Here is a 55769-nt window from a genome sequence, read left to right on the forward strand (position 1 = left end):
TCGACCATTCGGTTCAGTTGTATGTGCGTGTGGCTCCCGACAGGCGCGTTAATAAATAGCACAGTCACCGCGCGAACACACCATTGCGTTGCAGCAGTAATTGTGCCTCGCGCCTGCACGGTCGCGTGGCGCCATGCGGACGCTGTCACGCGTCCGCATGGTGCTTGTTCAGTTACAGGAAGTTGCAGCCGGAAGTGACTGCAGGATGGATTATTCCGGCGTAATGCTCAGTTTTATCGTTGCATTGACATCGCTATGCAGGTGCAGGTGCACTTCGTACTCGCCGACCTGGCGAAACACACCTTCCGGCAGACGTATCTCGTGACGGTCGACTTCAACGCCCTGCGCCATAATCGCGCTGGCGATGTCCGCGGTACCGACAGAACCGAACAGCTTGCCCTCGTCGCCGGCGTTCGCAGCGATACTGACGTGCATGCCTTCCAGCTGCTCGCAGCGTGCCTGGGCGGCGGCGAGCGCCTCTGCGGCGGCCTGTTCCAGCTCGGCGCGCATGGATTCGAAGGCGGCGATGTTCTCCGGCGTCGCCAGCTTCGCCTTGCCCTTGGGTACCAGGTAGTTTCTGCCGAAACCCGGCTTGACCTTGACCCTGTCGCCCATGGCACCGAGATTCTCGATCTTCTCAAGCAGGATGATTTCCATGTTTACAACCTCTGAAAGTAGTTATGTCAATTGCTTCCGGTCGCGCCCCGCCGCAGCCGCCGCCGGAAGTCGATCCAGGTGTCCAGCAGTCCGCCCGTGGCCAGCACCAGGCTCGCCTGCGGCACGAATACCAGCGCCAGGTACACGCCGACCAGCATGCCCGCGCCCCACCTGACCTGTTGCAGCAGGCTGTGCAGCACGGCCAGCCCGATCAACAGGTACGGGACCAGCATTATCATGGCCAGCTGCGCGCCCAGCGCGCCGCCGGTGCCCGGTACCACCCGCGCCAGTACCAGCATGGCCAGGGTCAGCAGCCCCGCCATCGAACCCAGGCGCAGCCGGCAGAATTCCTCGCGAAAGGCGCCGGGTCGCACCAGCAGCGACTGCCACCAGCGCGCCAGCAACAGGCTGCCCGTGACACCGGTGATCTGCGACGCCACCACGGCACCGGTCAGCAGCGCGGCGATCCGGGCGCGCAACGCACCGTCGTCCAGCCAGCCGAAGGTGACACCGACCTCCTGCAGCGCCTTGCCGAAATCCTGCAGGCGCTGATCCCACCATTGAGCGGGATCATCGAAATACCCGTATGCCGCCAGCAGCAGGCAGGCACCGAAAGCCACGGCCGCCAGCAGCGCGTGCCCCAGCGATCGCGTCTGCCGCAGCACCGCTGCCAGCAGCCAGCACGGCAGCCACAACAGCAACACCGTCAGCAGGCTCATCACCTGTATGGCGTGTACGCCACCCTGTTCCATGACCAGGCCCAGCGCCTGGTAGCACAGCAGCGTGGCTGCACTCGCCAGCAGCAGCACCTGTAGCCCGGACACGACCCCGATGTGCAGGGTCACCAGCGCCACGGCCGCCGCCGCCATGTATCCGAACACCGTGGTGAACGGTACGTACAGGTAGGTGAGTATGCCCGCGACGGCGATAACCAGTACGGCCGTCCAGCGCCCCCTGACAATGAGTTCTGCCAGGCTTTTCATGCCAACCCGCTGCGTTGGGCTCCAGCCTGCGGAACCCGGTGCGGATACAGCGCTAGTGCGCGTCCGTGTATGGCAGCAGGGACAGATAGCGCGCACGCTTGATCGCGGTGGACAGCTGGCGCTGGTACTTGGCCTTGGTGCCGGTGATGCGGCTGGGCACGATCTTGCCGGTTTCGGTGATGTACTGCTTCAGGACGGCGAGATCCTTGTAATCGATTTCCTTGGTGTCCTCCGCGGTAAAGCGGCAGAACTTGCGGCGACGGTAGAAACGGGCCATGGTGTTTCCTCTTCGATGCTGTAGACGTTGCGTTATCAGGAGGTCGCGGCCTAGGCCGCATCCTCGTCGTCGGACGCGCCGCGGTCGCTGTCGGCATTGCTGCTGTCGTCGCGACTCTCGCGCTCGCGTTTCTCGTCCGGCTTCTTGATCAGCGGCGAGGCCTCGGTGACGGCCTCGTTGCGATTGATCACGAGATTGCGGATAACGGCGTCGTTGAAGCGGAAGGAACTGTTCAGCTCGTCCAGCACGGCGGTGCTGCACTCGATGTTCATCAGCACGTAGTGCGCCTTGTGCAGCTTCTGGATCGGATAGGCCAGCTGGCGGCGGCCCCAGTCCTCCAGACGGTGGATCCTGCCGCCGTCGCTCTCGATCGTCGCCCGATAGCGCTCGATCATGGCAGGCACCTGTTCGCTCTGGTCAGGGTGGACCAGAAACACGACTTCGTAATGTCTCATCTAAGACCCCTTGTGGATTAGCAGCCTGCGGTCGCTGCCGCAGGCAAGGAGCTGGTTTTTCAGCTGATAATCAGCCGCTTGTAAAGAGCGCGCATTCTAGGGGATGACACCGGCCATGTAAAGCCGGTACCGGGCGGTCCGCCCGGCGGACCGCGACGGGGTGCCGCGAATACAAGCTATCCCGCTGTTACCGCTATATTTTCCGGGCCGAACGCTGACGCACGGCCTCGAACAGCAGGACCCCGGCCGCCACTGAGACGTTCAGGCTCGAGACCGTGCCGGCCATGGGGATGGCCACCTCGAAATCGCACAGTTCGCGGGTCAGCCGGCGCAGACCGCCGCCCTCGCCGCCCAGCACCAGCGCGAGCGGCCCGGTCAGGTCGGCCGCATAGACCGGCTGCGGCGCGCTGTCACTGGCACCGTAGAGCCAGATGCCCGCCGCACGCAGGGTGCGCAGGCAGCGCGCCAGATTGGTTACCGTAACCACCGGCAGGGCCTGTACCGCGCCGCAGGCAACCTTGTGCACCACCGGCGTGATGCCGGTGGCGCGGTCCCTGGGCAGGATCACCGCATGCACGCCGGCGGCATCCGCGCTGCGCAGGCAGGCGCCAAGGTTGTGCGGATCCTGCACACCGTCCAGCACGAGCAGCAAGGCCGGTTCCCCGAGCGCGGCAAGCAGGGCCGGCAGGGCCTGCTCGTCCAGCGCGAGGCCGTCGCCCCGCACCGTGGCGAGGACACCCTGATGATTGATTCCCGGGAGGCGCTGATCCAGCGCTTTCCGGCTCACGCGCTCGACACTGATACCGGCCGCTTGCGCCTGTGCCAGCAGCGCGGCGCGGCGTGTGTCGCCACCGCCGACAATGGCCAGTGCAGCCACCGCCGTCGGGCGCGTGGCCAGCAGCGCCGCCACGGCATGCATCCCGTAGACATGTTCCGGCCTACTCATGAAACCTGCCGGCTCACTGGCGCGACTTGCGACGCAGGCCGGAACCGCGCCGGGCCTTGCGTCCCCTGCCGCTGCGTCCGGCGGCCTGCTCGTCCAGCTCGAAATCGATCTTGCGCTCGTCGAGATTGACCTGCATCACCCGGACGGTCACCTCGTCGCCGAGCCGGAAGATGCGCCGGGTACGCTCGCCGATGAGCCAGTGCCGGGTCGGCTCGTAATGGTAGAAGTCATTGCCGAGCGCGGTGACGTGCACCAGGCCTTCGACATAGATGTCGGACAGTTCCACGAAAATCCCGAACGAGGTCGTGGCGCTGATGATGCCGGCGAAGCTCGCGCCGATCTTGTCCAGCATGTACTCGCACTTCAGCCAGTCGATGGCATCGCGCGTGGCATCGTCGGCGCGTTGCTCGGTCGCCGAGCAGTGCTCGCCCAGGTCGAGCATGTCGCCGGACGTGTAGTGAAAGGACTTCGACTTGCGACCCGCCAGCACGTGGCGGATGGCACGATGCACCAGCAGGTCGGGATAGCGCCGGATCGGCGAGGTGTAGTGCACGTACTGCGGATGCGCCAGGCCGAAGTGCCCGATATTGACCGGGCTGTATTCGGCGCGCGGCATGGAACGCAGCAATACGGTGTTGATCAGATGTTCGTCCGGGCGCCCGCGCACCTGTTCCAGCAACGCGGAATAGTCACGCGCCGCGGGTTTTGCCCCGCCCCGCAGCCCGAGCCCCAGCTCGTTGAGGAATTCCTGCAGGTCGGAGATCTTCTCCGGCGCCGGGGTCGCGTGCACGCGGTACAGCGTGGGCATGTTATGCCGTTCCAACAGCCTCGCGGCGGCGACGTTGGCGGCAATCATGCATTCCTCGATGACCTTGTGGGCATCGTTGCGCACCAGCGGCACGATGCGCTCGATCTTGCGCTCCTGCCCGAACACGATGCGCGTCTCCGTGGTCTCGAAATCGATCGCGCCGCGCTTCGTGCGCGCAGCGCGCAAAGCCTGGTAGAGCAGGTACAGTTCGTCGAGATGCGGCAGCAGCGCCGTGCGCCGTGCGCGCGCCGCCGCGTCGCGCTCGACCATGATCGCGGCGGCCTCGTCGTAGGTCAGGCGCGCGTGCGAGCGCATCAGGCCGTCGAAGAAGCGCGACCGCACCAGGCTGCCGTCGCGCTTGATGATCATCTCGCACACCAGGCACAGGCGGTCGACATCCGGATTCAGCGAGCACAGGCCGTTGGACAGGATCTCGGGCAGCATCGGGATGACACGCTCGGGGAAGTACACCGAGTTGCCGCGCTCGCGCGCCTCCAGGTCCAGCGCCGTATCGGGCTTGACGTAGTGCGACACGTCGGCGATCGCCACCAGCAGGCGCCAGCCCCCGGCCGTGCGTTCGCAGCACACCGCATCGTCGAAATCGCGCGCATCCACGCCATCGATGGTGACCAGCGGCGTCTTGCGCAGGTCCTCGCGGCCGCGTTTCGCCGCAGCCGGCACCTCCGCACCCAGACCCGCGATCTCCTGCGTCACGGCCGCCGGCCAGACCAGCGGCACGTCGTGGCTGCGTATGGCGATGTCGATCTCCATGCCCGGCGCCATGTGGTCGCCGAGCACCTCCAGCACCCTGCCGACCGGCGGCGTGCGCTTGGTCGGCTGCTCGATGATCTCGACGGTGACGATCTGTCCGTGCGCCGCGCCGCCCGCCGCCCCCGCCGGCACGACGATTTCCTGCGGCAGACGCTTGCTGTCGGGGCTGACGAAGGTGGCGCCGTGCTCGTTGTAGAAACGACCCACGACCTGCTGGGTATTGCGCCGCAACACCTCGACCACCGAACCCTCGCGCCGCCCGCGCCGGTCCACGCCGGTGATGCGCACCAGCGCACGGTCGTTATGGAACAGCGCGCGCATCTGGCGCGCCGACAGGAACACGTCGTCGCTGGCGTCGTCCGGCACCAGGAAGCCGAAGCCGTCCGGGTGGCCCAGCACGCGGCCGGCAACCAGGTCCAGGCGGTCGGCCACGGCATAGCGGTCGCGCCGGTTCTGCACCAGCTGGCCGTCGCGGGTCATGGCGTTCAGACGACGTCGCAGCGCCTCCAGGCCGTCCTCCGTGTCGATCCCGAGCAGCGTGGCCAGTTCCTCGCGGCTGACAGGGTGATCGACCTCGTTGATGATCTCGAGGATATGCTCGCGGCTGGCGATCGGCCGTTCATAGCGCGCTGCCTCGCGGTCCGCGTGCGGATCGCGCCGGCCGCGGGAGGACGACTTGTTACGGGTTTTTCGTGGCATCGGGGCTGACTCGGGTGCCGCGGCAGATGCGCATCGCGGCAGGTAAATTGACAAGAGAAAAATCAGGCGGTAGAGTTCGCGGCTCGCCAGGCAGCTTCATGCTGTCATCCATCCCGCCGAGGTGGTGAAATTGGTAGACACGCTAGCTTCAGGTGCTAGTGGGGGTAACCCCGTGGAGGTTCAAGTCCTCTCCTCGGCACCACTTCCCTGCCGCTCCGGCGCCCGCCCCGCTCAGTCATAGGGATTCTGCAGCACGATCGTCTCCGCGCGGTCGGGACCGGTCGAGACGATGGCGATCGGCGTGGCACACAACTCCTCGATCTTGCGCAGATAGGACCGGGCGGCGGCCGGCAGATCCTCCAGCCGTTTCGCGCCCACGGTCGATTCCTGCCATCCCGGCATTTCGATGTACTCCGGCCGGCAGCGTTCCAGCAGGTCGGCACCGGCCGGGGGCACCTCGATGCGCTCGCCGTCGAGCGTGTAGGCGACGCAGATCTGCAGCGTATCGAGCCCGTCCAGCACGTCCAGCTTGGTGATGCACATGCCGGTCACGCTGTTGATCTCCAGCGAACGCCGCAGGGCGACGGTGTCCAGCCAGCCGCAGCGGCGCTTGCGCCCGGTGGTGGCCCCGAACTCGTGGCCGCGCTCGCCGAGGTGGTCGCCGTCGGCATCGAACAGCTCGGTCGGGAACGGGCCGGCACCGACGCGCGTGGTATAGGCCTTGACGATACCCAGTACGTAATCGAGATGACGCGGTCCCACACCGCTGCCACTGGCCGCGCCGCCGGCCGTGGTGGTCGACGAGGTGACATAGGGATAGGTGCCGTGGTCGATGTCCAGCAACGCGCCCTGTGCGCCCTCGAACATGATGTCGCGGCCCTCGCGGCGCAGGCGGTGCAGCAGTCCGGGGATGTCCGCGACCAGCGGCCGGATCTGCTCGGCCTGGGCCAGCGCGGTGTCGAGCACCTGCCGGTAGTCGACGGGTGCGGCCTTGAAATAATGCACTAGCGCGTGGTTGTGGTATTCCATGACCTCGCGCAGGCGTTCAGTGAAATGCGCGGCATCCAGCATCTCGCCCAGCCGCAATCCGCGGCGCGACACCTTGTCTTCGTAGGCCGGACCGATACCGCGCCCGGTGGTGCCGATGGCCTTCTTGCCGCGCGCCGCCTCGCGCGCCTGGTCGAGCGCGATGTGATAGGGCAGGATCAGCGGGCAGGACTCGCTGATCCGCAGACGTGCGCGCGCCGGCACGCCGGCCGCCTCCAGCATGGCAAGCTCTTCCAGCAGCGCATCCGGCGAGAGCACGACGCCGTTGCCGATCAGGCACAGCACGTTCGCGCGCAGGATGCCGGACGGGATCAGGTGCAGCACCGTCTTGGCACCGTCGATGACCAGGGTATGGCCGGCGTTGTGCCCGCCCTGGAAGCGCACCACCGCCGCGGCGCGATCGGTGAGCAGGTCGACGACCTTGCCCTTGCCCTCGTCACCCCACTGGGTACCAATGACGACTACGTTCTTGCCCATGACTTGTCTCGCTCTGATCTTAATGATGTCCTGTTGGTTAGCGGCGCAGCAACGCCGCTGCCGGCGCGGCCCCGCCGTGCCGGTGACCACATGTCATGCAGGGTACCCGCTACTGCTGCGCCGCCGGATCAGCCCAGCGGCCTGACCACCCAGCCGCCCGCCTCCCGCACCAGTTGCCGCTCGCAGCCCAGCTCGCGCGCGGTTCCGGCCTGACCCGGCAGGCCGCGCAGTACCCGTTCCCCCCGGCCGCGCAGCTCGGCCACCGCCGCCTCCAGCGGCCCCTCGCTGTCCGCGGGTGCGAATATTGCACCCGGGCGGCCGGAGAAGTCACGCGGACTGAGGTCCATCAGGGTTTTCAGATCGGTACTGAAGCCGGTCGCCGGCCGCGCCCGCCCGAAGACCTCGCCGATCGCATCGTAGCGCCCGCCGCGGGCGATCTCCTGCCCGCAACCGGGCACGAACACGGCGAACACCATGCCGGTCTGGTAACGGTAGCCGCGCAGTTCGGCCAGGTCGAAATCGATCTGCACGTCGCCGGCATGGGCCTGCAGCCGGTCGGCGATGGCGCGCAGGTTCTCCAGCGCCTGGATCACCTTCGCGCCGGCGCCGTCGAGCACCTCGCGCGCGCCGTAGAGCACGTCCCAGCTGCCATTGAGGCCGGCCAGCGCTGCCAGTCGTGCCCGCGGCCCCGGATCGCGCACCAGCTGATCCAGCATCTCGCCGATCTCGACCTCCGCCTTGCGCTGCAGCGCTTCGAACAGATCGTTCTCCTGCCCGACGTTCAGGCCGGCGTCGTGCGCGAGGCCGCGGAAGATGCCGACGTGGCCGAGGTTGAGATGCAGATCGGGAATCTCCAGCAGCGCCAGCGACTCCAGCACCAGACGCAGGATCTCGACATCGCTGTCGACGCCGGCGTGGCCGAACAGTTCGGCGCCGACCTGCAACGGGCTGCGGGAACCGCCGAAACCGTCGCTGCGGGTGTGCAGCACGGTGCCCAGGTAGCAAAGCCGGGTCGGGGCGTCGCGGCGCAGCGGATGGGCATCGATACGCGCGGCCTGCGGCGTCATGTCGGCGCGTATCCCCAGCATGCGTCCGCTCAGCAGGTCGGTGACCTTGAAGGTCTGCAGGTCGAGGTCATTGCCGGCGCCGGTCAGCAGCGACTCGAGGTACTCGATCAGCGGCGGCATGATCAGCTCGTAGCCCCAGCGCGAAAACAGGTCGAGCAGTTCGCGCCGCGCATACTCCAGCCGCCACGCCTCTGGGGGCAGCACCTCCTCGACGCCTTCCGGCAGCAACCACTGATCCTTGCGACTCATGTCGGTTTCCTGTGTTTCAGCCACGCACCAGGTACAGCAGGAGCGTCCCGAGCGCCATGCTGGCCAGTCCGGCCAGGCGCAGCGTCCGGTCATCGACCTGCGACACGGTCTCCAGCATGCGCCGCATGCCGCCCGGGTTGAGAAACGGCAGCATGCCCTCGATGACCAGCACCAGCGCGAGTGCGGCGAGCAGGTCGGCCCAGTTCAGCACGGGCATGCCGACCGGGCCGGGGCTGTGCCGGCAGAGCGCGCCGCGTGCCGCACCTACCTGTCAGCCTGGCTGCCGCCGGTGCTCCCGAAATAACGGAAGAACTCGGAATCGGGCTCGAGCACCAGCACGTCCTGCGGACTCGCCAGCGCCGTGCGATAGGCGTTCATGCTGCGGTAGAAATCGTAGAACTCGCGGTTCTTGCCGTAGGCCTTGCCGTAGATTTCCGTCGCCTTGGCGTCGCCCTCGCCGCGGATCTTCTCGGCGTCGCGCTGGGCCTCGGCGAGGATGACCGTACGCTCGCGCTCGGCGACGGCACGGATCCCCTTGGCGGCCTCCTCGCCCTGGGCGCGGTGTTCCTTGGCGATACGCTCGCGTTCGGCGCGCATACGCTGGAACACCGAGTTGCGGACATCCTCGGGCAGCTCGATCTGCTTGATGCGCACGTCGATGATCTCGATACCGAACGGCGATACCTCGGTGTTGCCGACCCGGGTGAGGTTGTCCATCATCTGGGCGCGCTCGCCGGAGACGACCTGCTTGATGGTGCGCTGATCGAATTCGAGCTGCAGACCGTTCTTGATGATCTGCAGCAGGCGCAGGCTCGCCGCGCGTTCGTCACCCACGAACGAGGTGTAGAACTTCGCGGCGTCGGCGATGCGCCACTTGATGAAGAAGTTGACGGAGACGTTCTTCTTCTCGCTGGTCAGGAAGCGCTCGGGGCGCGTGTCCAGCGTGAGGATGCGCTTGTCGAACTTGCGCACGTTGTTGAGCGGCCAGGGCGCCTTGAAATGCAGGCCCGGGCCGTAATCCGCGCGCACGATCTCGCCGAGCTGGAAGCGGATCGCGACCTGGCGCTCGTCGACGATGAAGATCGAGGTCATGGCGACCAGGGCGGCCAGTGCCAGCAGTACTATCAGGACTCGGACCATGATCAACGCCCTCCCTCGCCGCGCGTGCTGCGGCGCAGCGGGATATCGGGCTGCTCGCCCGTCGCCGCATCCGGCAGGTACGAGGCGCCCATGTCCGGCGTCGACAGCATGCTGCCGCGCGACTCCATCAGGCGATCCAGCGGGATGTACATGAGGTTGTTGCCGTCCTTGACCTGCATGACGACCTTGCTGGTGTTCGCCAGCACGTACTCCATGGTCTCGAGGTACATGCGCTTGCGGGTCACCTCGGGCGCCTTCTCGTACTCGGTCAGCGTCTGCAGGAAGCGGCTGGCCTCGCCCTCGGCCTTGGCGATGACCTGCTCGCGGTAGGCGTTTGCGTCCTCGCGCTTGCGCGTGGCGTCACCGCGCGCCTTGGGCAGGATATCCAGGGCATAGGCCTCGGCCTGGTTCTTGTAGCGCACCTCGTCCTCCTGCGCCTTGATGGCATCCTCGAACGCGCCCTGCACTTCCTCCGGCGGCTGCGGATCCTGCAGGTTGACGCTGGTGAGCACCAGGCCGGTGCGGTACTTGTCGAGCATCTCCTGGGTCAGGTCCTTGGTCTGCTGCACGATGGTGCCGCGGCCGCCGCTGAGGAAGGCGTCCATGGCGATGCCGCCGACCACCTCGCGCAACGCGCTCTCGGTGGCCTCCTGCAGGGTGAAATCAGGATCGCGGACCTGGAACACGTAGTCCTTCGCGTCCTTGATCTGGTACTGCACGGCCAGCTCGACCTGGATGATGTTCTCGTCCTTGGTCAGCATCTTGGCCCGGTGGCTGACCGTGCGCAGACGGTCGACATCGACCACGTCGACGGTGTCTACGCCACGCGGGTACCAGTGCGGTCCCGGCTCGGTGACGGCGTGGAACTTGCCCAGGCGCAGGACGACGCCGCGCTCGGCCGGTTCGACGATATAGATGCCGGAGAGCACCCACGCCAGCAGCGCGAGCACCAGCACCAGACCAAAATTGAACGGTTTGCCGTTACCGCCGCCACCGCGCCCGGCCCGGCCGCCGAAAAAGCTGTTCATGCGTTCGCGCAGCTTGCGCGCCACCTCGTCGAGGTCCGGCGGGCCTTCGTTACCGCCGCCACCCCACGGGTCGCGCTTGCCGCCACCCGGTTCATTCCATGCCATACGATACACTCCAGTCAGCAAACAATGCCCGGCACGCCGGTTGGCATGCGCACGGCCAGTGTGCAAGTTTAAGAAGCTTGGGCGGTGCCCGCAACAAGTGCGGAGGAATCAGCAGGATGGAATTCGCTCTCGCCCCCTGCCTCGCGAATCAGCCGGTCGATGTTACGCTGCGCCATGCAGATCTCCAGCCACCAGTTGCCACGCTCGTCGACACGCTCGGACAGGACCTGGCCGATAGTATACAGCGATGAGCGCACCGCCCCGGCCGTGACGGGCAGGCGCAGCCAGCCATGCACCTGGTGGCCCTCGAAATGCGCACTGAGCGCCTCTGAAAGCAGTTCCAGGCCGGCGCCGGACACCGCGGACACCCAGACCCGGTCCGGCAGGCCGTCCGGCCCGTATTCCAGATGCGGCTCGAGATCCGCCGCCAGGTCGATCTTGTTGTAGACCCGTATCTGCGGTATCTGTGCCGCCCCGATCTCCTCGAGCACCGCGTTCACCTGCTCGATGTGCGCGAGCTTCTCCTCGTCCTGGGAATCCACCACGTGCAGCAGCAGGTCGGCGCGCCGCGTCTCCTCGAGGGTGGCGCGGAATGCCGCGACCAGGTCATGCGGCAGGTGGCGGATGAAACCCACGGTGTCCGCCAGCACCAGCGGACCGACCCCGGGCACCTCGATGCGCCGCAGCGTGGGATCGAGCGTGGCGAACAGCTGGTCGGCCGCGTAGGCATGCGCACCGCTCAGGGTATTGAACAGCGTGGACTTGCCGGCGTTGGTGTAGCCGACCAGCGAAACCGTGGGAATCTCGGCACGGGCGCGCGCACGGCGACCCTGGTCGCGCTGGCGCTCCACCTTCTCGAGGCGACGGTTGATCATCTTGATGCGCGCATTGATCATGCGGCGGTCGGACTCGAGCTGGGTCTCGCCCGGTCCGCGCAGGCCGATACCGCCTTTCTGGCGCTCGAGATGCGTCCAGCCCCGCACCAGGCGGCTGGACAGGTGTGTCAGCTGCGCCAGTTCGACCTGCAGCTTGCCTTCGAAGGAACGTGCACGCTGCGCGAAGATATCCAGGATCAGGCCCGTGCGACCGAGCACGCGACAGGACAGCAGGCGCTCGAGATTGCGCTCCTGGCTGGGGCTCAGGGTGTGATTGAAGATCACGACGTCGGCTGCGTGTTCGCGTACCGCGACGTGGATTTCCTCGGCCTTGCCCTGACCGACGTACAGCCGGGGCTCGGGTACCGCGCGCGTCGCCGTGATGGTGGCGACCGGTGTCGCACCTGCGGAACGGACCAGCTCGGTGAATTCCTGCAGATCTTCCTGCCCGGCCTGTGCCGGGAAAAACACATGGACCAGTACGGCCCGCTCACCAGACTTAGGGCGTTCGAACAATCAACTGCACCATCATGAAGGGATCGTGTTCAGGCATTGCCGGGCTCCGAACCGCCCGCGTCGTCGCCGCCGGAGATCCGCACATTGCGCGCCGGCACCACCGTGGAGATCGCATGCTTGTAGACCATCTGGCTCACCGCATTCTTGAGCAGCACCACAAACTGATCAAATGATTCGATCTGACCCTGCAGCTTGATGCCGTTCACCAGGTAGATCGATACCGGGACTCGCTCTTTGCGCAGCGCATTCAAAAATGGATCCTGCAAAGATTGTCCTCTATTCATGTCATTATCTCCTTTTTGTTGTACTACCAGCCAGCTGTGGCCGACAGACCGCTAATTTCGCGTGAATATTAGTGGAATATGCGGTTTAATTCCACGATCTTTATCATACCTGTTTTCCTGCCGTATCACAGACTTGTTTCAGACCCGCGCCAGAACCTCGGCGACCCGTGCCGCAATGCGTCCGGGGGTCGCCGGATCCTCCGGCGCAAACACCTCGGCATCCCGCTCGCTGCGCAGCCAGGTGAGCTGCCGCCTGGCGTATTGCCGCGTGACCGCCGTGATTTTCCTGAGCATTTCCTCCCGTGACAGGCCGCCTGCGAGGTACTCCCACATCTGGCGGTAACCGACTGCGCGCAGGGCCGGGAGTTCCGGCGTCAGGTCGCCACGCCCCATCAGGGTGCGTACCTCGGCCTCGAACCCGGCCGCGAGCATGGCAGCAAAACGGGCCTCGATGCGCGCGTGCAGCAGCGCCCGGTCCGCAGGCATCAGGGCGAGCTTCAGCACCCGTGTCGGCAGCGCCGCGCCGCGCCCCCGCGCCAGCAACTCGCTCATCGGTTTCCCGGTCATTTCATAAACTTCCAGCGCACGCAGGATGCGCTGCGTATCGTTGGCATGGAGCCGCGCCGCAGTCGCCGGGTCCACCGCCGCCAGGCGCCGGTGCAGCGCCGCAAGCCCCTGCCCGGCCAGCTCGGCCTGCAGTGTGGCCCGCACGGCCGGGTCCGCGGCCGGCAACGGGGACAACCCCTGCTGCAGGGCGCGAAAATACAGGAAGGTCCCGCCGACCAGCAGCGGCACCCGCCCGTGCGCACCGATTTCGTGCATGGCGGCCAGCGCATCGGCACGAAACTCCGCCGCCGAATACGGCTCGGTCGGCTCGCGGATATCGATCAACCGGTGCGGGGCCTCGCGCAGCAGTGCCGGGCCCGGCTTGGCGGTCCCGATATCCATGCCGCGGTAGACCAGCGCCGAATCGACGCTGATGATCTCCAGCGGGAAGCGGCGCACCAGTTCGGCCGCCAGCGCGGTCTTGCCCGCGGCGGTCGGCCCCATCAGGAAGATGGCGGGCGGGAGATCGTGTTCAGACATTGACAGGAATCATCACGCGCAAAGCCGCCACGGCGCCATGTGCATCAAATCGCCTCAGCGGGCAAGCGTTCACACAGGATATACATGCGGTTCACGAAAAGTGTTCTGGGGCTGGGGTGATTGATTTTCAAGATCACTTGAACCTGTCTCGGAATATGTCCTGGTGTTGGATGACGTCACGTCCGCGGTGGCCGGCATCCAGAAACGCCTTTGAATACCGGATTTCCGCCTGCGCGGGAATGCCAACCGCATGCGCTTGCACTGCAAATCGGGATTTTGAGACTAGATCCATCTCAAAATTGGAAAATCCTGCGGTGGCCATGTTTCTTGTCATTCCGGCGCAGGCCGGAATCCAGTATTGCGCGGGTTTGCTGGATGCCCGCCTGCGCGGGCATGACGATGTACGAATGCTTGTACCAATTTTGAGATAGGTTCTAGTTAGTTACTCAGGCGTGCCATTGCCAAATAGACTTTCTCTGCGCTCTCCGTGCCCTCAGCGGCGTATTTCTCTTGGCGCCGTGGCGGCTTTGCGCGTGATGGTTGTTTTACCGACCGCGCAGAAACAGCTTGTCGAGTTCCGCCATGCCGAGCTGCACCCAGGTCGGACGTCCGTGATTGCACTGGCCGCTGCGTTCGGTGCGCTCCATGTCGCGCAGCAGGGCATTCATCTCCTCCTGCGTCAGGCGGCGGTTGGCGCGCACCGAGCCATGACAGGCCATGGTGGCCAGCAATTCGTTGACTGAATCCTGCACCCGCGTGCTGCTGCCATGCTCGAGCAGGTCGGACAGGACATCGCGCACCAGCGCCCCGATGTCCGCATCGTGCAGCAGTGCGGGGATGGCACGCACCACGATCTGCTCGCGGCCGAGCCGGTCGATATCCAGTCCCAGCGCCCGGAAGGTATCCTGCCGCGACTCGCTGGCGTCCGCCTCGCGGGCGCTGACATCCAGCCGCAGCGGCACCAGCAGCGGCTGCGAGCGGATGCCGGCCCCGGCTTCCGCCTGCTTGAGCTGTTCGTAGGTGATGCGCTCGTGGGCGGTGCGCATGTCGACCAGCACCAGGCCCTGCGCGTTCTGTGCGAGTAGTGTACACCCCGTGCAGCTGCGCCAATGCGAAACCGAGCGGATACGCCGCCACCGGCGCCGCCTCCGCCGGCACCGTGACCGGCGCGGCCGCGGGCGACGGATGCAGGTCGGCATAGCGGCTGACCTGCTCGCGCACATCCAGGCGCAGGCCGTGCTGGGCCGGGGGCGCGGCGTAGTGCCGGGCGCCGCCCGCGGCCGCGGCTGCCGGCCGTTCTGGCGGCGTCGGCGGCAGCGCAGCCGGCGCCGCCGGCCGCACCTGCGCCAACGCCTCGTGCAGGGTGCGGAACAGGAAATCGTGCACCAGGCGGCTGTCGCGGAAGCGCACCTCGTGCTTGGTCGGATGCGCATTGACGTCCACCGCGGCCGGCTCGATCGTCAGAAACAGCGCGTAGGCCGGATGCCGGCCATGGAACAGCACATCCTGATAGGCCTGGCGCACCGCGTGGGTGACCAGCTTGTCGCGCACCATACGGCCATTGACGTAGAAATGCTGCAGATCGGGCTGGCTGCGCGAAAACGCCGGCTGCGCGACCCAGCCGTGGAGCCGGAGTCCGGCTGCCGCGTGCTCCAGATACAGCGCCTGCTCCATGAAGGCCTTGCCGCACAGGTCGGCCACGCGCCGTTCCTGCTCGGCCTGGCTCGCGGCGGCGGGCAGGCGCAGCACGGTGCGCTGGTTGTGCTGCAGGGTGAAGGCCACCGGAAAACTCGATAGCGCGATGCGCTGCACGACCGTCTCGATATGCTTGTACTCGGTGCTGTCGCTGCGCAGGAACTTGCGCCGCGCGGGGGTGTTGAAGAACAGGTCGCGCACGTCGACGGTGGTGCCGCGGGGGTGCGCCACCGGCGCCGCTTCCAGCAGGCGGTCGGAACCGTCGCCCTGCACCATCCAGCCCTGCGCCGCCGTCGCGCTGCACGAACTCAGCTCCAGGCGCGACACCGAGGCGATGCTGGGCAGCGCCTCGCCGCGGAAACCGAGCGTGCCGATGCGTTCCAGGTCTTCGAGCGAGGTGATCTTGCTGGTGGCATGGCGTGACAGGGCCAGCGACAGCTCCTCGCGCGGGATCCCGCTGCCGTCGTCGCGCACCCGGATACGCTGGCGGCCGCCCTGTTCGATGTCGATGTCGATACGGGTCGCACCGGCGTCCAGGCTGTTTTCCAGCAGCTCCTTGACCACCGAGGCCGGCCGCTCGATGACCTCGCCCGCGGCGATCTGATTGACCAGTTGTGAAGGCAGGACCTGTATGGACATGACGGTACCGGGCAGTGGCGGATCGAGCCACCGATCATACCGTCCGCGGCGGTGCCGGAGTACCCCGGCGGGTGGAACCCGCTCAGCTGTCCTGGGTCGGGGGGATGCGCAGGGTGTCGCCGACACGCAGGGTGTCGGATTTCAGGCTGTTGTAGCCGCGCAGGTCGCTGAGCGACACGCTGAACTGTGCGGCGATCTCGCTCAGGGTATCGCCGCGCTTGACCACGTACTGGCGCGCCATCAGCGTGCCGGGCGGCGGATGCTTGCCGAAATAGTCGCGGATGCCGCGCAGCATCGCCTGCGCCAGCTTCTGCTGATGACCGGCTTCGCGCAGTTTCTGTTCCTCGGCGGGATTGGAGATGAATGCCGTCTCCACCAGGATCGACGGGATGTCGGGTGATTTCAGCACCACGAAGCCGGCCTGCTGCACACTGGTCTTGTGGGTCTTGCCCACCCGCTTGAGCTCGCCGAGCATGTTGTCCGCGACGCTGAAACTCGCCTCGAGCGTCGCGGTCTGCGACAGGTCGAGCAGGACCTCGCGCAACAGCTCGTCCTTGTCGTCCAGGCTCACGCCGCCGACCAGATCGGCGGCGTTCTCGCGCGCGGCCAGCACGCGGGCCATCTCGGAGGATGCGCCGCGCCGCGAGAGCACGTAGACCGAGGAGCCGGAGGCCCGGTGATCGGTGAAACCGTCGGCATGGATCGAGATGAACATGTCGGCCTTGTGTTTGCGCGCCTTCTCGATACGCTGGCGCAGGCCGATGTAGTAATCGCCCTCGCGGATCAGCACCGGCCGCATGCCGGGTTCCTGTTCGACCAGACCCGCCAGCTTCCTGGCAATGGACAGCACCACATCCTTCTCGCGTGTCTTGCGCCGGCCGATGGCGCCGGGATCGTCGCCGCCATGCCCGGCGTCGATCGCGATCACCAGGTCACGCGCCCGGTCGGGCGGGTTGGCGACGGTTGCCTTGGCATCGCGCTTTGCGGGTGCCGGTGCGGCCGCTGCGGGCGCGGGCGCTGCCGCTGCGGCCGTGGTGGCTGTCGCAGCCGCGCCTTCCGGGTACAGGTCGATCACCAGGCGGTTGCCGTACTGGCCGCTCGGCGGCAGGCTGAAACTCTTCGGCCTGACCGCCTGCTTGAGTTCGAGCACGATACGCAGCGTCTTCGGGTTGTTCTTGGCGGCACGGATGGCCGTGACGATGCCACCGCTGCCGCGCATGGCCTCGGGCGCCCGCGCCGCCGGCACGTCGATCACGAGACGGTCCGGATTCGGCAGCGTGAAGGCCTTGTGGCTGACCGGGGCGCTGGTGTCGAACACCACCCGGGTATGATCGGGCGCCGCCCAGAGCCGGACCTGCAGGAAATCCGCATCCGGGGCTGCGAATGCAAGCGATTGTCCTGAAAGGAAAATACAGATTCCTGTGAACAGCTTTCGCACGGCTCTCACGTCCCTATACCCTGAATCCGGTGGGGGATTCTAGCCACAAACGGGGAGAAATTGCAACAAAAATCTGTTTGTTCTCTACTAGATAGCGGTCAAAGCTACGCGTCAAGAAGAGGTCATATGGCTAACGGGCTAAATCACATGGATTCGAAGGAATCCAACATATGGCGTCCCTGCGCGGTTCCAGCCACCAGATCGACCATGCGTCCGGCTCCCGATGGCCTGATGCGAACCACCAGATCCGCCGCCGGCAGGACGCCCGCGCCGCGCTCCGGCCATTCGACCAGCAACAGCGCCCCGCTATCGAGCATGTCGCGCAGACCGAGCCATTCCAGCTCCTCGGGTTCCGCCAGACGGTACAGGTCGAGGTGATAGACCATGCCCTGCGCAACCGGATAGGGCTCGACCAGGGTATAGGTGGGACTGCGTACCGTACCCGTGTGACCGAGACCGCGCAGGATGCCGCGCGCGAGTGTGGTCTTGCCGGCGCCCAGCGCGCCTTCGAGACAGACGATGCCGCCCGCCAGCACGCCGGCCAGGCGTTCTCCGAGCGCGACCATGGCGGCGGCATCCGCGACCGCGAGCGTCATTCCTGGCATGCGGCGAGCACACCCCGCAGGGCCGCGATGACATCCCGCGCCAGCAGGCCGCGCTCGCCGCCTTGCGCGGCCTGGTCGGCCGCCCGGGCATGCAGGCAGACGCCGCCGACCGCCGCCGCCGCCGGCGACATCCCCTGCGCCAGCAGCGCCCCGAGCACCCCACTGAGCACGTCACCCATGCCGCCGGAGGCCATGCCGGGGTTGCCGGCCGCGCAGACCACGGGCAGTTGGTCGGGCGCGTGGATGATGGTGCCCGCTCCCTTCAGCACGACCACCCCGCCGTGGCGTGCGCCGATCGCCTGCGCCGCCGCAAAGCGGTCGGCCTGCACGGCATGGCTGTCCAGACCGGCCAGACGTGCGGCCTCGCCCGGATGCGGGGTGAGGATGCTGTGTGCGCACACGACCGGGTCTTGCGCCAGCAGATTGAGCGCATCGGCATCGATCACGCGCGGCTGGCGGGTGGTCAGCACATGCCCGAGCAGCGCCTGCGCCCAGGCGGAGCGACCCAGCCCCGGTCCGATCACGATCACCGTGGCCCTGGCCAGCAGCGGCTGCAAGTCATGCACCGTGTTCACGCCATGGCACATGAGTTCCGGGCAGCCGGCGCTGATTGCCGCGGCATGCTCCGGCCGGGTCGCCACGCTCACCAGCCCGGCGCCGCAGCGCAACGCGGCCTCGCCGGCCAGGCGGGCGGCGCCGGCCATGCCGTGATCGCCCCCCACCACCAGCACGTGTCCGAAATCGCCCTTGTGGGCGGTGCGCGAGCGCGGGACGGACAGCTCTGTGCGGGGCGGGCGCTCGAGCAACAGCGCCGCGGGTGGCACCCGCTGCAGGATCGGAACCGGCACCTCGAGATCGGCACAGAGGATCTCGCCGCAGTACGCAGGCCCGGCGCCGGTATAGAGCCCCGGCTTGCGGGCAATGAAAGTCACGGTCAACTGCGCCCGGATAGCGGCATCCGCCACCAGCCCGGTATCCGCGTGCAGACCGCTGGGGATGTCCAGCGCCACGACCGGCACGGTCAGGGCATTGACCGCTGCGATCATGTCGATCCAGTCGGCATCGAGGCGCCCGGCGAAGCCGGTGCCGAGCACCGCATCGACGACGAGATCGGCTGCCGCCAGCGCAGCGGCGTCATACGGGATCGCGCTGCCGCCGGCGGCGAGCCAGGCCGAGCGCGCCGTCTGCGCATCGCCGCGGATGCGCTCCGGATCACCGAGCTGCAACACCCGCACGTCGCGTCCGGCTGCGCGCGCGAGCCGCGCCAGTACGTAACCGTCGCCGCCGTTGTTGCCCGCACCGCACAGCACGACCAGCCGGCGCGCCTGCGGCCAGCGCCGGCGCAACGCCGCCCACGCGGCGGTGGCGGCCCGGGGCATCAGGGTGTAACCGGGAATGCCGGCTGCTTCGATCGCCAGCCGGTCGAGCTCGCGCAGCTGCTGCGCGCGATAGAGCGCAACGCCGCCGGGTGTCACTGCCTGTGCGGTCATGAGGTGCCTTGCAATTGCCTGGAAAGCGGCAACATACTCTGAAGCCGGCCGCCAAATCCAGCCCTCATGGACCATCCCCCCACCGCAGACCGCCCCACCGATTACACTGCACTCGCCGCGCGGATCAGGCACTGGGCTGCCGAACTCGGTTTCCAGCAGACCGGCATCACGGGGATCGCGCTGGCAGCGGACGAGGCGCGCCTGCTCGACTGGCTGCGCGCCGGCTTGCATGGCGAGATGGCGTACATGGCGCGCCACGGCACGCGGCGCTCGCGGCCGGCGGCGCTGGTGCCGGGCACCCTGCGGGTCATCTCGCTGCGCATGGATTACTGGCCCGGCGCCGCGCGTCCCGCCGCGGAGCTGCTCGCCGAGCCGACGCGCGGCTATGTCTCGCGCTACGCCCTCGGCCGCGACTACCACAAGCTGATCCGGCAGCGGCTGCAGCGTCTGGCCGAGCGTATCGCGCAGGTGACCGGCCCGTTCGGGCATCGCGTCTTCACCGACAGTGCGCCGGTGCTGGAAAAGGCACTGGCCCGCAACGCCGGCCTCGGCTGGATCGGCAAGCACACCAATCTCATCAACGAACGCGCCGGTTCCTGGTTCTTTCTCGGCGAGCTCTACACCGACCTGCCGTTACCGGTTGATGCGCCCGCGGCGGCGCACTGCGGCGACTGCCAGGCCTGCATCGAGGCATGCCCGACCGGCGCCATCACCGCCCCCTTCACCCTCGACGCGCGGCGCTGCATCTCCTATCTGACCATCGAGCTGCACGGCCCGATACCGGAGCCGCTGCGGCCACTGATCGGCAATCGCATCTACGGCTGCGACGACTGCCAGCTGGTCTGTCCGTGGAACCGCTTCGCCCGCCCGAGCGCGGAAACCGATTTCCAGCCGCGCCATGCACTCGACGGGACGACCCTGGTGGAACTGTTCGACTGGGACGCACAGACGTTCGAACAGCGCATGCGCGGCAGCGCCATCCGCCGCATCGGCCATGAACGCTGGCTGCGCAACATCGCCGTGGCGCTGGGCAACGCGCCCGGCACAGCGGAAATCGTCGCCGCACTGACACGACGCCGCGCGCACCCCGCCGCGCTGGTACGCGAACACGTCGAGTGGGCGCTGCGCCGGCATGGCGCCTGAACACGGGCGACGAACCCGGGACGGCCAGCCGGCGCGGTCCGCACGATCCTGAAACTGCTGCAGGCGCGGGCCGCGTCCGCGCATGTTGCCGGACCCGGTTACGGTCGCTGGCTGTCGCCACCCCGCGCCGTCGGCTAGGACCTTTTCAGCGCCAGGCCGTACTCGTACAGCCGGTTCTTGGCGATCCCGGTGATGGCAGCCGCCAGTGCCGCCGCCTGTTTGAGCGGCAACTCGCCGAGCAGGATCTCGAGTGTGCGCCGGGCCGCATCGTCCAGCGCATCCGGTTCGGGCGCCAGCCCCTGCACCAGCACCACGAACTCGCCGCGCCGGTGATCGGGCGACGCGCGCAGCCAGTCATACAGCTCCGCGAGCGGGCCGGCCACGACGCTTTCGAAGGTCTTGGTCAGCTCGCGCGCGATGACCGCCGCCCGCGTCGCCCCGAGACAGTCGATCATGTCGGCGATGCTGGCCTCGATGCGGTGGCTGGATTCATAGCAGACCAGTGTCACCTCGAGACCGCGCAGCGCCTGCAGGCGCTGCCGGCGCGCCGCCTGACGGGTCGGCAGGAACCCCTCGAACAGGAACCGCTCCACGGGCAGGCCCGACACCGACAGTGCCGCGATCAGGGCCGACGGCCCGGGGATGGGAACCACGCGCACCCCGGCCGCGCGCGCGGCGCGTACCAGCACGAAGCCCGGGTCGCTGATCAGCGGCGTACCGGCATCGGAGACCAGCGCGATGCTCTCGCCGGCCGCGAGCCGGGCCAGCAGCCGGTCGCAGACAGTGCGCTCGTTGTGTTCGTGCAGCGCCAGCAGCGGCGTCGCGATGCCGAAGTGCGTGCACAGCTTGCGGGTGTGCCGGGTATCCTCGGCTGCCACCAGCGCGACCGCGCGCAGGGTGTCGACGGCGCGCGGGGACATGTCCTGCAGGTTGCCGATCGGCGTGGCAACGACGTACAACACACCTTGAGCGGACGGATCCCTGACCATGGCAGCCGCATCCTAGCAGAGTTCGCTCCATGCCGTTGCCCCGTGCAAAAGTGGACGCCACTGCCGCTTTTCAGTAGAGTCTGCCCGACCCACCCAGGCGCCTGATTTAACATGACTGTTTTCAACCCAGCCTTGCGCTTTAGCCTGTACGCCGGCCTGCTGGCCCTGCTGTTGTCCGGTTGTGGCGGAATGCCGCCTCTGGTCACGCCCCATGCCGAGCGGGTCGAGGCGCAGGCGCACGCCCTCGAGGACAGCGGCGACTACCGCGCGGCCGCACGTGTCTACCTGGACGCCGCCGCCGGTGCCGCCGTACCGGAACGCCACCGGCTGGAACTGCTGGCCGCCGGCAGCCTGATCCGCGGCGCCGCGCTGGACGAGGCCGGCGCATTGCTGGACCGCCTGCAGAGCGCCGGGCTGGAGGGCGAGCTGCAACAGCATTTCACCATCCGTCATGCCGCCCTGGAACTGGCACGGCAGCATCCGGAACAGGCGCTGAGCCTGCTGCAGGTCCCGCCCACCGACCCGGCGCTGCTGCGCGACTACCACGAGCTGCGCGCGCAGGCACTGCTGCAGAGCTCGCAGTTCTTTCCCAGCGCCCGCGAACGCATCACGCTCGACCCCCTGCTGCTGACCGATCCCGCACGGCAGCTGGACAACCAGCTCGCGCTGTGGGACGCGCTCAACAGTCTCACCGACAACGAACTGCAGCTGCTGCGCACGGCGCCACCGCCCGACACGCTGAGCGGCTGGATGGAGCTGGTCGAACTCACCCGTCTCTACCTGCAGCAGCCGGATGCCCTCGCGGAGGTGATACCGCACTGGCAGCAGCGCTACCCCGAGCACCCGGCCAGCCGGCAGTTCATCAGTCGGCTGCTGGAAACCATGCATACCGCCGGCCAGCCGCCGGAACAGGTCGCCGTGCTGCTGCCGCTGAACGGGGACCTGGCCGAGGTGGCGACTGCCGTTCGCGACGGCATGATCGCGGCCTACTATGACGCGCCCGAGGGCAGCGTGCGTCCGCTGCTGCGCTTCTACGACAGCGGCGACACCCCGGAGCAGGCGGTGGCGGCCTACCGGCAGGCGGTCACCAACGGCGCACGCTTCGTCATCGGACCGCTGCGCAAGGAATCCGTCGAGGCACTCGCCGCGCTGCAGCCGCTCGAGGTGCCCGTGCTGGGATTGAACCAGAGCGAGAATCCCGCTCTCGTGAACCCGGCCCTCTACCAGTTCGGGCTGGCGCCCGAGGACGAGGCCCGCGAGGCGGCGCGCCTGGCCTGGCGCAACGGCCTGCACAGCGCCGTCGCCCTGCTGCCGGACAATGACTGGGGCGAACGCGTGTACGCAGCCTTCACGACGGAATGGGAGGCACTCGGTGGACGCATCCTGGAAACCGGACACTATCGCGACAACGAGGCCGACCACAGCCGCGTCATCAGCGCCCTGCTCAACCTCGATGCCAGCAAGGCGCGGCAGCAGCAGCTGACCCGGCTGCTGGGAACGCAGCTGGAATTCGAACCGCGCCGCCGCCAGGACGTCGATTTCGTGTTCCTGATCGCGTCGCCGCGGCAGGCACGCCTGATCCGACCGCAGCTCAGTTTCTTTCACGCCTCCGACCTGCCGGTGTACGCGACCTCGCGCGTGTACACCGGGGTTCCCGATCCGTCCCGGGACAGCGACATGAACGGCGTCATCTTCTGTGACATGCCGTGGGCACTGGAGGCGCGCGAGAACTGGTCGCACCTGCAGGCTGCCGTGGCGGAATTCTGGCCGGACAGCAGCAGCCGCTACGCCCGGCTGTTTGCACTGGGAATCGACGCCTACCGCATCATCCCCTACCTCGGCCAACTGGGTAACAGCATGCCCGGCGCCTACCACGGCGTCACCGGCAACCTGTCGCTGGACGGTCAGGGCCGGCTCAACCGCACCCTGCGCTGCGCGCGTTTCCAGGACGGCCTGCCGGTCCTGCTGGAACAGACGGCGCCCGGGGCACCCGTCGGCGCCGGCGGCATGCATTGAGCGTGACCGCGACGGACCGCGGCAAGGCGGCGGAACAGCACGCAAGGCAGCACCTGCAGGCACATGGCCTGGAACTCCTGCGCTGCAACTACCACAGCCGCTACGGCGAGATCGACCTGGTGATGCGGGACCGGGACAGTATCGTGTTCGTTGAGGTACGATACCGCCGGCAGCTGGGCTTCGGCTCGGCGGCCGAGAGCGTGGACCGGCGCAAGCAGGCGCGCCTGATCGCCTGCGCCCAGCACTACCTGCAGACACATCCGGAATGCGCCAGGCAACCCTGCCGTTTCGACGTGGTGACGCTCGGCGCGGGCGCGCGCCTGCAATGGATCAGGAATGCATTCAGTGCCTGATACGGCAGCCCGGAACCACCGGCCGCTGCAGCGGTCGCACCGGAACACAACCCGAATTCGCAGCAGCGAGAGGAGATCGCATACATGAAACCCGTCAGTACACTGCTTGTGGCCTGCCTGGCCGTCACGTCCTTCTACGGCTGCGCGCCCGTGGTGGTCGGTGGTGCCGCAGCCGGCGGCGCCGCCCTGCACAGCCGCCGCACCGTGGGCACTTTCGTGGACGATCAGGGCATCGAGCTGAAGGCACGCGTAGCCATCGCGGAACAGCGGGGCCTGAACGACCAGACCCATATCAGCGTCACCAGCTACAACGGCGTGGTCCTGCTGACCGGCCAGGCGCCGACCGAATCGCTGCGGCAGCAGGTGCAGGATATCGCGGCCGGCATCGACAAGGTGCGCATGGTGCACAACGAGATCAGTATCGCCGCCCCCAATTCGATGATGACCCGATCCAGCGACACCCTGATCACCGGCAAGGTCAAGACCGCGCTGTTCAACATCAAGGGCATCGAGGACTTCGATCCGACCCGCGTCAAGGTGGTCACGGAAGACGGCGTTGTCTACCTGATGGGGCTGGTCTACCGCAACGAAGCGGATGCCGTGGTCGACCAGGCGCGCCAGGTCGGCGGCGCGAAGAAGATCGTCAAGGTGTTCGAGTACCTCGACTAGAACCCAGCGCAGCAGTGCGCGTGCCGCGGGCGAGACGCGCGGCGCGGGCGCTGCACGCGTTCGTCAGCGGCTCTTTTCCGCCCAGGCGCCGAAGCGGCCGTTGAACGACAGTACCCGGTCCGAGGTGACGACGACGGCCGCGGTGTCTTCCGCCTCAACGCTGAGCACCGTCTCGCCGGCGCTGCGGCGCTTGCTGGCCCAACCGCTGGGCAGCAATCCCACGCCGGCAAAGCGCTGGTTCGTGATCACGATCGCGACCCCCTTGGCCACCACGCGCTGCTCGATCACCTCCTTCGCGCTGATCGGGAGATCGAAGAACTGGCCGGTTTCGGCATTGACCGCCGTGACCCGGTTATCTTCCATCACCAGGAACACGGACTTGCCGACCTCTTCGTCGGCGCGCACGGCGAGCGCCGCCAGCAGCAGGAGCAGCACCGTGCCGGACTGCAGGATTCGGGAAATAATGTCGGATCTGTACATGTCTCGCTCCGTGACCGCGTCCGCGGGGAACCACCTCATATTCACCCGCGGCCGCGGCACTAGCGCCAACCCGCAGACCACGGCCCGGGTGATGGTGCCGATGCTACCTGAACGGGTCGCGATCTGGCCAGGCGCCGGCGCGGCCTGAGGGCAACCGGGTGACCCGGCAGCGGCACCACCCGCCGCTGATGGCGACACACCCGGTGCGCCCGCTATAATTTCCCGCCATTGCCAGGCTGCAGATACTTGCCATGAACCCCATACCCGCCCCGATCGTGGTTTGCGCGCTGTACCGATTCGTGACGCTGGACGATTACCGTGCCCTGCGCGGGCCGCTGCTGGCGGTGATGGAACAGCAGGGTGTGCGCGGGACGCTGTTGCTGGCGCGCGAAGGCATCAACGGCACGGTCGCCGGTTCGCAGGCGGCAATCACCACCCTGCTCGACTGGCTGCAGCACGACCCGCGCCTGGCCGGACTCGAGTACAAATGCGCCCGCACCGACCAGCCGCCCTTCCGGCACAGCCGGGTCAAGCTGAAACGGGAGATCGTCACCATGGGGGTCGCGGACATCGATCCGAACCGGGTGGTCGGCACCTACGTCGCCCCGGCCGACTGGAACGCGCTGATCAGCGATCCCGGCGTGCTGGTGCTGGACACCCGCAACGATTACGAAGTCCGCGTGGGCACCTTCCGCCGCGCCGTCGATCCCGGCATCCGCACCTTCCGGGAATTCCCGGCGTTCGTCCGTACGCACCTCGACCCGCAGCGCCATCGCCGGGTGGCGATGTTCTGTACCGGCGGCATCCGCTGCGAGAAATCCACCGCCTACCTGCGGCAACAGGGCTTCGAGGAGGTCTATCACCTGCAGGGCGGTATCCTGAAGTACCTCGAGCAGGTACCCGAGGATGCGTCGCTGTGGCAGGGCGAGTGCTTCGTGTTCGACGAGCGCGTCACGGTCGACCACCGGCTGCGCAGGGGCAGCTACGCACTGTGCCACGCCTGCCGCATGCCGGTCTCGGCCGCGGACATGGCGAGCGCCGCCTGGCAGCCCGGGATCAGCTGCCCGCACTGCGCCGGTCATCACGACCCGCAGCGACTGGCGCGGTTCGCGGAACGCGAACGCCAGGTAGGCCTTGCCGACATACGCGGCACGGCGCACCTGGGCGCGGCGGCACGCAGCGTCATGGAGGAGAACCGCGCACGCAAGCGGCTCGACCGGGAACGTCAGCGCCATGCCGCGGCGCTCGCGAACGCGCGGCACCGCTGACGCCGCCGCCCGGACTTTAAGCACCTTTGCGCCTGCGCGCGCGACAATTACGGTACCTGCCGCCGGCAGCGTGGACTAGCGCTGTTTCCGGGTGACGTGTTTTTTCAGGCGCGCCTTGCGCTTGATCTGGCGCGGGGTGAGCTTGTTGCGGCGGCCCTGGTAGGGATTCGTGCCGGTGCGGAATTCGATCCGGATGGGCGTGCCCGTGAGCTGCATGGCTGCGCGGAAGGTGTTGACCAGGTAGCGGCGGTAGGCGGCCGGCACGGCCGCGGTCTGGTTGCCGTGGATCACGATCACCGGCGGATTGCGTCCGCCCTGATGGGCATAGCGCAGCTTGATGCGCCGGCCGCGCACCAGCGGCGGCTGGTGCTCCTGCACGGCGCGTTCCAGGATGCGGGTCAGTTCCGGTGTCGACAGTTCGCGCAGCGCCGAAGCATGGGCCGCGCGGATCTGCGGAAACAGTTCGCCAACGCCGGTGCCGTGTTTTGCCGAGATGAAGGTCGTGACGGCGAAATCGAGAAACGGCAAGCGCCGGTCCAACTGGTCGCGGATGCGCTCGCGCGCATGGGCATCCAGGCCGTCCCATTTGTTGACCGCAACGATCAGCGCCCGTCCCTTCTCGGTGATGTAGCCGGCCAGGCTGGCATCCTGCTCGCTGATCTGGCGCTGCGCGTCCAGCACCAGGATGACAACGTGCGCCGCGTCGATGGCTTGCAGCGTCTTGATCACGCTGAACTTCTCGACGGCCTCCTGCACGCGCGCCCGGCGCCGCACGCCGGCCGTGTCGATCAGGGTGTAATCTGTACCGTCGCGCGTGAACGGGATGAAGATGCTGTCGCGCGTCGTGCCCGGCATATCGAACACCAGCACGCGCTCCTCGCCCAGCATGCGGTTGATGAGAGTGGACTTGCCGGCGTTCGGCCGGCCGACCACCGCGACGCGAATGTTGCTGGCGATCTCCGCGGTTGCGGCGCCCTGGGCCGGCGCGGTATCCGGCGGCAGGCGTTCCAGCGCCAGGTCCATCAGCGCCGCGACCCCGCGCCCCTGGCTGGCGGCGATGGGTTGCGGTGCGCCCAGGCCCAGGGTATGAAACTCGGCTATCACCGCGGGTATATCCAGGCCATCGGTCTTGTTCGCGACCAGGATGCAGGGCTTGCCGGTGCGGCGCAGGGCTACGGCCAGCGTTTCGTCCAGCGCCGTCAGGCCGTCACGCGCATCGACCATGAACAGCACCAGGTCGGCCTCGTCCACCGCCTGCCAGGCCTGGCGCGCCATGAGCCCTTCGAGGTCGCCACCGGCGGCGCCGAGGCCGCCGGTATCGATGACGATGTAGGGGCGTGCGCCGAGCGCGCCATCGCCGTATTGGCGGTCACGCGTCAGTCCCGGGAAGTCCGCGACCAGCGCGTCGCGGGTGCGCGTGATCTGGTTGAACAGGGTCGACTTGCCGACGTTCGGGCGACCCACGAGTGCGATGACCGGTAACATGGCGCAGGACTGGTGATGCTGGTGGCGCGTGGGCGGCCGCTGTCGAGCGAGCGGTTGCCGGCGTTGCGCTATTTCTCTTCCAGGGTGAAGGCGGACAGCGCGCCGGAATTGCCGAACACGTACAGGGTATCAGCGGCCGCCAGCGGCCGCGCCTGGATGCCGTCAGCATCCACCTCGCTGCGCCCGGCAATGTGTCCGTCGTAGCGCGACAGCAGATGAACGTAGCCCTGCGCATCGGCCACCGCCACGTAGTCATCGATCGGCGTCGGCGCGGTCAGGCCGCGCCAGGCGAGGCTTTCGAGTTTCCAGGCCGAGGCACCCGTGGTGCGCGACAGTGCCCAGACGTCGCTCTTGTCGTCGGTCACGTACACCTGGGAGTAATCAACGCCGAGCCCCGCACTGGAGGACATGTCACGCTCCCAGCCCACGTTGCCGGTGGCAAGCTCCAGCATCGCGACGCGACCCTGGTAGGTGACGACATAGACGGCATTGCCCGTGATCACCGGATTGCCGTCGATGTCGACGATACGCTCGAGCTCGGAACGGCCTTGCGGGATGGCAACGCTCTTTTCCCATACCGGGATACCCTTGTCGGCGCTGAACGCGACGAGATTGCCGTTGGAGAAGCCGGCCAGCACCAGCCCCCGCGCCGTTGCGGGGGAGCTGGTACCGCGCAGCGTCAGCACCGGCACCGTCCGGTCGTTGATCCACACCTGCCGGCCGTTCGCGGCATCCAGCGCCGTGATGGTGCCGTCGGCGGTCTGCACGATCACCTTGTCGAGATCGACCCGCGGGACCGACAACACCTCGCTGCTCGCCTCCACGCGCCAGCGTTCCTTCCCGCTGTCGGCATCCAGCGCGATCACCTCGCCGTCGCTGCTGCCGACCACCACCAGCCCCTCGCCTGCGCCTGGGCCGGCTGCCAGCACGGCCGCCGTCGCCGTCGACCACAGCTGCTTGCCGGTCTCCGCATCCAATGCCACGACCCGTCCCTTGCGGTCGGCCGCGTACAAGCGCCCCCCCGCCAGCGCCGGCTGCAGGTTGATGAACTGCCCGCCGTAGCCGACCCCGACATCCGTACGCCAGCGCCGCACCAGGCGCACCGAGGCATCGATGTCCGCCAGCGGCGTCGGCGGTTCGGTGTTGTCTTCGCCGCCGACGATGCCGTCGTACCACGCGGACATCGTGGAGCAGCCGGACAGCAGGCCGCCGCACAGCAACAGCAGTAACAGGCGTCTCACTGCACGGCCTCCGGCGCGGTACCGGCCAGCGCCGTGGCATTATCGAACTTGAGCTGCAGCAGGTGGGCACCGGGGTAATCCGGGGCCATCACGGCCAGCGCCTTGCCGTACGCGGATGCGGCACCGGCCTGGTCGCCGCGCGCGGCTGCGATATCGCCGCCGAGTTCCACGTACATCGCCTCCGCACCGGCCGCCGGACCCGTTGCCGCCAGCGTCGCGGCGGCGCCGTCGGCATCGCCGTTTGCCAGTTGCACACGGGCCAGACGCAGGCGCGCGATATTGCGCATGTAGTCGGTCTTTGCATTGTCGATGGCCCACTGCAACTGCGTGGCAGCGGCATCCAGCGCGCCTTCCTCGATGCGCAGGCGGGCGACGGCAAGCGCGGCTAGCGCCGCGTAGGGCGTGCTGCTGTAATCGGCGATCAGCATGCCGGCACGCTCCGCGGCCTCGCCGCCTTTGTCCTGCTGCAGTGCCACCATCATCGCGCCGTACACATCGGACGCCTGCTGCGCCACGTTCTCGCGCCAGGCGAACCAGGCCTTCGCGCCGAACAGCACGGCAAGGCCGAGAATCACGCCGGTGATGATCGAACTGCCGTTCTCCTGCCACCACTTCTTGATCGTTTCCAGCTGCTGTTCGTCTGTAACGTGCGTCTCCATCAAAGGACTCCTGTTTCTGTTGGTATCTGCTCCCGCCAGCAGACTGGGCGCGGGCTAAAGCGCCAGCAGGCCCGGCAAGCGCTCCTTCAGCTGCTGCTGCGGCATTGCATACTGCTCGCTCGCATCCCGCAGCGGTTTGATCACCACGGTCTGCTGCGCGGCCTCCTCGTCACCGATGACCAGCGCGTACAGCGCACCGCTGCGGTCCGCGCGCTTGAACTGGCTCTTGAAGCTGCCGCCGCCGCAGTTGGTCTGGATCCGCAGGCGCGGCTCGGCGCTGCGCAGTTCCTCGGCGTAGACCATGCCGCGCTGCGTGCCGCCGGCACCGTTCAGGACCAGGTACAGGTGCGGCTCGTCCCCGGCGTCGTGCGCCGGCCCCGCCTGCAGCAGCGCCTGCAGCCGCTCCAAACCGATGGCGAAGCCGAACGCCGGCGTCGGCCGGCCGCCCAGGTACTCGACCAGGCCGTCGTAGCGCCCGCCGGCGCAGATCGTGCCCTGCGCACCGAGCTGGTCGGTCACCCATTCGAACACGGTCCTGGCATAGTAATCCAGCCCCCGCACCAGGCGCGGATTGATTTCGTAGGCGACGCCGGCCGCCTCGAGCTGCGCGCACAACCCGGCGAAATGCTCGCGCGACTCGGTGTCGAGGTAATCCATCAGGCTGGGCGCGGCGGCGATCACATCCTGCAGCGCGGGATTCTTGCTGTCCAGGATGCGTAGCGGGTTGCCATCCAGGCGCCGCCGGCTGTCGTCGTCGAGTTCGTCCAGGCGGGAGCGCAGATAGTCGACCAGGGCGGTGCGGTAACGACCCCGTGCTTCCAGCGTGCCCAGCGAATTGAGCTGCAGCACCGTTTGGCCGATACCGAGACGCTGCCAGATACGCGCGCTCATCAGGATCATCTCGGCATCGATATCGGGCCCCGCCATCCCGAAGGCCTCGACACCCAGCTGGTGGAACTGACGGTAGCGCCCCTTCTGCGGGCGCTCGTGCCGGAACATCGGACCGGTGTACCAGAGCCGCTGCACCTGGTTGTGCAGCAGGCCGTGCTCCATGCAGGCACGCACGCAGCCGGCCGTGCCTTCCGGACGCAGGGTGAGGCTGTCGCCGTTGCGATCCTCGAAGGTGTACATCTCCTTCTCGACGATGTCGGTGATCTCGCCGATGGAACGTTTGAACAGTTCGGTCTTCTCGACCACCGGCAGGCGGATCTCGCGATAGCCATAGGCATGCACCACCGCGCGCAATACCGCCTCGAGATGCTGCCAGGACGCCGTCTCGCCCGGCAGGGTGTCGTTCATGCCTCTTACGGCCTGGATGGTCTTGCTCATGGTCCTGTGCAGTATCAGCGCTGCGCGCGCCCGTCTCCCCCGGCGTGCACGGTCCCGTGCCGCCCGCTATGTGGTCTGCCCGCTACCGCTCCGCCGGCGGCAGTTCCAGGTGTCCCGGCGACTGATCACCGCCATCCGCGTCGCGCGAGGTCAGCAGTTGCTCGGCATACGGCCACGCCAGCCAGACCAGTATCCCGAGCAGCAGCAGCAGTACGACGTTACGCAGTATCCGCGCCGACGGCAGCCGCATCGACGGCGACTTGCGCCGGATGCGGCTGACCGTCAGCGGCGGCGGCGCGCTGGTCGTCGCGGCATAGCGCGCCAGCAGCTCCTGTACGGGCAGGTCGAGCAGACGGGCGTAGCTGCGCAGGTAGCCCTGCACGAAAATCGGCGCGGGCAGGACCGTGCGGTCGTCGCTTTCCAGTGCCCGGACGATCGCGGCATCCAGCTTGAGCTCGCGCGCAACGGTCTCGACATCGAGCTTGCGCTGCTTCCTGGCGGCAGCGAGCCGTTGTCCTACCGGCGCGTCCGGGTCGGACGATGCGGATGCAGCGGCATCACTGTCCCGACCTGTGCTCATGTTCCCACTCCATCAGCTGGGCGGTCTGCCTGCTGTCCGGAAAATTGTTCTTCAGCTGCAGCGCATACTTGCCCCAGGCCTTGTGGTCTTGCAGCGCGTACTCGGTGCGCACACCCAGCCACAGGCTCTCGGGCGTGTGCGGACTGGCCTGCTGGAACCGCTGCAGGTAGCCGCGCGCGCTGAGGAAGTTCTCCCGGGCGAAGTTGATACTGGCCATCTGCAGCAACGCCGGGGCGAAGCCGGGATTCTTCTCCAGCGCCTGCCGGTAGTAACTCTCCGCCTTGTCCGGGTCGGGCTGGCCTTCCATGCACAGGCCCGCATTGAACAGCGGCAGTTCGGGGGATGCGTAGAAGGCATTGCCCGCCGCCACCTGGAATTCCTCCTCCGCTTCCTTGTAGCGTTTGCTGTTGCACAGGAAGCGCCCGTAGTTGTTGTGGGCGCCGGCATTGTCCGGGCTCAGTTTCAGGCCGCGCTTGTAATGCTTCTCGGCCAGGTCGAGTTCGCCGACCCGTTCGTAGAGCACGGCGATGACGTCGTGGGCATCGGCATAGTTCGGATTGATCTCGAGCGCCTTTTTCAGCTTCTTGAGCGAGGTTTCGTAGTCGCCCTTGCGCAGGTATTCCACGCCCAGCTGGGTATTGGCGCGCGCCGCGGCCTCGGCATTCTTCTTCTCGCCGTCGACAGCGGTGGTGGCGCAACCCGCCAGCAGGACGGGCGCGAGCAGTAACAGCACGGATATCCTGTAGCGCATGGTCATGGCACCTGGTTGGAAAGCCGGGAACGTTCGCTGCGCCGGGTCCGGTCACGGAAATCCCCGGCCAGCTGGCCGCAGGCTGCGGCGATGTCGTCGCCGCGGGTCTTGCGGGTAATGGTCACGATACCGGCCCGGTTCAGGAGTTCGAAGAAGCGGTGGATCCGGTCATCCGGGCTGCGCCGGTAGCGTGTCTGCGGAAAGGGATTGAACGGGATCAGGTTCACCTTGGCCGGCACGCCTTCCAGGCAGTGGATCAGCTCGCGGGCATGCCGGTCGGTATCGTTGACGCCGTCCAGCAGGACATATTCGAAGGTGACGCGCCGGCGGCCTTCGCCGACGTACGCGCGGCAGGCGGCGAGCAGTTCGGCGATGGGGTACTTCCTGTTCAGCGGCACCAGCTCGTCGCGCAGTGCATCGGTCGGGGCGTGCAGCGACACCGCGAGGCTGACGTCGCAGTCCTCGCGCAGCTGGTGCAGCGCCGGGACGATGCCCGCCGTGCTCAGGGTGATACGCCGTTTCGACAGGCCGTAGCCGTAATCGTCGAGCATGATGCGCATGGCGCGCACCACGTTGTCGTAATTCAGCAAGGGCTCGCCCATGCCCATCATGACCACGTTGGAGATGATGCGCTCACCGTCCGGCCGCTGCCCCAACAGGTGTGCGGCCAACCACACCTGCGCCACGATCTCGCCGGTGCTCAGGTTGCGGTTGAATCCCTGCTGCGCGGTGGAGCAGAAACTGCAGTTGAGCATGCAGCCGACCTGCGAGGACACACAGAGTGTGCCGCGCTCCGCCTCCGGGATATACACCGTCTCGATGCAGTTGCCGTCGGCCAGCCGGAACAGCCACTTGCGCGAGTTGTCGTCGGACAGCTTGTCCGCGACAACTTCCGGCAGGCGCACCTCGGCCAGTTCGCCCAGGGTCGCGCGCAGCGACTTGCTGATGTTGGTCATCGCGTCGAGATCCGCGACCCCCTGGCCGTATAGCCATTTCATCACCTGCGTGGCGCGGAACGCCTTCTCACCCCGTTCGATGAAAAAGCGCTCCAGACCCTCGCGGTCGAGGTCCAGCAGGTTGATCCTGGGGGTGGCGGTCATACGGCTTCGACCCGTGACGGGCTAGCGGGTTCGCGGGCACAGCCCTTCGCTGAAGAAAAACGCGATTTCCTGCTGCGCGGTATCGGGGCCGTCCGAGCCGTGCACGGCGTTTTCGTCCACGGTCTTGGCGAAATCGGCGCGGATGGTGCCCGGCGCGGCCTCGGCCGGGTTGGTGGCGCCCATCAGCTCGCGGTTCTTCTTGATGGCGTTCTCGCCTTCCAGCACCTGCACCACGACCGGTCCCGAGGTCATGAAGGCGACCAGGTCGTTGTAGAACGGACGCTCCTTGTGCACGGCATAGAACCCCCCTGCCTGCTCCTTGGTGAGGTGCAGCATCTTCATTGCGATCACACGCAGGCCGTTTTTCTCGAACCGGCTGATGATCTCGCCGATCGCATTCTTCGCGACCGCATCGGGCTTGATGATGGAAAAGGTCCTCTCGATTGCCATGCCAGACTCCGTGGTTAACGCTGTAAATCAGGAAACCCGCCATAAAACGGGAGCTTAGTGAAAAATTTCAATGGGGTAGTTTAAGCGCAAGCCGGCGTGCAGGCAATGCGGCCGCAGCACTTTTCAGACAATTTTGAACAGATCGGCGCGCCTTGAGCGCCGCGATTTCGCCACAGAGGACACCGGGCGCACAGAGATGAAAAATAACGGGTATCAGCCTTGATATCTCTGTGGACTCCCGGCACCTGCTCGATGCGTTGCGCTAACGCCTACATGGCCCGGGCCAGCCGCTCGACCGGTTCCCGGCCTCACCCGCTCCCTGTAGCCATGAGCCCGCTGTCGCATTGCGCTTGCCGAATACTCCCGCTCAGGAAAACACCCGGTGGGCGGTCTCCCCGATCAGGGCCGGGTTGCGCACGACGTGCACACCGAGTTCCTCCATCATGTCCATCTTGGCGTTCGCGGTATCGGCCTGCCCGGAAATGATGGCCCCGGCATGGCCCATGCGCCGCCCGGGCGGCGCCGAGACGCCGGCGATGAAGCCGACCACCGGCTTCTGCATGTTGTCGCGCGCCCAGCGCGCCGCCTCGACCTCCTGCTGGCCGCCGATCTCGCCGATCATGATCACCGCGTCGGTCTCCGGATCTTCCTCGAAGGCGCGCAGCACGGTCACGAAGTCGGTGCCGTTGACCGGATCGCCGCCGATGCCGACCGAGGTGGACTGCCCCATGCCCAGCGCCGACATCTGCTGCACCGCCTCGTAGTTGAGGGTGCCGGAGCGCGACACCACACCGATGCGGCCGGGGGAATAGATATGCGAGGGCATGATGCCCACCTTGCAGGCCGCCGGGGTGATGATGCCGGGCGTGTTCGGGCCGATGATGACGGCATTGCGGTCCTTGGCATAGCGCTTGACCTGCACCATGTCCTGCACCGGGATGCCATCGGCGATTACCACCACCACGCCGATGCCGGCCTCCAGCGCCTCCATGATGGCGTCGGCGGCGAACGGCGGCGGCACGAAGATGCCCGCCACGTCGGCGCCGGTGTGCTCCACGGCCTGATGCACGGTATCGAATACCGGCAGACCGAGATGGTGCTGGCCGCCCTTGCCCGGGGTCACGCCGGCGACGACGGTGGTGCCGTTCTGCATCGCCTCCTCGGCGTGGAAGGTGGCGTGCTGGCCGGTGAAGCCCTGAATCACCACCTTGGAATGCTTGTGTACGAACACGCTCATGCGGATGCTCCCAGTGTGGCCATGACCTTGGTGGCGGCATCGTCCAGGTTGTCCGCCATGATGAACGGGAAGCCGGACTGCGCGAGGATGGGTCCGCCCAGCTCGACGTTGGTGCCTGCCAGGCGCACCACGATCGGGACTTCGATGCGCTGGTCGCGCATGGCCTGCACCAGACCCTCGGCGATCCAGTCGCAGCGGTTGATGCCGGCAAAGATATTGACCAGGATGATTTTCACGTTGGGGTCGGCGAGCACGATGCGGAAGGCGTTGCCGACCTTCTCCGGCGAGGCGCCGCCGCCCACGTCGAGGAAGTTGGCCGGCTTGCCGCCGTGGAAGCTGATCGCATCCATGGTGGCCATGGCCAGGCCCGCGCCGTTGACGATGCAGCCGACGTTGCCGTCGAGCGCGATGTAGTTGAGCCCGTGGCCGGTGGCCTCGACCTCCTTCGGGTCCTCCTCGTCGAAGTCGCGCAGCTCGGTGATGTCGGAGTGGCGGTACAGGGCGTTGCCGTCGAAATTCATCTTCGCGTCCAGCGCGATCAGCTCGCCGCCCGCGAGTTCGGCCAGCGGGTTGATCTCGACCAGGAGCGCGTCCTTGTCGCGGAAGCAGCGGTACAGCGACTGCATCAGCTTGGTGGCCGCGCTGATCTGCTTGCCGCGCAGACCGATCCTGGCGGCGATCTTGCGGCACTGGAAGTTCATCAGGCCGACCGCCGGGTCCACGGTCTCGCGGATCACCTTCTCGGGGGTTTCCTTCGCGACCTCTTCGATGCTCATGCCACCGGAGGCCGAGGCGATGATGGTGGTGCGCTGGCTGGCGCGGTCGATGATCATGCCGAGGTAGTATTCCTTCTCGATGTTGCTGGCCTGCTCCACCAGCACGCGCTGCACCAGACGCCCGTTGGCACCGGTCTGCGGCGTCACCAGGTGGGTGCCGATCATCTCGTTGGTGTAGTGGCGCACCTCGTCGAGCGAGCCCGCGACCTTCACGCCGCCGCCCTTGCCGCGGCCACCGGCATGGATCTGCGCCTTCACCACCCAGCGTTCGCCGCCGAGGTCCTCGGCGATGGTCACGGCATTGTCGACGTTGTGCGCAACGCGACCGTTCGGCACCGGGACGCCGTAGCTGCGCAGCAGCTCCTTGCTCTGGTATTCATGGATGTTCACGTGACGTCTCCGTTGTTGTTGGCTAGTGACGCGCCCCGAGCGACTGCCCGATCTGGTCGGCCTTGCTGACCAACACCTGCGCCTGACGGATGGAGGCCGCGTCGATCAGGCGCCCGTCCAGCGCCACCGCACCGCGGCCTTCCTTCGCGGCCTCGTCCATCGCGATCAGGATGCGGCGCGCGCGGTCGACCTCCTGCTCGCCCGGGGTAAACACCTGGTGCGCCAGCTCGATCTGCGAGGGATGAATGGCCCACTTGCCCTCCATGCCCAGCGCCGCCATGCTGCTGGCCACGGCGAGATAACCGTCCGGGTCATTGAAATCTCCGAACGGGCCGTCGATGGGGCGCAGACCGTAGGCGCGGCACGCCACCACCAGGCGCGAGGCGGCGAAGTGCCACTGGTCGCCCCAATGCCGTTCGCGCCGGCCCTGCGCATCCGGGTGCGTCAGGGTGTAGTAGTTCGGGTTGGCACCGCCCATGTTGGTGGTGCGCGCCTGGGTGGAGGCCGCGTAGTCGGCCACGCCGAACACCATTGCCTCGAGGCGCTCCGGGCAGGTCTGCGCGATGGACTCGATGTTGGCCATGCCCATGGCGGTCTCGATCAGGATGTGCAGGTTGATCGGCTGGTAGCCCTTCGCCGCCTCGATCTGCTCCAGCAGGGTGGAGACGAACAGGATATCCGCCGGCCGGCCGACCTTGGGGATCAGGATGGTGTCCAGCTTGTCGCCGGCCTGCTCGACCACGTCGACGACGTCGCGGTAGCAGTAGTGCGTATCCAGGCCGTTGATGCGTACCGAGACGGAACAGGCCGACCAGTCCATGTCGTTCAGCGCCTCGATCACGTTCCTGCGCGCCTGCGCCTTGTCGTCCGGGGCCACGGCATCCTCGAGATCCAGGAAGACCACGTCGGCACCGGCCTTGGGCGCCTTCTCCAGCATGCGGAGGTTGCTGCCGGGGACGGCCAGTTCACTACGGTGCAGGCGATTTCGTACAGCCATGGGATACCTCTGTCTTGATTGCGAAAACAGGAAACCCGGCCGGCTGACGTCGGTCGGGTGAACTCCAGCGGAAAAACCCGGCAGGAACAAGGCCGCGTAATATACAAGGTTGTCGCGACCAATGGAACGCGCCGCCCGTCTGGCGGTGGCTACGCACGGCCGGCGCCGGACCGGATTATACTTTTATATAGTAATTTATTTCAGTTGCTTGGACGAATGTCTTGCCAGTCCGCAGCAACTCGCGGCGAGATCAGCCGCGTTCCTCGATCCAGGCCATCTGGATGGCCTCCAGGATGCGTTCGCCGCAGTGCGCCGCGGCATCGTCGAACTCGTCGAGCGCCATGACCCGGTCGCGCAGATCGACAAAATTGATGGTCAGCGGGTCGTCATCGGGATAGCGCTCGTCGAGCGCGATGGCGATCTCCAGTGTGTTGGTCCATTTCAGTGCCATGGTTTTATCCTCTGCACCTCGGTAGATATTCTCCGCCTCGGGAATCAGAGCACATTTTTCCTGAAATTATTGAAGCTTGCATATATGAGTGACAGTCAAACTGTTTACTACCGTCATTCCCGCGCAGGCGGGAATCCAGATATGCACTATATTCTCTGGATTCCGGCTCGCGCTCGCCAAGCTCGCATGGCCGGAATGACGGCAAATATTGTCAACCATTTATGTAATTCTCAATAGGAAAAATGTGCCCTGACACCGGGTGATTAGAACCTATCTCATAATTCCTCACGGTCGCGGCCGTGGGGAATTATGAGATAGGTTCTAATGATTCTCCGACACCATATTGATGGTGTATTTCGGGATCTCCACCACCAGGTCGGTGTCGCCTACCACGGTCTGGCAACTGAGCCGCGAGTCCGGCTCCAGCCCCCAGGCCTTGTCGAGCAGGTCGTCCTCATCCTCGCTGGATTCGTTCAGCGAATCCCCGCCCTCGCGGATGTATACGTGGCAGGTGGTGCAGGCACACGACTTCTCGCAGGCATGTTCGATCTCGATGCCGTTCTGCAACGCGGCATCGCACAGGGTGGTGCCCGGCTGCACCTCGATGACGGCGCCTTCGGGGCAGATTTCCTCGTGCGGTAAAAAAATAATCTGGGTCATGGTCAGGTATCTTGCGGTGCCAGGTCGGCTCCGGTCAGGTATCAAATTCGTCCACGCGGTGGCCGGCCATCGCGGCACGGATGCTCTGGTTCATACGGCGCTCGACATAGGCGGCGCTGGCCTGTTCGACGGCTTCGATCGCCTGCTTGATGGCACGGTAGTCACTGCCCCGGCGGGTCTCGGTGAGCCGTTTCGCCGCGTTGTCGATCGCGGCGCGCTCGTCGGCTTCCAGCAGGACATCCCCGTCGCTGGCAAGCGCGGCGCGCAGGGCCTCGAGCACGCGGTCGGCCTCGACCTGCTCCTCGCGCAGGCGCCGGGCGTCGCGGTCGTCCGCCGCGTGCGCGATGGAGTCCTTGAGCATGGTCTCGATCTCGCGGTCGCTCAGACCGTAGGACGGCTTGATCTCGATACGGCTCCGCACGCCCGTGGTCGTCTCCTCGGCCGTCACGGCGAGCAGGCCGTCGGCGTCGACCTGAAAGGTCACGCGGATGCGCGCAGCACCGGCAACCATGGGCGGGATGTCCTGCAGCTCGAATTTCGCCAGCGAGCGGCAATCGTCCACCAGTTCGCGCTCGCCCTGCACCACATGCAGCGACATCGCGCTCTGGCCATCCTTGAAGGTGGTGAATTCCTGTGCCCGCGCCACGGGGATGGTGGTGTTGCGCGGGATGATCTTCTCGACCAGACCGCCCATGGTCTCCAGCCCGAGCGACAAGGGGATCACGTCCAGCAGCAGCATGTCCGCCTCGGGCTTGTTGCCGGCCAGCACATCGGCCTGCAGGGCGGCGCCCACCGCCACCACCCTGTCGGGATCGATGTCGACCATGGGCTCCGCCTGGAAGAATGCGGCCACGCGCGCGCGCACCAGCGGGACGCGCGTGGAACCGCCGACCATGACCACGCTCTGCACGTCGGCGGCGCGCACGCCGGCGTCGCGCAGGGCGCGCCGGCACGGCCCGAGGGTCTTTTCGACCAGTGCGCCGACCAGTTCCTCGAACACCGCGCGGGTGAGCGCGCCGCTCCAGCTGCTGCCGTCGTCGCGCGCCACCGAAACGTGCACGCTGTCCTGTTCGGTCAGGGCCTCCTTGGCAGCGCGCGCCACGGCGAGCAGGTGACGCAGCTGGCGGTGACCCGCAGCGTCGCCGATCCCGGCCTGCGCCATGAGCCACTGCGCCACGGCCCGGTCCATGTCGTCACCGCCGAGCGCGGTATCCCCGGCGGTGGACAGCACCTCGAACACGCCCTTGTTGAGGCGCAGGATGGAGATATCGAAGGTGCCGCCGCCCAGGTCGTAGATGGCGATCACACCCTCGGAGCCCCGGTCCAGCCCGTAGGCGACCGCGGCCGCGGTCGGTTCGTTCAGCAGACGCAGTACGTTGAGGCCGGCCAGCCTGCCGGCATCCTTGGTGGCCTGGCGCTGGGCATCATCGAAATAGGCCGGCACGGTGATCACCACGCCGGCGAGCTCGCCGCCGAGGGTCTGCTCGGCACGCGCCTTCAGCGTGCGCTGGATCTGGGCGGACACCGCCACCGGGCTGACCTCGCCCGCCGCCGTGCGCAACAGCGGCATGCCGCTGGAGCCGGCCGCGAATTCATACGGCAGGTGCACGCCGAGGTGGCGCACATCCTCGACGCCGCGTCCCATGAGGCGCTTGACCGAGGCGATGGTATTGAGCGGATCGTCCACCGCCGCCGCGAGCGCGGCGGCTGTCTTCAGGTGCGCGGTCGGCGTGATGGCGCCGCACCGACGGCAACCCGGGTGCCGGCCAGCGGCATCCGGCAGCGTGTCGGCCACACCGCCTGGCACACGCTGGCGGCCGGCAGGTTGGTACCGAAGAGATTCGATCCCGCCGCCAGCCGGTGCTGGTGCGGCGCGGTCGACTGGCCCGAGGTTCGGATATCTGCCAGCAGCGCCATGATTCTCGAATAATCCTTGCATCCAAATCAGCCCGTCAGTGCGAGGACGATGTACAGGGATGGCACGGCATCGCGTGAGGCAGGATGCCGCAAGCGTGCGAAGTGACGGCAAGCTCCAGCTGATGTGGAAAAACCGTCAAGATTATTTCGCTACGCTCAGCAATGACGTGAAACGTATCATTATTAAAATCCTTCCCAACGCGCCGGCCAGGTAGAGCCTGGCCGCCACGCACCTCCAGTTCATCCTCGAGTGTCACCTCGAGCTCGACAGCCTCGTCACGCGGCCGGCGAGCGCAGATTTCATCAGCGCAGCGCCAGCGACCTTCTCGAGGGCTGGCGGCATCGGCGCGAACAGCCCGGTCAGCTCGTCGACCAGCGCCGCACTCTCCATTGCGTGCAGTCCATGATGTCACCCAGCGCCGCGAACGGATCCGCGGCTGCGCGCCTCGCCGAGGCGCCTCGGCGCAGCTCTCCATCCTGCTGCGGCAGGAATGCGGCATCGCGCGTGGTGCGGTGCTCGTCGTCATGCCGGATCTACGGCCAGTTCGAGCCGATAGCGCCCGCCTTACAGGCGGATCTTCCAGAACCTGGTAACCCTCGTTGATGCGCGCGGCCTGCTGCGCCGACAAGCCCGCCGTTCCAGGTCGCTGGCGGCGGCAAAGCGGTCCGGGTGGACCGTGCCTGCAGCGTGCGGAAACGCGCATCGGAAGTATGCGCGATCGACGTGAGCGACTGCAGCGGCCCGCTCAAGTGGTTGTGGGCGATCCTCGGCCGCGACGGAAAAGCCGACGGTCCGGTGCGCGGCGCAGAGGCCGGCATCAGACGTTGAAGCTCTCACCACAACCGCACGTGTCCTTGACGTTGGGATTGTTGAACTTGAAGCCTTCGTTGAGTCCTTCGCGGGCGTAGCTGGTGAGTTCGGTGCCGTCGGGATGAACGCCTCGAGCTCTTCAGGGTCGACAGCCGCATGACCCCGGCATCTCGAATACCACCGTCGTCCACCACCATATGCTGTCGGCATATTCCATCACATAGGCCATGCCCGAGCAGCCGGTGGTCGCTGACCCCACAGCCACAACGCCACGCCGTGTCCGCGCTGTTCCATGAAATGCCGGATGCGATCAGCCGCCTTTGCCGTTACCGTGATTGCCATGCCGACCTCCTAGTGCGCCGCCCATTTGACGGAATCGAGGTCGATACCTTCCTTGTACATGTCCCACAGCGGCGAGAGTTCGCGCAGCTTGGCAACCTTCTCCTGCACCCGCGCGATGACGTAGTCGACCTCTTCCTCGGTCGTGAAGCGGCCGATGGTGAAGCGGATCGAACTGTGCGCCAGCTCGTCGTTGCGCCCCAGCGCGCGCAGCACGTAGGAGGGTTCCAGGCTGGAGCTGGTACAGGCCGAACCGGATGAGACGGCCATGTCCTTGAGCGCCATGATCAGGCTCTCGCCCTCGACATAGTTGAAGCTGACGTTGAGGTTGCCGGGTACGCGATGGTCGTAGTCGCCGTTGAGGTATACCTCCTCCATCTGCGACAACCCGTTCCACAACCGGTCGCGCAGCGTCTTGATACGCTTGCCCTCCAGCGCCATCTCCTCGCGCGCGATGCGGAACGCCTCGCCCATGCCGACGATCTGGTGCACGGGCAGCGTGCCCGAGCGCAGGCCGCGCTCGTGGCCGCCGCCGTGCATCTGCGCTTCCAGGCGCACACGCGGCTTGCGGCGGACATACAACGCACCGATGCCCTTGGGCCCGTAGATCTTGTGCGCGGAAAACGACATCAGGTCGACCTTGAGGGTACCCAGGTCGATCGGGATCTTGCCGGCACTCTGGGCGGCGTCGACGTGGAAGACGATCTTGCGCTCGCGGCAGATCTCGCCGATGGTGGCGATGTCCTGGATCACGCCGATCTCGTTGTTGACGTGCATGACGCTCGCGAGAATGGTGTCGGGACGCAGCGCCGCCTCGAATTTCTTCAGGTCGAGCAGGCCGTTCGGTTCCGGGTCGAGGTAGGTGACCTCGTAGCCCTCGCGCTCGAGCTGGCGGCAGGAATCCAGTACCGCCTTGTGCTCGGTCTTCAGCGTAACGATGTGCTTGCCGTTCTTGTGGTAGAAGTGCGCGACGCCCTTCAGGGCCAGGTTGTCGGATTCGGTCGCACCGGAGGTCCAGATGATCTCCTTGGGATCGGCGTTGACCAGCCGCGCCACCTCGGCCCGCGCGTTCTCGACGGCCGCCTCGGCCTGCCAGCCGTAGGAATGGGAGCGCGACGCCGGGTTGCCGAACTGCCCCTGGCGCGTGAGATAGGCCATCATCTTCTCCGCCACCCGCTCGTCGACCGGCGTGGTTGCGGAATAGTCCATGTAGATGGGAACACTGATATTCATTGCTCTACCCTGCTCGTTGATCGTTTGCCTGGTTTACTGCGGGTCATGCCACGGTCTTGCGCAGGCGCGCCAGCTCGACCTCCTGGCGTCCGCGCTGGCGGCGCACGACCCGGCTCACCGCCTCGCGCTGCAGGAAACTGGCCAGCGTGACGCTGGCGAGAAACTCGTGGATCCTGTCGCCGAGCTGATGCCAGAGTTCGTGCGTCAGGCAGCGTTCGCCGTCCTGGCAGTCGGTACGTCCGCCGCACAGGGTGACATCGATGCCCTCGCCGATGGCGTCTATGATTTCCGCCACCGAGATGTCCTCCGGCGGGCGCGACAGCTGGTAGCCGCCGCCCGGTCCGCGGATGCCCTCCACCAGCCCCTGCTTGCGCAGGCGGGCAAACAGCTGTTCCAGATAGGACAGCGATATGCCCTGGGTTTCGGAGATATCCGCCAGGGTTACCGCACCCTCCCCGTGATGGACGGCGAGATCCATCATGGCGGTTACGGCATAACGTCCTTTGGTCGATAGTCGCATGCTAGTTTCCTGCCGGATAAACCCATTTGGGGATGCCCGCGCCAATAACCAAGTAATTTAGTCAGGAAATATTATGCGGGACTCGCGCGGTACTGGCAAGCGCCGGGCACTATTACAATGGGGATATACGCCGGCCCGGCGCGGCCGGCCGCGCAGTCAGGATTCGACGCCGAGCAGGGCGTCCATCCCCGCGTCGTGCAGGTCGCCGGCCGCTACCACGACCCGCCCGGGAATGAAGCGATGCCCCTGCATCAGGCAATAACCCAGCCATTTCTGCAGGAACCGGTTCATGCGCCACTTCTCGACCAGCGAGTAGCTGTGATACATGCGATGGTACAGCGCGTGGCGCCGGCCGCGGCGGCGGCCGCAGGAGATCACCTCCGCCACCTGGGCGTCGTGGTACATCCTGACCTGCATGTCCGGCGCGGGAAAGCGGCCGTCCCGGTCGGTGAACCAGTAGGTCAGGCGGAAGGTGGTGGTGAAACGGCAGCGCTCGATGACGCGCAGGTGCAGGTCGAGCACACCGTCGACCCGGGAGATGGTGTAGTCCGGCAGGTCGTCGATGTCCGGCACCAGGTTGCGTATGCGGATGTAGTTGCACTCATAGATTTCCATGAGCCCGGCGAAGTTCTTGGCCGGGATGCCATGGTGCTCGAAATGTCGCAACGTGCAGTACATAGACAGATCATATCATGACGGAATTATTCTGCTGGACGTTGGCGGTGGCGTCCGGCACTGGTATTTGCATCGCTATCGGCGATAATCTGTCTTACTTGACGGACCGTCAACCGTTGACAACAACGAGCGGCCATGCCTGAAGATATCGTTACCCAGCTGCGCACGCGGCTGCCGGCGCACTGCGTGCTGCACCGGGAAGAAGACCTGCGCCCCTACGAGTGCGACGCCCTGTCCGCCTACCGGCGGCTGCCGCTGGCCGTGGTCATCCCGGAGACGCTGGCACAGGTGCGCACGACGCTGGCGCTGTGCAGCGCGCAACGCGTGCCGGTGGTGGCGCGCGGCGCCGGCACCGGGCTGTCGGGCGGCGCCATGCCGCTCGGCGACGGCATCCTGCTCAGTATGGCGCGTTTCAACCGCATCCTCGCCATCGACACCGCCAACCGCACTGCGCGCGTGCAGCCCGGCGTGACCAACCTGTCGATCTCGAAGGCCGCCGCGCCTTACGGGCTGTACTACGCGCCCGACCCCTCCTCGCAGATCGCCTGCTCGATCGGCGGCAACGTCGCGGAGAACGCCGGCGGCGTGCACTGTTTGAAATACGGTCTCACGACGCACAACATCCTGGCATTGCAGGTCATCACCATCGATGGCGCAACGCTCGAGATCGGCGGCTCGGCGCTGGACAGCCCCGGCTACGACCTGCTCGCGCTGATGACCGGTTCGGAAGGACTGCTCGGCGTGATCACCGAGGTGACGGTCAGGCTGCTGCCGCAGCCGCGCGCCGCGCAGGTGGTGATGGCGGCATTCGACACCGTCGAGGCCGCCGCCGCCGCGGTCACCGCGACCATCGCCAGCGGCATCGTGCCGGCCGGGCTGGAGCTGCTGGACAATCCCGCCATCAGGGCGGTCGCGCGTTTCATCGACACCGGCTATCCGCCCGATGCCGGCGCCATCCTGCTGTGCGAGGTGGACGGCGAGGCGGAGGACGTCAGCGAGCAGATCGATCGCGCCAGCCGGGTGTTCCGCGACGCCGGCTGCACCTCGCTCGCGGTATCGCGTGATGAAGCCGAGCGCCAGCGCTTCTGGGCCGGGCGCAAGGCGGCCTTCCCGGCCATGGGCCGGCTCTCGCCCGATTACTACTGCATGGACGGCACCATCCCGCGCCGGCATCTGGCCGAGGTGCTGAACGGCATCGGCGCGCTGTCGCGCGAATACGGCCTGCAGATCTGCAACGTGTTCCACGCCGGCGACGGCAACCTGCACCCGCTGATCCTGTACGATGCCAACCAGCCCGGGGAGCTGGAACGCACCGAGGAACTGGGCGGCAGGATCCTGGAGCTGTGCGTCGCCGTCGGCGGCACCATTACCGGCGAGCACGGCGTCGGGCTGGAGAAGATCAACCAGATGTGCGTCCAGTTCAACAGTCCCGAGCTGGCACAGTTTCATGCCGTCAAAGCCGCGTTCGACCCGGACGGCCTGCTCAATCCCGGCAAGGCCATACCGACCCTGCACCGCTGCGCGGAGTTCGGCGCCATGCACGTCCATCACGGACAGCTGCCGCATCCCGAGCTGGAACGGTTCTGATTCTGACCGCATGACGGACGCCAGCGCCATCCAGGAACAGATCCGCGCCGCCGCGGAAACCGGCACCGCGCACGTCATCCGCGGCGGCGGCAGCAAGCCGCTGCTCGGCCGTGCCGTCGCCGGCGAGCCGCTGGACATCGCCGGCTACCGCGGCATCATCGACTATGCGCCCGCGGAACTGGTCGTCTCCGCGCGCGCCGGCACGCCGCTGGCGGACGTCGAGGCCACGCTCGCGGACCAGGGCCAGATGCTCGCCTTCGAACCGCCCCACCTCGGCAGCGGTGCGACGCTCGGCGGCACCATCGCCTGCGGCCTGTCCGGACCGCGGCGCCCGTACACGGGCGCCGCGCGCGACTTCGTGCTGGGTGTGAACTGCGTGAACGGCAAGGGTGACTACCTGCGCTTCGGCGGCCGGGTCATGAAGAACGTCGCCGGCTACGACCTCTCACGCCTGCTGACCGGTTCGCACGGCACCCTGGCGGTACTGCTCGACATCCATCTCAAGGTGCTGCCGCGGCCGGAAACGGAGCTCACCCTGCTGCAGCCGTGCACGGCCGCGGATGCGATCGAACGCTGCAACCGCTGGGCGGGACAGCCGCTGCCGCTGAGCGGCGCCTGCCACTTCGACCATCAGCTGCTGTTGCGGCTGTCCGGCTATGCCCGTGGCGTGGAGGCCGCGGCGCACCGGCTCGGCGGCGAACGGCTCGACGACAGCAGCCGCTTCTGGGAGCACCTGCGTGAGCAGCGCCTGCCGTTCTTCGACAATGCCCGGCCATTGTGGCGCGTGGCGGTGGCGCCGGCCACGCCGCCGCTGGCGATCGCGGGCGAATGGCTCATGGACTGGGGCGGTGCGCAGCGCTGGCTGCTCACCGACGCACCGGCCGCGTCGGTGCAGGCCGCGGCACGGGCAGCCGGCGGCCACGCGACCCTGTGGCGCGGCGGCACGGACGCGGAATGGCTGCAGCCGCTGCCACCTGCACTGCTGGCACTGCAGCGGCGGCTGAAGCAGGCCTTCGACCCGGCCGGCATCCTCAACCCGGGCCGCCTGTACCACGCCCTCTGACACGGAACCCGCCATGCAGACCGCACTGCCCGAAAGCCTGCTCGCCACCCGCGCCGGACGCGAGGCCGACGAGATCCTGCGCAATTGCGTGCACTGCGGCTTCTGCAACGCCACCTGCCCGACCTACCAGCTCACCGGCGACGAACTCGACGGGCCGCGCGGACGCATCTATCTCATCAAGCAGGTACTGGAAGGCCGTCCGCCCGGCGCGCAGACACGCCTGCACCTGGACCGCTGCCTGACCTGCCGCGCCTGCGAGACCACCTGCCCGTCCGGCGTCGACTACCACCGGCTGCTCGACACCGGCCGCGCCCTGACCGCGCAGGCGCTGCCGCGCGCGCCCGTACAGCGCGTGCTGCGCCTGCTCCTGCGCCGGCTGCTGACCCGGCCGCGGCTGTTCGGCGCGCTGCTGCGTGGCGGTCAGGCGCTGCGCCCGCTGCTGCCGCGCCCCTGCGCGTCCGGATACCCGCACACCGCACGCTACCGCCCCAGGCCGCCGGCGCAGCACGCACACGCACCATGCTGCTGCTGGATGGCTGCGTGCAGCCGGCGCTGGCGCCGCAGATCAACCATGCCGCGCGCGCCGTGCTCGGGGCGCTCGGCATCGACCTGGTCAGCGCCCGTGCGGCCGGCTGCTGCGGCGCGCTCAGCCACCACCTCGACGCCCAGGCCGAGGCGCAGGATTTCATGCGCCGCAACATCGATGCCTGGTGGCCGCATATCGAGGCCGGTGCCGAGGCCATCGTGATCACCGCCAGCGGCTGCGCCCCGATGGTCAAGGACTACGGCCAGCTGCTGGCGGACGACCCGGCATACGCCGCACGGGCCGGCCGCGTGAGCGCGCTCGCGCGCGATCTCGGCGAGGTGATCGCCGCCGAACAGCCGGACGCCGTGCTCGCGCGCGCGCGCGCGACACGCATCGCCTTTCACTCGCCCTGCACCCTGCAGCACGGCCAGCGCCTCGGCGGCGTGGTCGAGAACCTGCTCGAACGGCTCGGCTATACGCTCGTGCCGGTCGCCGACGGCCACCTGTGCTGCGGCTCGGCCGGCACCTACTCGCTGCTGCAGCCCGCCCTGGCAGCCCGGCTGCGCGCCAACAAGCTGGCCGCCCTGCAGCAGGACGCACCGACGCTGATCGCGACCGCGAACATCGGCTGCCACCAGCACCTGGCCGGGCACGCCGCCGTTCCGGTCGTGCACTGGATCGAACTCCTCTCCAACCTGCTACCCGGAGCAAAGCCATGACTGCCCCCGTACTGCCCCTCCTGGTCGAACCCGACGCGCTGGAGCAATCATTGGGTACCGAGAATCTCCTCGTTGTCGACCTGAGCAAGGCCGAGACCTACGCCCGGCTCCATATCCCGGGTGCCGTACACCTCGACTACCCGCAGATCATCGCCGCGCGCCGGCCGGTGATGGGACTGCTGCCGGATGACACGGCCCTGGAGCGGCTGTTCTCCGCCATCGGCATCGACAACGACACCCACGTCGTGGCCTACGACGACGAGGGCGGCGGGCGTGCCAGCCGCCTGCTGTGGACGCTGGCCGCGGCCGGCCACGCGCGCTACTCGCTGCTCAACGGCGGCCTGCACTCCTGGGCCAACGAGGGCCATCCGCTCGATGCGCAACGCGTCACGCCGGTGGCGAAATCCTTCACGGTACGGCGCGATCCCGACCCGGTCGCCACGCGCGAGCACATCCGCGCGCATCTCGGCGACAGCGCGGTTTGCCTGCTGGACGTGCGCACGCCGGAGGAGTTCAGCGGCGTGAAGCGTTTCGCCGAGCATGGCGGACACATCCCCGGCGCCGTCAACATGGACTGGACTCTGGCCATCGACAGCGCACGCAACCTGCGGTTCAAGCCGGACGCGGAACTGCGCGCGCTGCTGTCAGGCATCGGCGCGACCCCGGAGCGCGAGGTCATCACCTATTGCCAGACCCATCACCGTTCGGCGCATACCTGGCTGGTACTGAAATACCTCGGCTACCCGCACGCGCGGGGCTACCCGGGTTCATGGTCGGACTGGGGCAACGACCCCGCCATGCCGGTGGAGTAACGCGATTGCCGGCGGGCCGTTTGGCACAGGCGCGCCGTGCAGGCGCGAACGATACGGGCACGCTGCCCGGTCGCGGACGCAGTCCGCGGCTACTTGAACAGATATTCCCGGTAGTACTTCAGCTCGCGGATGGAATCGCGCGTGTCGTCCAGCGCCAGGTGCGAGCTTTCCTTCTTGAAACCCTTGGCGATGTTCGGCGACCAGCGCAGCGCCAGTTCCTTGATGGTACTGACATCGAGGTTGCGGTAGTGGAAATAGCGCTCCAGCTCCGGCATGCAGCGCGCGAGGAAGCGCCGGTCCTGGCAGATGCTGTTGCCGCACATGGGCGAGGTGTTCGGCGGCACGTGTTCGGACAGGAACGCGAGGGTCTGCTGCTCGGCCACCAGCTCGTCCAGGGTGCTGGTGCGCACGCGCTCGGTCAGGCCGGACAGGCCGTGCTGGCGCGTGTTCCATTCGTCCATGGCCGCCAGCACCGCATCCGGCTGGTGGATCGCCAGTACCGGACCTTCGGCGATGATGGTGAGCTGGCTGTCGGTGATGATGGTGGCGATCTCGATGATCCGGTCGCTGGTGGTATCCAGGCCGGTCATTTCCAGATCGATCCAGATCAGGTTGTTCGCATCTTGCGCCATGCCGCATCCTTTGAAAAATTATGGTTGAGTCACATTGTAGCAGACGCTACCCTGCCGGCAGGCAACCCGTATAGCGCAATATCGTCATGAATTCATTCACCTATCTATTCCTGGCCGCGCTGGCCGTTTCGGTCCTGCTGCGGCTGTGGCTGGCCTGGCGGCAGCTGGCGCATGTCGGCAGCCACCGCGCGCAGGTCCCGGCATCGTTCGCCGACCGCATCGCGCTGGCCGATCACCACAAGGCCGCGGATTACACCCGGGTGAACACCCGCATCGGCATGCTCGCCCTGCTCTGGGAGGCGCTGATCCTGCTGGGCTGGACCCTCGGCGGCGGCCTGGAATGGCTCGACGGCAGCTGGCGCGGCCTCGACCTGGCGCCGGTATGGACCGGCACCGCCGTGATCCTCAGCAGCATCGTCATCGGCTCGGCCCTGGACCTGCCATTCGCCATCTACCACACCTTCGTGGTGGAGGCGCGCTTCGGCTTCAACCGGTCCACGCCCGCGCTCTTCATCGCCGACCTGCTCAAGCAGACGCTGCTGCTCGCCGCCATCGGCACGCCGCTCGTCGCGCTCGCGCTGTGGATCATGACGGCCGCCGGAACGCTCTGGTGGCTGTACGTGTGGGTGGTGTGGATGGCCTTCACCCTGTTCATGTTCTGGGCCTGGCCGACGGTGATCGCGCCGCTGTTCAACAAGTTCACGCCGCTGGACGACGCCGGCCTGAAGGCGCGCATCCAGGCGCTGATGGACAAGTGCGGGTTCCGCAGCAACGGTATCTTCGTCATGGACGGCTCGCGCCGCTCCGGGCACGGCAACGCCTACTTCACCGGCTTCGGCAACAACAAGCGTATCGTGTTCTACGACACCCTGCTGGAATCGCTGGAACCCGCCGAGATCGAGGCGGTACTGGCGCACGAGCTCGGGCACTTCCGGCTCAAGCACATCCAGAAGCGTCTGCTCTCGACCATGGCGCTGAGCCTGGCGGGACTGGCGCTGCTCGGCGCTCTGGCACAGCAGGACTGGTTCTATGCCGGCCTCGGCGTGAGCCGGCCCTCGGCCTGGATGGCACTGCTGCTGTTCATGCTGGTGCTGCCGGTGTTCAGCTTCATCCTGCAGCCGCTGCTCTCGCGCCTGTCGCGCAAGCACGAATTCGAGGCCGACGCCTATGCCGTGGCACAGTCCAGCGGCAGGGACCTGGTCCATGCGCTGGTGAAGATGTACCGCGAGAACGCCAGCACCCTCACCCCCGACCCGCTGTATTCCGCGTGGCACGATTCGCACCCGCCCGCCCCGGTGCGGATAGCGCGGATATACGCTAATATCAAGGCATAACGCACCCTAAGGAGTCACCCATGAATTACCGGTCATCCCTGGTCCTGGCGGCCGTGCTTGCCGGCGCCACCCCTCTGGCGTCGGCCGCGGATATCAACCGTGGCCAGGAGCTGCAGCAGGAAAACTGCATGAACTGTCACGACGACGGCGTCTACACGCGTGACAACCGCAAGATCGGTTCGCTGTCCGCACTGGAAACCCAGGTGCGGCGCTGCGAGCTGACGCTCGGGCTGCAGTGGTTCGACGAGGATGTCGCGGACGTGGTCGCCTATCTCAACGACGCCTTCTACAAGTTCAAGTAGGCCATGCCCGGCCCGGCCTTGCACGAGCGACACTGCCGGCCCTGCGCGCGGGGCACGCAGCCGCTGGACCGGGCGCAGGCCGGGGCGCTGCTCGCCGCGCTGCATCCCGACTGGACGCTGTCCACCGACGGCCGCGCGCTCAGCCGCGATTACGGATTCGGCAACTATTACCAGACCATGGCCTTCGTGAACGCCGTGGCCTGGATCGCCCACAGCGAGGATCATCATCCCGACCTTGAGGTCGGCTACAAGCACTGCCACGTGCGCTACAGCACGCACATGATCGGGGGCCTGTCCGAGAACGACTTCATCTGCGCCGCCCGCATCGACGCCCTGCTCCCGGCCGCGGCCTGACCGTCCGTATGTCGTCCCGGCCGCCGCAACCGTCCGTCACCGCCCCACCCGACAGCCATACCGACAACCAGCCGCGCAGCGGTCTGGTGATCGTCAACTACGGCAAGAGCCTGCTGGTCGAGGCTGAGCACGGCGCCCTGGTCGCCTGTGTCTGGCGGCGCACCATCGACACGCCGGTGTGCGGCGACCGCGTGCAATGGCTGCCGAGCGGAATGGATGAAGGCGTGGTCGAGGCCGTTGCGGAACGGCGCAGCCTGCTGACGCGCGCCGCGGGCAACAGCCGGCAGAAACCGCTGGCGGCCAACATCGACCAGGTGGTCATCGAGGCCGCGACCGAGCCCGCACTCGACAGTTTCCTGATCGACAAGTACACCGTTGCCGCGGAACTTGCCGGCGCGACGCCGCTCATCGTGATCAACAAGGCCGACCTGCTGGGGGCTGCAGCGCGGCACGAGATCGACGCGTTGCTGGACGAGTACCGCGCCATCGGTTACCGCTGCCTGTTCACCAGCGCGAAGTACGACACCGGTATCGACGCCTTCCGCGCAGCACTCGCCGACCGCACCAGCATCCTGGTCGGCCAATCGGGTGTGGGCAAGTCCTCGCTCATCAAGTGCCTGCAGCCGGAACTCGAGATCGCCACCGGCCGGCTCTCCGCCGCCTCCGGTCAGGGCAAGCACACCACCACCGCCACCACGCTCTACCACCTCCCCGGCGGCGGCGCCCTGATCGACTCGCCCGGCGTGCGCGACTTCCACCTCGGCAGCGTGGAACCGGCGGCGCTCGCCCGCGGTTTCCGCGAATTCCTGCCCTGCCTCGGCCACTGCCGCTTCAGCGATTGCCTGCACCGGGGCGAACCGGACTGTGCCGTCGCCGCCGCGCTGGCGCGCGGTGCGATCGGCGCACGGCGCATGGAGAGCTACCGGCGGCTGCTCGCATTGTACATGTAGGTTACGGAAGTCGCGCGCAGTGATGTGGAGAGCGCAGAATTACGCCGAGAATCAAGATCGGCGCGCGCAGGCGGGCATGCAGCCGTGTGCGTGCAGATACCAATCTATCAGCGCCGCACTGCGCATTTGCCGTGTTCCCGCCACTGCGGGCGCGAGGTGCAGCGTCGATACGGCGTTACCGATCTGTCCAGGCCTCGAACTAGCCCGGACCGGCATGGCATTCAGCAACAAAACGGGCCGGATACGGTGAATGCATCCGGCCCGCTGCTACGCTCAGGCGGCCCGCTCAGTCCTGCTTGACATCGCCCTGCTGTTGCACGGGCGCTTCTTCCGCCTCGCGCACGGGGATCGGGATGACGACGTTGCCCTGATAGGTTCTGTGCTTGTCCGTGATCGAATCCGTGATCCCCAGGTCCCAGAAGATGACGCTCGCCGCCATCTTCCCACCTTCGATCTCGCTGCGTATGGAGCCCGTGACCGTTCTCCCGTCCGCCGTCGTGCAGTCGTAAACCAGGGCATCGTCCGAGCGCCGGATCATGATGTTGGTCGATGGAATATCCGCAGGCCATACCCCGCGCTTGTTCCTGAAGTTGCATTTGCCCGCGGAGCCGTCGGAGAAGCTGACTGCCAGTGGGATGTAGGGGTCGTTGACGATGGTGGCACAGCCACTGAGCGCAAGCATTGCCGTGAGTACGTAAACACGTTTCATTATGAGATCCTTATTTTAAAAATTTGCTGTCTATCAGGCGGATGTGAAATCCGAGCGCGGGAGAGTATATGCCATGGGAAACGCCGCTGTCCGCTGCGGGATGATAACCGCCATGTATTAGAACCTATCTCAAAATTGGTACAAGCATTCTTACATTGTCATGCCCGCGCAGGCGGGCATCCAGAAAACCCCGAAATACTGGATTCCGGCCTGCGCCGGAATGACGAGAAACATGGCCGCCGCAGGATTTCCCAATTTTGAGATAGGTTCTAGTACGTTTGTACTAGTCGACGCAAAGCAGACGAAGCGCCGCAGCAACCGGGGCTTGCTACACGCAATACATCCGTTCCGCTCGATCCATCAGCGCGCCTCGGGCGGCAGGGATCTGATCGGGGCCGCGAAGCGGGCATGCGTTTGCGGGTCGACCGGCCGGTACCTGACCCGGGTGCTCGCCGGGTCCTTCCCCAGGTAGTTGTCGTCCTTCCAGTTGCGCGACGGCCGGATGGGCCGTGGCACGAAGCCGCCACCGCAATTCGGACAGACATTGCCCAGCACGGTGTCGACACAGGCGGCACAGAACGTACATTCATAACTGCAGATGCGCGCCTCGGTCGAAGCCGGCGGCAGCGGCTTGTTGCAGTGTTCGCAGGTGGGTCTGAGTTCCAGCATGTCGCCCTTGGGTCCCGCGTGCGTGCAGGTGCTTATCCCGGCGGCCAGTGCATCGGCCGCCCCCCGAGCAGATGCAGATGGAGGTGATAAACCGACTGGCCCGCCCCGGGGTTGCAGTTCATCACCGTGCGGTAACCGGGCCCGGCGATGCCTTCGTCGGCGGCGATCCGCTTGGCGGCCAGATACATCTTCCCGACCACGTCCGCGCTGCGCTCGTCCAGGTCGTTGGTGGTCGCGATGTGCTGCTTCGGGATCACCAGCACGTGGGTCGGGGCCTGCGGGTTGAGGTCGCGGAAGGCCAGCACGTCGCCGTCCTCGAACACCACGTCCGGCTTGATCTCACCGGCCACCATCCTGCAGAACAGACAATCAGACATCTCGTTTACTCCTTCGGTTACGATGCCGGCAGCATAGGGTGTTAGACTGCAGGAGCGGACTGCGTCCGCGCACAGCATGATGCTGGATCATTCGCGCTCGAGGAGCGCCCCTACAACAATACACCTTCCCGTGGGAACGGTCCGCATCTGCAAACGCGCTCTGCGTGGGAAGTATGCAAAAACTGCCCCGATGCCTAGATCTCCTGCCGTCCCGCGAAGGCGTGCGAGAGCGTGCCGCTGTCGATGTATTCCAGTTCGCCGCCCATGGGCACGCCGTGCGCGATGCGGGTCGGACGCACACCGTGCGCACGCGCCAGCTCACTGATGAAATGGGCGGTGGCCTCGCCCTCCACGGTCGGGTTGGTCGCCAGGATCAGCTCCTGCACCTCGCCGCCGGTCAGCCGCGCCTCCAGCGCGTCCAGGCCGAGCTGCTCCGGCCCGATGCCGTCCAGCGGTGAGAGATGGCCCATCAGCACGAAGTACAGGCCCTGGTAGCCGGTCGACTGTTCCAGCGCCTGGACGTCGGCCGGCGTCTCCACCACGCACAGCAGGCCGCGGTCGCGGCGCGGGTTGGCGCACAGCGCGCACACCACCTCTTCGCTCAGCGTGCGGCACTCGCGGCAGTTGCCGACCTTGTCCATGGCAACCGCAAGCGCCTCGGCCAGGCGGCGGCCGCCGTCGCGGTTGTGCTCCAGCAGGTGGTAGGCCATGCGCTGGGCCGATTTCGGCCCGACACCGGGCAGGCAGCGCAGGTTTTCGATCAGTCGCCCGATCAGGCGCGAGGTTGACATCGCGACCGCTCTAGAACGGCAGTTTCATGCCCGGCGGCAGATTGAGGCCGGCGGTCAGCCCGCTCATGCGCTCGCGGGTGGCGCTCTCGATCCGGTGCGTGGCGTCGTTGATGGCCGCGGCCACCAGGTCCTCGAGCATGTCCTTGTCGTCGCCGACCAGGCTGGCGTCGATGGCGACGCGCTTGACCTCGTGCTTGCCGGTCATGGTGACCTTGACCAGCCCGCCGCCGGACTCGCCGGTCACCTCGAGACTCGCCAGCTCCTCCTGGGCGCGCTGCATGTTGGCCTGCATCTCCTGCGCCTGTTTCATCAGGTTTCCCAATCCACCTTTCATCGTGTCACCTCATATCAAAACAGTAAATTGCCATCAGTTGCCTGGTACCTGCCGCAAAACCCCGATGACCGTTTCAGGTACATCTTATTGTCGTGCCGCTGCGAGTCTCACAGTGATGCGGCACCCGCCACCGGCCCGCGGCACGGGTCCCGTGATTGCGGCGCTGGCTGCTCGCAATGACGTGCGAATTTCATAACAAGTGGTTCCGACCTGCCTCAGTCCCGCGGCCGGATCGAGTCCTCGAACACGGTCGCGCCGAAGGTGTCCTGCAGCGCCTTGATGTTGTCGTCCCCGGCGATGGCGTCGACCGCGCGCTGCTGGCGCTCGGCCTGCTCGCGCGACGCGCGCTGTGCGGGCGACTCCTTCGCCAGCGTCTGCTCGCTGGCCAGGCTTACCTTGACCGCGCGCTGGAAGTGCGCGCACAGCGCGCTCTCCAGCTGCTTGACGCGGGCCGGGCTCAGCAGGTGCGCATGCGCCGTCTCCATCGACAGCCGCACGGTGTCGTCCTCGATGCCGTGATAAGCGCAGTTCAACGCCATCTGGCGCAGCATGCCCTTGAGCGGCAACTGCTCGATGAGTGCGGCCCACTCGTCGTCGCCCGCACGCGCGGCAGCCACTGGCGCTGCGGCAGTCCTTGCCGCCGTGACTGCCTGGCGCAGCGGCGCGTACCGGCGCGGTGACCGTCATCGGCTGCGCCCCGTCCGGCCAGGCCGGCGTGCTTGCGCCGGCCTGTTCCGCCGGACGGAAGACCAGC

The 55769-nt window shown here is 66.9% G+C and carries 55 protein-coding genes, 1 tRNA gene and 5 pseudogenes (2 of these 61 cut by a window edge); 14 read left to right on the forward strand and 47 right to left on the reverse strand.

Features of this window, described 5'->3' with window-relative positions; genetic code table 11:
• From dnaB to rnr, 7 genes are all read right to left on the reverse strand, one after another.
• Nucleotides 1-8, reverse strand: the beginning of a protein-coding gene (dnaB, locus tag R3F42_12045; protein ID MEZ5542761.1) for a replicative DNA helicase. Its footprint begins 1393 nt before the window's first position; the window shows 8 of its 1401 coding nt (coding positions 1-8); the start codon lies at nucleotides 6-8; its stop codon lies off the left edge, out of view.
• A gap of 202 nt (nucleotides 9-210) precedes the next feature.
• Nucleotides 211-657: a 50S ribosomal protein L9 gene (gene rplI, locus R3F42_12050; GenBank protein MEZ5542762.1), complete on the reverse strand. Its 447-nt coding sequence runs from the start codon at nucleotides 655-657 to the stop codon at nucleotides 211-213.
• 26 nt (nucleotides 658-683) lie between these two features.
• The gene (locus R3F42_12055; GenBank protein MEZ5542763.1) at nucleotides 684-1640 is read right to left on the reverse strand and encodes a hypothetical protein; all 957 of its coding nucleotides are present in this window, start codon (nucleotides 1638-1640) and stop codon (nucleotides 684-686) included.
• Nucleotides 1641-1692: 52 nt separating this feature from the next.
• Nucleotides 1693-1917, reverse strand: coding sequence for a 30S ribosomal protein S18 (gene rpsR / locus R3F42_12060; protein ID MEZ5542764.1), 225 nt, complete (start codon nucleotides 1915-1917; stop codon nucleotides 1693-1695).
• Nucleotides 1918-1967: 50 nt separating this feature from the next.
• Nucleotides 1968-2372 carry a 30S ribosomal protein S6 gene (gene rpsF, locus R3F42_12065; GenBank protein ID MEZ5542765.1) on the reverse strand — a complete coding sequence of 135 codons (405 nt, stop codon included), beginning with the start codon at nucleotides 2370-2372 and terminating at the stop codon, nucleotides 1968-1970.
• A 193-nt stretch (nucleotides 2373-2565) separates the two neighbouring features.
• Nucleotides 2566-3318: a 23S rRNA (guanosine(2251)-2'-O)-methyltransferase RlmB gene (rlmB, locus tag R3F42_12070; protein ID MEZ5542766.1), complete on the reverse strand. Its 753-nt coding sequence runs from the start codon at nucleotides 3316-3318 to the stop codon at nucleotides 2566-2568.
• 13 nt (nucleotides 3319-3331) lie between these two features.
• Nucleotides 3332-5596 (reverse strand): ribonuclease R, encoded by a 2265-nt coding sequence (rnr, locus tag R3F42_12075; GenBank protein ID MEZ5542767.1) that lies wholly within the window; start codon nucleotides 5594-5596, stop codon nucleotides 3332-3334.
• Between the two features lie 115 nt (nucleotides 5597-5711).
• On the opposite strand from rnr, the gene R3F42_12080 reads away from it, so the two are divergent.
• Nucleotides 5712-5798 (forward strand) — tRNA-Leu (locus R3F42_12080).
• 29 nt (nucleotides 5799-5827) lie between these two features.
• Here the strand turns inward: R3F42_12080 and R3F42_12085 are convergent.
• The 12 genes and pseudogenes from R3F42_12085 to R3F42_12140 all read right to left on the reverse strand — a co-directional run bounded on the left by R3F42_12085 (nucleotide 5828) and on the right by R3F42_12140 (nucleotide 19337).
• The gene (locus R3F42_12085; GenBank protein ID MEZ5542768.1) at nucleotides 5828-7120 is read right to left on the reverse strand and encodes an adenylosuccinate synthase; all 1293 of its coding nucleotides are present in this window, start codon (nucleotides 7118-7120) and stop codon (nucleotides 5828-5830) included.
• Between the two features lie 128 nt (nucleotides 7121-7248).
• Nucleotides 7249-8436 carry an ATP phosphoribosyltransferase regulatory subunit gene (locus tag R3F42_12090; protein MEZ5542769.1) on the reverse strand — a complete coding sequence of 396 codons (1188 nt, stop codon included), beginning with the start codon at nucleotides 8434-8436 and terminating at the stop codon, nucleotides 7249-7251.
• 16 nt (nucleotides 8437-8452) lie between these two features.
• Nucleotides 8453-8653, reverse strand: coding sequence for a DUF2065 domain-containing protein (locus tag R3F42_12095; GenBank protein ID MEZ5542770.1), 201 nt, complete (start codon nucleotides 8651-8653; stop codon nucleotides 8453-8455).
• 47 nt (nucleotides 8654-8700) lie between these two features.
• Nucleotides 8701-9576 carry a protease modulator HflC gene (gene hflC, locus R3F42_12100; GenBank protein MEZ5542771.1) on the reverse strand — a complete coding sequence of 292 codons (876 nt, stop codon included), beginning with the start codon at nucleotides 9574-9576 and terminating at the stop codon, nucleotides 8701-8703.
• Between the two features lie 2 nt (nucleotides 9577-9578).
• Nucleotides 9579-10709, reverse strand: a complete 1131-nt coding sequence (gene hflK, locus R3F42_12105; protein MEZ5542772.1) for an FtsH protease activity modulator HflK — start codon at nucleotides 10707-10709, stop codon at nucleotides 9579-9581.
• Nucleotides 10710-10777: 68 nt separating this feature from the next.
• Nucleotides 10778-12100: a ribosome rescue GTPase HflX gene (gene hflX / locus R3F42_12110; GenBank protein ID MEZ5542773.1), complete on the reverse strand. Its 1323-nt coding sequence runs from the start codon at nucleotides 12098-12100 to the stop codon at nucleotides 10778-10780.
• Between the two features lie 29 nt (nucleotides 12101-12129).
• Entirely contained in the window at nucleotides 12130-12384 is a 255-nt protein-coding gene (gene hfq, locus R3F42_12115; protein ID MEZ5542774.1) for an RNA chaperone Hfq, read from the reverse strand.
• Nucleotides 12385-12522: 138 nt separating this feature from the next.
• Nucleotides 12523-13470, reverse strand: coding sequence for a tRNA (adenosine(37)-N6)-dimethylallyltransferase MiaA (gene miaA / locus R3F42_12120; protein MEZ5542775.1), 948 nt, complete (start codon nucleotides 13468-13470; stop codon nucleotides 12523-12525).
• Between the two features lie 545 nt (nucleotides 13471-14015).
• Nucleotides 14016-15804 (reverse strand): annotated as a pseudogene (mutL, locus tag R3F42_12125) (DNA mismatch repair endonuclease MutL).
• An 82-nt stretch (nucleotides 15805-15886) separates the two neighbouring features.
• Nucleotides 15887-17251, reverse strand: coding sequence for an N-acetylmuramoyl-L-alanine amidase (locus R3F42_12130; protein ID MEZ5542776.1), 1365 nt, complete (start codon nucleotides 17249-17251; stop codon nucleotides 15887-15889).
• Between the two features lie 134 nt (nucleotides 17252-17385).
• A complete protein-coding gene (gene tsaE, locus R3F42_12135; GenBank protein MEZ5542777.1) occupies nucleotides 17386-17847 on the reverse strand; it encodes a tRNA (adenosine(37)-N6)-threonylcarbamoyltransferase complex ATPase subunit type 1 TsaE in 462 nt (153 codons plus the stop codon).
• Nucleotides 17835-19337 (reverse strand): NAD(P)H-hydrate dehydratase, encoded by a 1503-nt coding sequence (locus tag R3F42_12140; protein MEZ5542778.1) that lies wholly within the window; start codon nucleotides 19335-19337, stop codon nucleotides 17835-17837. The genes tsaE and R3F42_12140 overlap by 13 nt, the downstream gene beginning before the upstream one ends.
• Before the next feature lie 66 nt (nucleotides 19338-19403).
• Here R3F42_12140 and queG point away from each other — a divergent pair, with 66 nt between their 5' ends.
• Nucleotides 19404-20480: a tRNA epoxyqueuosine(34) reductase QueG gene (queG, locus tag R3F42_12145; protein ID MEZ5542779.1), complete on the forward strand. Its 1077-nt coding sequence runs from the start codon at nucleotides 19404-19406 to the stop codon at nucleotides 20478-20480.
• Between the two features lie 134 nt (nucleotides 20481-20614).
• Here the strand turns inward: queG and rsmI are convergent, their stop codons facing one another.
• A complete protein-coding gene (gene rsmI, locus R3F42_12150; protein MEZ5542780.1) occupies nucleotides 20615-21469 on the reverse strand; it encodes a 16S rRNA (cytidine(1402)-2'-O)-methyltransferase in 855 nt (284 codons plus the stop codon).
• Nucleotides 21470-21580: 111 nt separating this feature from the next.
• On the opposite strand from rsmI, the gene R3F42_12155 reads away from it, so the two are divergent.
• From R3F42_12155 to R3F42_12165, 3 genes are all read left to right on the forward strand, one after another.
• Nucleotides 21581-23485 carry a penicillin-binding protein activator gene (locus R3F42_12155; GenBank protein ID MEZ5542781.1) on the forward strand — a complete coding sequence of 635 codons (1905 nt, stop codon included), beginning with the start codon at nucleotides 21581-21583 and terminating at the stop codon, nucleotides 23483-23485.
• A complete protein-coding gene (locus tag R3F42_12160) occupies nucleotides 23482-23838 on the forward strand; it encodes a YraN family protein (GenBank protein ID MEZ5542782.1) in 357 nt (118 codons plus the stop codon). Before R3F42_12155 ends, R3F42_12160 begins: the two co-directional genes overlap by 4 nt.
• A gap of 84 nt (nucleotides 23839-23922) precedes the next feature.
• Nucleotides 23923-24507 (forward strand): BON domain-containing protein, encoded by a 585-nt coding sequence (locus R3F42_12165; protein MEZ5542783.1) that lies wholly within the window; start codon nucleotides 23923-23925, stop codon nucleotides 24505-24507.
• Nucleotides 24508-24570: 63 nt separating this feature from the next.
• Here R3F42_12165 and R3F42_12170 read toward each other — a convergent pair whose 3' ends face one another.
• Entirely contained in the window at nucleotides 24571-24987 is a 417-nt protein-coding gene (locus tag R3F42_12170) for a hypothetical protein (protein ID MEZ5542784.1), read from the reverse strand.
• Between the two features lie 251 nt (nucleotides 24988-25238).
• On the opposite strand from R3F42_12170, the gene R3F42_12175 reads away from it, so the two are divergent.
• Entirely contained in the window at nucleotides 25239-26255 is a 1017-nt protein-coding gene (locus R3F42_12175) for a rhodanese-related sulfurtransferase (GenBank protein ID MEZ5542785.1), read from the forward strand.
• Between the two features lie 75 nt (nucleotides 26256-26330).
• Here R3F42_12175 and der read toward each other — a convergent pair whose 3' ends face one another.
• The 19 genes and pseudogenes from der to R3F42_12270 form a co-directional block, all read right to left on the reverse strand.
• Nucleotides 26331-27740 (reverse strand): ribosome biogenesis GTPase Der, encoded by a 1410-nt coding sequence (gene der / locus R3F42_12180; protein MEZ5542786.1) that lies wholly within the window; start codon nucleotides 27738-27740, stop codon nucleotides 26331-26333.
• Between the two features lie 68 nt (nucleotides 27741-27808).
• Nucleotides 27809-28981 carry an outer membrane protein assembly factor BamB gene (gene bamB / locus R3F42_12185; GenBank protein ID MEZ5542787.1) on the reverse strand — a complete coding sequence of 391 codons (1173 nt, stop codon included), beginning with the start codon at nucleotides 28979-28981 and terminating at the stop codon, nucleotides 27809-27811.
• A complete protein-coding gene (locus R3F42_12190; protein MEZ5542788.1) occupies nucleotides 28978-29640 on the reverse strand; it encodes a tetratricopeptide repeat protein in 663 nt (220 codons plus the stop codon). The genes bamB and R3F42_12190 overlap by 4 nt, the downstream gene beginning before the upstream one ends.
• Nucleotides 29641-29694: 54 nt before the next feature.
• Nucleotides 29695-30969: a histidine--tRNA ligase gene (hisS, locus tag R3F42_12195; protein MEZ5542789.1), complete on the reverse strand. Its 1275-nt coding sequence runs from the start codon at nucleotides 30967-30969 to the stop codon at nucleotides 29695-29697.
• An 82-nt stretch (nucleotides 30970-31051) separates the two neighbouring features.
• Nucleotides 31052-31549 (reverse strand): helix-turn-helix domain-containing protein, encoded by a 498-nt coding sequence (locus R3F42_12200; protein ID MEZ5542790.1) that lies wholly within the window; start codon nucleotides 31547-31549, stop codon nucleotides 31052-31054.
• Nucleotides 31527-32300 carry a type IV pilus biogenesis/stability protein PilW gene (pilW, locus tag R3F42_12205; protein ID MEZ5542791.1) on the reverse strand — a complete coding sequence of 258 codons (774 nt, stop codon included), beginning with the start codon at nucleotides 32298-32300 and terminating at the stop codon, nucleotides 31527-31529. The genes R3F42_12200 and pilW overlap by 23 nt, the downstream gene beginning before the upstream one ends.
• 2 nt (nucleotides 32301-32302) lie before the next feature.
• Nucleotides 32303-33400: a 23S rRNA (adenine(2503)-C(2))-methyltransferase RlmN gene (gene rlmN / locus R3F42_12210; protein ID MEZ5542792.1), complete on the reverse strand. Its 1098-nt coding sequence runs from the start codon at nucleotides 33398-33400 to the stop codon at nucleotides 32303-32305.
• A gap of 21 nt (nucleotides 33401-33421) precedes the next feature.
• Nucleotides 33422-33850 carry a nucleoside-diphosphate kinase gene (gene ndk / locus R3F42_12215; protein ID MEZ5542793.1) on the reverse strand — a complete coding sequence of 143 codons (429 nt, stop codon included), beginning with the start codon at nucleotides 33848-33850 and terminating at the stop codon, nucleotides 33422-33424.
• 367 nt (nucleotides 33851-34217) lie between these two features.
• Nucleotides 34218-35087 carry a succinate--CoA ligase subunit alpha gene (gene sucD / locus R3F42_12220; protein ID MEZ5542794.1) on the reverse strand — a complete coding sequence of 290 codons (870 nt, stop codon included), beginning with the start codon at nucleotides 35085-35087 and terminating at the stop codon, nucleotides 34218-34220.
• Complete coding sequence (gene sucC / locus R3F42_12225; protein ID MEZ5542795.1) at nucleotides 35084-36253, reverse strand: ADP-forming succinate--CoA ligase subunit beta; 1170 nt, start codon at nucleotides 36251-36253, stop codon at nucleotides 35084-35086. Before sucC ends, sucD begins: the two co-directional genes overlap by 4 nt.
• A gap of 22 nt (nucleotides 36254-36275) precedes the next feature.
• On the reverse strand, nucleotides 36276-37250 hold the full coding sequence (locus R3F42_12230) for a CoA ester lyase (GenBank protein ID MEZ5542796.1): 975 nt from the start codon (nucleotides 37248-37250) through the stop codon (nucleotides 36276-36278).
• A gap of 250 nt (nucleotides 37251-37500) precedes the next feature.
• A complete protein-coding gene (gene iscX, locus R3F42_12235) occupies nucleotides 37501-37701 on the reverse strand; it encodes a Fe-S cluster assembly protein IscX (protein MEZ5542797.1) in 201 nt (66 codons plus the stop codon).
• Between the two features lie 321 nt (nucleotides 37702-38022).
• Entirely contained in the window at nucleotides 38023-38361 is a 339-nt protein-coding gene (fdx, locus tag R3F42_12240) for an ISC system 2Fe-2S type ferredoxin (protein ID MEZ5542798.1), read from the reverse strand.
• 34 nt (nucleotides 38362-38395) lie between these two features.
• A pseudogene (gene hscA, locus R3F42_12245) lies at nucleotides 38396-40278 on the reverse strand (Fe-S protein assembly chaperone HscA).
• 253 nt (nucleotides 40279-40531) lie between these two features.
• Nucleotides 40532-40669, reverse strand: coding sequence for a hypothetical protein (locus R3F42_12250; protein ID MEZ5542799.1), 138 nt, complete (start codon nucleotides 40667-40669; stop codon nucleotides 40532-40534).
• 427 nt (nucleotides 40670-41096) lie between these two features.
• Nucleotides 41097-41431, reverse strand: a pseudogene (iscA, locus tag R3F42_12255) (iron-sulfur cluster assembly protein IscA).
• A gap of 9 nt (nucleotides 41432-41440) precedes the next feature.
• Complete coding sequence (locus R3F42_12260) at nucleotides 41441-42661, reverse strand: IscS subfamily cysteine desulfurase (GenBank protein MEZ5542800.1); 1221 nt, start codon at nucleotides 42659-42661, stop codon at nucleotides 41441-41443.
• Nucleotides 42662-42704: 43 nt separating this feature from the next.
• Nucleotides 42705-43181: an Rrf2 family transcriptional regulator gene (locus tag R3F42_12265; GenBank protein MEZ5542801.1), complete on the reverse strand. Its 477-nt coding sequence runs from the start codon at nucleotides 43179-43181 to the stop codon at nucleotides 42705-42707.
• Between the two features lie 156 nt (nucleotides 43182-43337).
• On the reverse strand, nucleotides 43338-43859 hold the full coding sequence (locus tag R3F42_12270) for a DUF1249 domain-containing protein (GenBank protein ID MEZ5542802.1): 522 nt from the start codon (nucleotides 43857-43859) through the stop codon (nucleotides 43338-43340).
• Between the two features lie 132 nt (nucleotides 43860-43991).
• Here R3F42_12270 and R3F42_12275 point away from each other — a divergent pair, with 132 nt between their 5' ends.
• From R3F42_12275 to R3F42_12290, 4 genes and pseudogenes are all read left to right on the forward strand, one after another.
• Nucleotides 43992-45443, forward strand: a complete 1452-nt coding sequence (locus tag R3F42_12275; protein ID MEZ5542803.1) for an FAD-linked oxidase C-terminal domain-containing protein — start codon at nucleotides 43992-43994, stop codon at nucleotides 45441-45443.
• A gap of 10 nt (nucleotides 45444-45453) precedes the next feature.
• Nucleotides 45454-46506 (forward strand): glycolate oxidase subunit GlcE, encoded by a 1053-nt coding sequence (gene glcE, locus R3F42_12280; GenBank protein ID MEZ5542804.1) that lies wholly within the window; start codon nucleotides 45454-45456, stop codon nucleotides 46504-46506.
• A gap of 13 nt (nucleotides 46507-46519) precedes the next feature.
• A pseudogene (glcF, locus tag R3F42_12285) lies at nucleotides 46520-47751 on the forward strand (glycolate oxidase subunit GlcF).
• The gene (locus R3F42_12290) at nucleotides 47748-48563 is read left to right on the forward strand and encodes a sulfurtransferase (GenBank protein MEZ5542805.1); all 816 of its coding nucleotides are present in this window, start codon (nucleotides 47748-47750) and stop codon (nucleotides 48561-48563) included. Before glcF ends, R3F42_12290 begins: the two are co-directional and overlap by 4 nt.
• Nucleotides 48564-48652: 89 nt before the next feature.
• Here the strand turns inward: R3F42_12290 and orn are convergent, their stop codons facing one another.
• On the reverse strand, nucleotides 48653-49195 hold the full coding sequence (gene orn, locus R3F42_12295; protein MEZ5542806.1) for an oligoribonuclease: 543 nt from the start codon (nucleotides 49193-49195) through the stop codon (nucleotides 48653-48655).
• Nucleotides 49196-49281: 86 nt separating this feature from the next.
• On the opposite strand from orn, the gene R3F42_12300 reads away from it, so the two are divergent.
• From R3F42_12300 to rsgA, 4 genes are read left to right on the forward strand one after another with little or no spacing between them, the layout of a single operon-like run.
• On the forward strand, nucleotides 49282-50529 hold the full coding sequence (locus R3F42_12300; GenBank protein ID MEZ5542807.1) for a M48 family metallopeptidase: 1248 nt from the start codon (nucleotides 49282-49284) through the stop codon (nucleotides 50527-50529).
• Nucleotides 50530-50549: 20 nt separating this feature from the next.
• Nucleotides 50550-50831, forward strand: a complete 282-nt coding sequence (locus R3F42_12305; GenBank protein MEZ5542808.1) for a cytochrome c — start codon at nucleotides 50550-50552, stop codon at nucleotides 50829-50831.
• A gap of 18 nt (nucleotides 50832-50849) precedes the next feature.
• On the forward strand, nucleotides 50850-51185 hold the full coding sequence (locus tag R3F42_12310; GenBank protein MEZ5542809.1) for a 4a-hydroxytetrahydrobiopterin dehydratase: 336 nt from the start codon (nucleotides 50850-50852) through the stop codon (nucleotides 51183-51185).
• An 8-nt stretch (nucleotides 51186-51193) separates the two neighbouring features.
• Complete coding sequence (gene rsgA / locus R3F42_12315; GenBank protein MEZ5542810.1) at nucleotides 51194-52135, forward strand: ribosome small subunit-dependent GTPase A; 942 nt, start codon at nucleotides 51194-51196, stop codon at nucleotides 52133-52135.
• A 286-nt stretch (nucleotides 52136-52421) separates the two neighbouring features.
• Here the strand turns inward: rsgA and R3F42_12320 are convergent, their stop codons facing one another.
• From R3F42_12320 to dnaX, 6 genes and pseudogenes are all read right to left on the reverse strand, one after another.
• Nucleotides 52422-52844: a hypothetical protein gene (locus R3F42_12320; protein ID MEZ5542811.1), complete on the reverse strand. Its 423-nt coding sequence runs from the start codon at nucleotides 52842-52844 to the stop codon at nucleotides 52422-52424.
• Between the two features lie 360 nt (nucleotides 52845-53204).
• Nucleotides 53205-53513, reverse strand: coding sequence for a DUF1272 domain-containing protein (locus R3F42_12325; GenBank protein MEZ5542812.1), 309 nt, complete (start codon nucleotides 53511-53513; stop codon nucleotides 53205-53207).
• A gap of 32 nt (nucleotides 53514-53545) precedes the next feature.
• The gene (locus R3F42_12330) at nucleotides 53546-53890 is read right to left on the reverse strand and encodes a histidine triad nucleotide-binding protein (protein MEZ5542813.1); all 345 of its coding nucleotides are present in this window, start codon (nucleotides 53888-53890) and stop codon (nucleotides 53546-53548) included.
• Between the two features lie 194 nt (nucleotides 53891-54084).
• A complete protein-coding gene (gene recR / locus R3F42_12335; protein MEZ5542814.1) occupies nucleotides 54085-54681 on the reverse strand; it encodes a recombination mediator RecR in 597 nt (198 codons plus the stop codon).
• Between the two features lie 10 nt (nucleotides 54682-54691).
• Nucleotides 54692-55015, reverse strand: coding sequence for a YbaB/EbfC family nucleoid-associated protein (locus R3F42_12340; protein ID MEZ5542815.1), 324 nt, complete (start codon nucleotides 55013-55015; stop codon nucleotides 54692-54694).
• A gap of 215 nt (nucleotides 55016-55230) precedes the next feature.
• A pseudogene (gene dnaX / locus R3F42_12345) lies at nucleotides 55231-55769 on the reverse strand (DNA polymerase III subunit gamma/tau); it runs 1064 nt beyond the window's last position.

Source organism: Pseudomonadota bacterium, assembly GCA_041395565.1.
Classification (GTDB): domain Bacteria; phylum Pseudomonadota; class Gammaproteobacteria; order UBA9214; family UBA9214; genus UBA9214.

Excerpts from the sequence above, each read along its gene's own strand:
- R3F42_12175 (MEZ5542785.1), top strand. The coding sequence starts at position 25,239 with ATGAACCCCATACCCGCCCCGATCGTGGTTTGCGCGCTGTACCGATTC.
- rsgA (MEZ5542810.1), top strand. The coding sequence starts at position 51,194 with ATGTCGTCCCGGCCGCCGCAACCGTCCGTCACCGCCCCACCCGACAGC.
- rsmI (MEZ5542780.1), bottom strand. The coding sequence starts at position 21,469 with ATGGTCAGGGATCCGTCCGCTCAAGGTGTGTTGTACGTCGTTGCCACG.
- rpsR (MEZ5542764.1), bottom strand. The coding sequence starts at position 1,917 with ATGGCCCGTTTCTACCGTCGCCGCAAGTTCTGCCGCTTTACCGCGGAG.
- pilW (MEZ5542791.1), bottom strand. The coding sequence starts at position 32,300 with ATGCGCTACAGGATATCCGTGCTGTTACTGCTCGCGCCCGTCCTGCTG.
- hflC (MEZ5542771.1), bottom strand. The coding sequence starts at position 9,576 with ATGGTCCGAGTCCTGATAGTACTGCTGGCACTGGCCGCCCTGGTCGCC.
- R3F42_12325 (MEZ5542812.1), bottom strand. The coding sequence starts at position 53,513 with ATGCTGGAACTCAGACCCACCTGCGAACACTGCAACAAGCCGCTGCCG.
- R3F42_12330 (MEZ5542813.1), bottom strand. The coding sequence starts at position 53,890 with ATGTCTGATTGTCTGTTCTGCAGGATGGTGGCCGGTGAGATCAAGCCG.
- fdx (MEZ5542798.1), bottom strand. The coding sequence starts at position 38,361 with ATGACCCAGATTATTTTTTTACCGCACGAGGAAATCTGCCCCGAAGGC.
- R3F42_12090 (MEZ5542769.1), bottom strand. The coding sequence starts at position 8,436 with ATGAGTCGCAAGGATCAGTGGTTGCTGCCGGAAGGCGTCGAGGAGGTG.
- R3F42_12190 (MEZ5542788.1), bottom strand. The coding sequence starts at position 29,640 with ATGGAGACGCACGTTACAGACGAACAGCAGCTGGAAACGATCAAGAAG.
- R3F42_12230 (MEZ5542796.1), bottom strand. The coding sequence starts at position 37,250 with ATGGCTGTACGAAATCGCCTGCACCGTAGTGAACTGGCCGTCCCCGGC.
- R3F42_12165 (MEZ5542783.1), top strand. The coding sequence starts at position 23,923 with ATGAAACCCGTCAGTACACTGCTTGTGGCCTGCCTGGCCGTCACGTCC.
- R3F42_12140 (MEZ5542778.1), bottom strand. The coding sequence starts at position 19,337 with ATGACCGCACAGGCAGTGACACCCGGCGGCGTTGCGCTCTATCGCGCG.
- R3F42_12340 (MEZ5542815.1), bottom strand. The coding sequence starts at position 55,015 with ATGAAAGGTGGATTGGGAAACCTGATGAAACAGGCGCAGGAGATGCAG.
- R3F42_12155 (MEZ5542781.1), top strand. The coding sequence starts at position 21,581 with ATGACTGTTTTCAACCCAGCCTTGCGCTTTAGCCTGTACGCCGGCCTG.
- orn (MEZ5542806.1), bottom strand. The coding sequence starts at position 49,195 with ATGGCGCAAGATGCGAACAACCTGATCTGGATCGATCTGGAAATGACC.
- rpsF (MEZ5542765.1), bottom strand. The coding sequence starts at position 2,372 with ATGAGACATTACGAAGTCGTGTTTCTGGTCCACCCTGACCAGAGCGAA.
- queG (MEZ5542779.1), top strand. The coding sequence starts at position 19,404 with ATGGACCATCCCCCCACCGCAGACCGCCCCACCGATTACACTGCACTC.
- rplI (MEZ5542762.1), bottom strand. The coding sequence starts at position 657 with ATGGAAATCATCCTGCTTGAGAAGATCGAGAATCTCGGTGCCATGGGC.
- iscX (MEZ5542797.1), bottom strand. The coding sequence starts at position 37,701 with ATGGCACTGAAATGGACCAACACACTGGAGATCGCCATCGCGCTCGAC.
- ndk (MEZ5542793.1), bottom strand. The coding sequence starts at position 33,850 with ATGGCAATCGAGAGGACCTTTTCCATCATCAAGCCCGATGCGGTCGCG.
- rnr (MEZ5542767.1), bottom strand. The coding sequence starts at position 5,596 with ATGCCACGAAAAACCCGTAACAAGTCGTCCTCCCGCGGCCGGCGCGAT.
- rlmN (MEZ5542792.1), bottom strand. The coding sequence starts at position 33,400 with ATGACCGCCACCCCCAGGATCAACCTGCTGGACCTCGACCGCGAGGGT.
- R3F42_12250 (MEZ5542799.1), bottom strand. The coding sequence starts at position 40,669 with ATGGAGAGTGCGGCGCTGGTCGACGAGCTGACCGGGCTGTTCGCGCCG.
- sucD (MEZ5542794.1), bottom strand. The coding sequence starts at position 35,087 with ATGAGCGTGTTCGTACACAAGCATTCCAAGGTGGTGATTCAGGGCTTC.
- R3F42_12265 (MEZ5542801.1), bottom strand. The coding sequence starts at position 43,181 with ATGCGACTATCGACCAAAGGACGTTATGCCGTAACCGCCATGATGGAT.
- hflK (MEZ5542772.1), bottom strand. The coding sequence starts at position 10,709 with ATGGCATGGAATGAACCGGGTGGCGGCAAGCGCGACCCGTGGGGTGGC.
- R3F42_12095 (MEZ5542770.1), bottom strand. The coding sequence starts at position 8,653 with ATGCCCGTGCTGAACTGGGCCGACCTGCTCGCCGCACTCGCGCTGGTG.
- hfq (MEZ5542774.1), bottom strand. The coding sequence starts at position 12,384 with ATGAATAGAGGACAATCTTTGCAGGATCCATTTTTGAATGCGCTGCGC.
- R3F42_12305 (MEZ5542808.1), top strand. The coding sequence starts at position 50,550 with ATGAATTACCGGTCATCCCTGGTCCTGGCGGCCGTGCTTGCCGGCGCC.
- R3F42_12170 (MEZ5542784.1), bottom strand. The coding sequence starts at position 24,987 with ATGTACAGATCCGACATTATTTCCCGAATCCTGCAGTCCGGCACGGTG.
- recR (MEZ5542814.1), bottom strand. The coding sequence starts at position 54,681 with ATGTCAACCTCGCGCCTGATCGGGCGACTGATCGAAAACCTGCGCTGC.
- miaA (MEZ5542775.1), bottom strand. The coding sequence starts at position 13,470 with ATGTCTGAACACGATCTCCCGCCCGCCATCTTCCTGATGGGGCCGACC.
- tsaE (MEZ5542777.1), bottom strand. The coding sequence starts at position 17,847 with ATGCCAGGAATGACGCTCGCGGTCGCGGATGCCGCCGCCATGGTCGCG.
- R3F42_12055 (MEZ5542763.1), bottom strand. The coding sequence starts at position 1,640 with ATGAAAAGCCTGGCAGAACTCATTGTCAGGGGGCGCTGGACGGCCGTA.
- R3F42_12320 (MEZ5542811.1), bottom strand. The coding sequence starts at position 52,844 with ATGAAACGTGTTTACGTACTCACGGCAATGCTTGCGCTCAGTGGCTGT.
- R3F42_12300 (MEZ5542807.1), top strand. The coding sequence starts at position 49,282 with ATGAATTCATTCACCTATCTATTCCTGGCCGCGCTGGCCGTTTCGGTC.
- R3F42_12085 (MEZ5542768.1), bottom strand. The coding sequence starts at position 7,120 with ATGGGCAAGAACGTAGTCGTCATTGGTACCCAGTGGGGTGACGAGGGC.
- R3F42_12290 (MEZ5542805.1), top strand. The coding sequence starts at position 47,748 with ATGACTGCCCCCGTACTGCCCCTCCTGGTCGAACCCGACGCGCTGGAG.
- R3F42_12270 (MEZ5542802.1), bottom strand. The coding sequence starts at position 43,859 with ATGTACTGCACGTTGCGACATTTCGAGCACCATGGCATCCCGGCCAAG.
- hisS (MEZ5542789.1), bottom strand. The coding sequence starts at position 30,969 with ATGAGCAAGACCATCCAGGCCGTAAGAGGCATGAACGACACCCTGCCG.
- R3F42_12275 (MEZ5542803.1), top strand. The coding sequence starts at position 43,992 with ATGCCTGAAGATATCGTTACCCAGCTGCGCACGCGGCTGCCGGCGCAC.
- der (MEZ5542786.1), bottom strand. The coding sequence starts at position 27,740 with ATGTTACCGGTCATCGCACTCGTGGGTCGCCCGAACGTCGGCAAGTCG.
- R3F42_12260 (MEZ5542800.1), bottom strand. The coding sequence starts at position 42,661 with ATGAATATCAGTGTTCCCATCTACATGGACTATTCCGCAACCACGCCG.
- R3F42_12200 (MEZ5542790.1), bottom strand. The coding sequence starts at position 31,549 with ATGAGCACAGGTCGGGACAGTGATGCCGCTGCATCCGCATCGTCCGAC.
- rlmB (MEZ5542766.1), bottom strand. The coding sequence starts at position 3,318 with ATGAGTAGGCCGGAACATGTCTACGGGATGCATGCCGTGGCGGCGCTG.
- glcE (MEZ5542804.1), top strand. The coding sequence starts at position 45,454 with ATGACGGACGCCAGCGCCATCCAGGAACAGATCCGCGCCGCCGCGGAA.